This window comes from Marinomonas ostreistagni, from assembly GCF_016461785.1.
In the GTDB taxonomy this organism is placed as follows: Bacteria; Pseudomonadota; Gammaproteobacteria; order Pseudomonadales; family Marinomonadaceae; genus Marinomonas; species Marinomonas ostreistagni_A.
In genome coordinates this window covers 1-57,671 of the sequence record NZ_JAEMUH010000005.1, presented here as the reverse complement: position 1 = coordinate 57,671, position 57,671 = coordinate 1, and the positions used below count along the sequence as shown (strand labels likewise).

At 47.7% G+C, this 57,671-nt stretch carries 53 protein-coding genes and 1 pseudogene (1 of these 54 running past the window's edge); 22 read left to right on the top strand and 32 right to left on the bottom strand.

Annotated features, from left to right (window positions below; translation table 11 throughout):
- On the top strand, positions 1–175 hold the 3' portion of the coding sequence (locus JHD44_RS06020) for a putative quinol monooxygenase (RefSeq protein ID WP_199461868.1). Its footprint begins 179 nt before the window's first position; only the last 175 of its 354 coding nucleotides appear in the window; its start codon lies off the left edge, out of view; its stop codon occupies positions 173–175.
- A 2-nt stretch (positions 176–177) separates the two neighbouring features.
- Here the strand turns inward: JHD44_RS06020 and JHD44_RS19070 are convergent, their stop codons facing one another.
- From JHD44_RS19070 to JHD44_RS05995, 5 genes are all read right to left on the bottom strand, one after another.
- A complete protein-coding gene (locus tag JHD44_RS19070) occupies positions 178–1,056 on the bottom strand; it encodes a diguanylate cyclase (RefSeq protein WP_199461867.1) in 879 nt (292 codons plus the stop codon).
- Positions 1,057–1,450: 394 nt separating this feature from the next.
- On the bottom strand, positions 1,451–2,833 hold the full coding sequence (locus JHD44_RS06010) for an ABC transporter ATP-binding protein (protein WP_199461866.1): 1,383 nt from the start codon (positions 2,831–2,833) through the stop codon (positions 1,451–1,453).
- On the bottom strand, positions 2,830–3,618 hold the full coding sequence (locus JHD44_RS06005) for an ABC transporter permease (RefSeq protein WP_199461865.1): 789 nt from the start codon (positions 3,616–3,618) through the stop codon (positions 2,830–2,832). Before JHD44_RS06005 ends, JHD44_RS06010 begins: the two co-directional genes overlap by 4 nt.
- Positions 3,618–4,553, bottom strand: coding sequence for an ABC transporter permease (locus tag JHD44_RS06000; protein WP_199461864.1), 936 nt, complete (start codon positions 4,551–4,553; stop codon positions 3,618–3,620). The genes JHD44_RS06005 and JHD44_RS06000 overlap by 1 nt, the downstream gene beginning before the upstream one ends.
- A complete protein-coding gene (locus JHD44_RS05995) occupies positions 4,553–6,091 on the bottom strand; it encodes an ABC transporter substrate-binding protein (protein WP_233401815.1) in 1,539 nt (512 codons plus the stop codon). Before JHD44_RS05995 ends, JHD44_RS06000 begins: the two co-directional genes overlap by 1 nt.
- A gap of 316 nt (positions 6,092–6,407) precedes the next feature.
- Here JHD44_RS05995 and JHD44_RS05990 point away from each other — a divergent pair, with 316 nt between their 5' ends.
- The 7 genes from JHD44_RS05990 to JHD44_RS05960 all read left to right on the top strand — a co-directional run bounded on the left by JHD44_RS05990 (position 6,408) and on the right by JHD44_RS05960 (position 12,296).
- On the top strand, positions 6,408–6,791 hold the full coding sequence (locus tag JHD44_RS05990; protein WP_199461863.1) for a hypothetical protein: 384 nt from the start codon (positions 6,408–6,410) through the stop codon (positions 6,789–6,791).
- Positions 6,792–6,954: 163 nt separating this feature from the next.
- Positions 6,955–7,917, top strand: coding sequence for a ubiquinol oxidase subunit II (gene cyoA, locus JHD44_RS05985; protein ID WP_199461862.1), 963 nt, complete (start codon positions 6,955–6,957; stop codon positions 7,915–7,917).
- Positions 7,917–9,893 carry a cytochrome o ubiquinol oxidase subunit I gene (cyoB, locus tag JHD44_RS05980; RefSeq protein ID WP_199461861.1) on the top strand — a complete coding sequence of 659 codons (1,977 nt, stop codon included), beginning with the start codon at positions 7,917–7,919 and terminating at the stop codon, positions 9,891–9,893. Before cyoA ends, cyoB begins: the two co-directional genes overlap by 1 nt.
- Positions 9,894–9,895: 2 nt before the next feature.
- Positions 9,896–10,504 carry a cytochrome o ubiquinol oxidase subunit III gene (gene cyoC / locus JHD44_RS05975; protein WP_199461860.1) on the top strand — a complete coding sequence of 203 codons (609 nt, stop codon included), beginning with the start codon at positions 9,896–9,898 and terminating at the stop codon, positions 10,502–10,504.
- On the top strand, positions 10,505–10,828 hold the full coding sequence (gene cyoD, locus JHD44_RS05970) for a cytochrome o ubiquinol oxidase subunit IV (protein ID WP_199461859.1): 324 nt from the start codon (positions 10,505–10,507) through the stop codon (positions 10,826–10,828).
- A 12-nt stretch (positions 10,829–10,840) separates the two neighbouring features.
- A complete protein-coding gene (cyoE, locus tag JHD44_RS05965) occupies positions 10,841–11,776 on the top strand; it encodes a heme o synthase (RefSeq protein WP_199461858.1) in 936 nt (311 codons plus the stop codon).
- Between the two features lie 79 nt (positions 11,777–11,855).
- Positions 11,856–12,296 carry a lysozyme inhibitor LprI family protein gene (locus JHD44_RS05960; RefSeq protein ID WP_199461857.1) on the top strand — a complete coding sequence of 147 codons (441 nt, stop codon included), beginning with the start codon at positions 11,856–11,858 and terminating at the stop codon, positions 12,294–12,296.
- A gap of 357 nt (positions 12,297–12,653) precedes the next feature.
- On the opposite strand, the gene dld is transcribed toward JHD44_RS05960, so the two are convergent.
- Entirely contained in the window at positions 12,654–14,369 is a 1,716-nt protein-coding gene (gene dld / locus JHD44_RS05955; protein WP_199461856.1) for a D-lactate dehydrogenase, read from the bottom strand.
- 289 nt (positions 14,370–14,658) lie between these two features.
- Here dld and puuE point away from each other — a divergent pair, with 289 nt between their 5' ends.
- From puuE to JHD44_RS05940, 3 genes are all read left to right on the top strand, one after another.
- On the top strand, positions 14,659–15,588 hold the full coding sequence (gene puuE / locus JHD44_RS05950; protein ID WP_199461855.1) for an allantoinase PuuE: 930 nt from the start codon (positions 14,659–14,661) through the stop codon (positions 15,586–15,588).
- A 132-nt stretch (positions 15,589–15,720) separates the two neighbouring features.
- Positions 15,721–18,093, top strand: coding sequence for an EAL domain-containing protein (locus JHD44_RS05945; RefSeq protein WP_199461854.1), 2,373 nt, complete (start codon positions 15,721–15,723; stop codon positions 18,091–18,093).
- Positions 18,094–18,205: 112 nt separating this feature from the next.
- Positions 18,206–18,841, top strand: coding sequence for a methyltransferase family protein (locus JHD44_RS05940; RefSeq protein ID WP_199461853.1), 636 nt, complete (start codon positions 18,206–18,208; stop codon positions 18,839–18,841).
- A 2-nt stretch (positions 18,842–18,843) separates the two neighbouring features.
- Here the strand turns inward: JHD44_RS05940 and JHD44_RS05935 are convergent, their stop codons facing one another.
- On the bottom strand, positions 18,844–20,205 hold the full coding sequence (locus tag JHD44_RS05935; protein WP_199461852.1) for a formimidoylglutamate deiminase: 1,362 nt from the start codon (positions 20,203–20,205) through the stop codon (positions 18,844–18,846).
- Between the two features lie 114 nt (positions 20,206–20,319).
- Here JHD44_RS05935 and hutC point away from each other — a divergent pair, with 114 nt between their 5' ends.
- From hutC to JHD44_RS05905, 6 genes are all read left to right on the top strand, one after another.
- The gene (hutC, locus tag JHD44_RS05930; RefSeq protein WP_199461851.1) at positions 20,320–21,075 is read left to right on the top strand and encodes a histidine utilization repressor; all 756 of its coding nucleotides are present in this window, start codon (positions 20,320–20,322) and stop codon (positions 21,073–21,075) included.
- A 113-nt stretch (positions 21,076–21,188) separates the two neighbouring features.
- Positions 21,189–22,868, top strand: a complete 1,680-nt coding sequence (gene hutU / locus JHD44_RS05925; RefSeq protein WP_199461850.1) for a urocanate hydratase — start codon at positions 21,189–21,191, stop codon at positions 22,866–22,868.
- A gap of 18 nt (positions 22,869–22,886) precedes the next feature.
- Positions 22,887–24,425 (top strand): histidine ammonia-lyase, encoded by a 1,539-nt coding sequence (hutH, locus tag JHD44_RS05920; protein WP_199461849.1) that lies wholly within the window; start codon positions 22,887–22,889, stop codon positions 24,423–24,425.
- Positions 24,426–24,449: 24 nt separating this feature from the next.
- Positions 24,450–25,679, top strand: a complete 1,230-nt coding sequence (gene hutI, locus JHD44_RS05915; RefSeq protein WP_199461848.1) for an imidazolonepropionase — start codon at positions 24,450–24,452, stop codon at positions 25,677–25,679.
- On the top strand, positions 25,676–26,485 hold the full coding sequence (gene hutG, locus JHD44_RS05910) for an N-formylglutamate deformylase (protein WP_199461847.1): 810 nt from the start codon (positions 25,676–25,678) through the stop codon (positions 26,483–26,485). Before hutI ends, hutG begins: the two co-directional genes overlap by 4 nt.
- Positions 26,486–26,509: 24 nt before the next feature.
- On the top strand, positions 26,510–26,971 hold the full coding sequence (locus JHD44_RS05905) for a GNAT family N-acetyltransferase (RefSeq protein WP_199461846.1): 462 nt from the start codon (positions 26,510–26,512) through the stop codon (positions 26,969–26,971).
- 15 nt (positions 26,972–26,986) lie between these two features.
- Here the strand turns inward: JHD44_RS05905 and JHD44_RS05900 are convergent, their stop codons facing one another.
- Positions 26,987–27,448, bottom strand: a complete 462-nt coding sequence (locus JHD44_RS05900; RefSeq protein WP_199461845.1) for an Lrp/AsnC family transcriptional regulator — start codon at positions 27,446–27,448, stop codon at positions 26,987–26,989.
- A gap of 152 nt (positions 27,449–27,600) precedes the next feature.
- Between JHD44_RS05900 and JHD44_RS05895 the strand changes: the two genes are divergently transcribed.
- Entirely contained in the window at positions 27,601–28,641 is a 1,041-nt protein-coding gene (locus JHD44_RS05895) for a zinc-dependent alcohol dehydrogenase family protein (RefSeq protein ID WP_199461844.1), read from the top strand.
- Here the strand turns inward: JHD44_RS05895 and JHD44_RS05890 are convergent.
- Entirely contained in the window at positions 28,628–29,512 is an 885-nt protein-coding gene (locus JHD44_RS05890; RefSeq protein WP_233401813.1) for a DMT family transporter, read from the bottom strand. The two genes, JHD44_RS05895 and JHD44_RS05890, sit on opposite strands and share 14 nt — an antisense overlap.
- Before the next feature lie 327 nt (positions 29,513–29,839).
- The gene (locus tag JHD44_RS05885; protein ID WP_199461842.1) at positions 29,840–30,457 is read right to left on the bottom strand and encodes a LysE family translocator; all 618 of its coding nucleotides are present in this window, start codon (positions 30,455–30,457) and stop codon (positions 29,840–29,842) included.
- Positions 30,458–30,560: 103 nt separating this feature from the next.
- Between JHD44_RS05885 and JHD44_RS05880 the strand changes: the two genes are divergently transcribed.
- The gene (locus JHD44_RS05880; RefSeq protein WP_199461841.1) at positions 30,561–31,529 is read left to right on the top strand and encodes a GlxA family transcriptional regulator; all 969 of its coding nucleotides are present in this window, start codon (positions 30,561–30,563) and stop codon (positions 31,527–31,529) included.
- A gap of 69 nt (positions 31,530–31,598) precedes the next feature.
- Here JHD44_RS05880 and JHD44_RS05875 read toward each other — a convergent pair whose 3' ends face one another.
- The 3 genes from JHD44_RS05875 to JHD44_RS05865 form a co-directional block, all read right to left on the bottom strand.
- Positions 31,599–32,765: a cupin domain-containing carboxymuconolactone decarboxylase family protein gene (locus JHD44_RS05875; RefSeq protein WP_199461840.1), complete on the bottom strand. Its 1,167-nt coding sequence runs from the start codon at positions 32,763–32,765 to the stop codon at positions 31,599–31,601.
- 132 nt (positions 32,766–32,897) lie between these two features.
- The gene (locus JHD44_RS05870; protein WP_199461839.1) at positions 32,898–33,494 is read right to left on the bottom strand and encodes an HD domain-containing protein; all 597 of its coding nucleotides are present in this window, start codon (positions 33,492–33,494) and stop codon (positions 32,898–32,900) included.
- 43 nt (positions 33,495–33,537) lie between these two features.
- Positions 33,538–34,584: an NAD(P)H-dependent flavin oxidoreductase gene (locus JHD44_RS05865; RefSeq protein ID WP_199461838.1), complete on the bottom strand. Its 1,047-nt coding sequence runs from the start codon at positions 34,582–34,584 to the stop codon at positions 33,538–33,540.
- 165 nt (positions 34,585–34,749) lie between these two features.
- Between JHD44_RS05865 and JHD44_RS05860 the strand changes: the two genes are divergently transcribed.
- Both JHD44_RS05860 and JHD44_RS05855 read left to right on the top strand, forming a co-directional pair.
- Positions 34,750–35,646: an aldo/keto reductase gene (locus JHD44_RS05860; protein ID WP_199461837.1), complete on the top strand. Its 897-nt coding sequence runs from the start codon at positions 34,750–34,752 to the stop codon at positions 35,644–35,646.
- Between the two features lie 29 nt (positions 35,647–35,675).
- Positions 35,676–36,428: a sporulation protein gene (locus JHD44_RS05855; RefSeq protein ID WP_199461836.1), complete on the top strand. Its 753-nt coding sequence runs from the start codon at positions 35,676–35,678 to the stop codon at positions 36,426–36,428.
- A 1-nt stretch (position 36,429) separates the two neighbouring features.
- Here the strand turns inward: JHD44_RS05855 and JHD44_RS05850 are convergent, their stop codons facing one another.
- The 16 genes from JHD44_RS05850 to JHD44_RS05775 form a co-directional block, all read right to left on the bottom strand.
- Positions 36,430–37,344, bottom strand: coding sequence for a response regulator (locus tag JHD44_RS05850; protein WP_199461835.1), 915 nt, complete (start codon positions 37,342–37,344; stop codon positions 36,430–36,432).
- 58 nt (positions 37,345–37,402) lie between these two features.
- Positions 37,403–40,867, bottom strand: coding sequence for an ATP-binding protein (locus tag JHD44_RS05845; protein ID WP_199461834.1), 3,465 nt, complete (start codon positions 40,865–40,867; stop codon positions 37,403–37,405).
- A 97-nt stretch (positions 40,868–40,964) separates the two neighbouring features.
- The gene (locus JHD44_RS05840; RefSeq protein WP_199461833.1) at positions 40,965–41,549 is read right to left on the bottom strand and encodes a HupE/UreJ family protein; all 585 of its coding nucleotides are present in this window, start codon (positions 41,547–41,549) and stop codon (positions 40,965–40,967) included.
- Between the two features lie 41 nt (positions 41,550–41,590).
- Positions 41,591–42,238 (bottom strand): urease accessory protein UreG, encoded by a 648-nt coding sequence (gene ureG / locus JHD44_RS05835; RefSeq protein WP_199461832.1) that lies wholly within the window; start codon positions 42,236–42,238, stop codon positions 41,591–41,593.
- Positions 42,239–42,321: 83 nt separating this feature from the next.
- Entirely contained in the window at positions 42,322–42,999 is a 678-nt protein-coding gene (locus JHD44_RS05830) for an urease accessory protein UreF (RefSeq protein WP_199461831.1), read from the bottom strand.
- Entirely contained in the window at positions 42,980–43,423 is a 444-nt protein-coding gene (ureE, locus tag JHD44_RS05825; RefSeq protein ID WP_199461830.1) for an urease accessory protein UreE, read from the bottom strand. Before ureE ends, JHD44_RS05830 begins: the two co-directional genes overlap by 20 nt.
- A 30-nt stretch (positions 43,424–43,453) precedes the next feature.
- Entirely contained in the window at positions 43,454–45,160 is a 1,707-nt protein-coding gene (gene ureC / locus JHD44_RS05820; RefSeq protein ID WP_199461829.1) for an urease subunit alpha, read from the bottom strand.
- Positions 45,160–45,480, bottom strand: a complete 321-nt coding sequence (locus JHD44_RS05815; RefSeq protein WP_199461828.1) for an urease subunit beta — start codon at positions 45,478–45,480, stop codon at positions 45,160–45,162. The genes ureC and JHD44_RS05815 overlap by 1 nt, the downstream gene beginning before the upstream one ends.
- A 14-nt stretch (positions 45,481–45,494) precedes the next feature.
- On the bottom strand, positions 45,495–45,797 hold the full coding sequence (locus JHD44_RS05810; protein ID WP_055463059.1) for an urease subunit gamma: 303 nt from the start codon (positions 45,795–45,797) through the stop codon (positions 45,495–45,497).
- A gap of 58 nt (positions 45,798–45,855) precedes the next feature.
- Entirely contained in the window at positions 45,856–46,737 is an 882-nt protein-coding gene (locus JHD44_RS05805; RefSeq protein ID WP_199461827.1) for an urease accessory protein UreD, read from the bottom strand.
- Between the two features lie 26 nt (positions 46,738–46,763).
- A complete protein-coding gene (urtE, locus tag JHD44_RS05800; protein WP_133561251.1) occupies positions 46,764–47,453 on the bottom strand; it encodes an urea ABC transporter ATP-binding subunit UrtE in 690 nt (229 codons plus the stop codon).
- A gap of 2 nt (positions 47,454–47,455) precedes the next feature.
- The gene (gene urtD / locus JHD44_RS05795) at positions 47,456–48,313 is read right to left on the bottom strand and encodes an urea ABC transporter ATP-binding protein UrtD (RefSeq protein ID WP_199461826.1); all 858 of its coding nucleotides are present in this window, start codon (positions 48,311–48,313) and stop codon (positions 47,456–47,458) included.
- Complete coding sequence (urtC, locus tag JHD44_RS05790) at positions 48,310–49,443, bottom strand: urea ABC transporter permease subunit UrtC (protein WP_199461825.1); 1,134 nt, start codon at positions 49,441–49,443, stop codon at positions 48,310–48,312. Before urtC ends, urtD begins: the two co-directional genes overlap by 4 nt.
- Positions 49,440–50,999 (bottom strand): urea ABC transporter permease subunit UrtB, encoded by a 1,560-nt coding sequence (gene urtB, locus JHD44_RS05785; RefSeq protein ID WP_199462050.1) that lies wholly within the window; start codon positions 50,997–50,999, stop codon positions 49,440–49,442. The genes urtC and urtB overlap by 4 nt, the downstream gene beginning before the upstream one ends.
- A gap of 123 nt (positions 51,000–51,122) precedes the next feature.
- Positions 51,123–52,409 carry an urea ABC transporter substrate-binding protein gene (gene urtA, locus JHD44_RS05780; RefSeq protein ID WP_199461824.1) on the bottom strand — a complete coding sequence of 429 codons (1,287 nt, stop codon included), beginning with the start codon at positions 52,407–52,409 and terminating at the stop codon, positions 51,123–51,125.
- Between the two features lie 244 nt (positions 52,410–52,653).
- Positions 52,654–53,514 carry a DMT family transporter gene (locus tag JHD44_RS05775; protein ID WP_199461823.1) on the bottom strand — a complete coding sequence of 287 codons (861 nt, stop codon included), beginning with the start codon at positions 53,512–53,514 and terminating at the stop codon, positions 52,654–52,656.
- Between the two features lie 130 nt (positions 53,515–53,644).
- Between JHD44_RS05775 and JHD44_RS05770 the strand changes: the two genes are divergently transcribed.
- Complete coding sequence (locus JHD44_RS05770; protein ID WP_199461822.1) at positions 53,645–55,033, top strand: PLP-dependent aminotransferase family protein; 1,389 nt, start codon at positions 53,645–53,647, stop codon at positions 55,031–55,033.
- A 281-nt stretch (positions 55,034–55,314) separates the two neighbouring features.
- On the opposite strand, the pseudogene JHD44_RS05765 reads toward JHD44_RS05770, so the two are convergent.
- The 3 genes and pseudogenes from JHD44_RS05765 to JHD44_RS05755 form a co-directional block, all read right to left on the bottom strand.
- A pseudogene (locus JHD44_RS05765) lies at positions 55,315–55,624 on the bottom strand (IS66 family transposase); the annotation flags it as partial.
- Between the two features lie 60 nt (positions 55,625–55,684).
- On the bottom strand, positions 55,685–56,551 hold the full coding sequence (locus JHD44_RS05760) for a hypothetical protein (protein WP_199461821.1): 867 nt from the start codon (positions 56,549–56,551) through the stop codon (positions 55,685–55,687).
- A 30-nt stretch (positions 56,552–56,581) separates the two neighbouring features.
- Positions 56,582–57,589 carry a tetratricopeptide repeat protein gene (locus tag JHD44_RS05755; protein ID WP_199461820.1) on the bottom strand — a complete coding sequence of 336 codons (1,008 nt, stop codon included), beginning with the start codon at positions 57,587–57,589 and terminating at the stop codon, positions 56,582–56,584.
- Positions 57,590–57,671 lie beyond the last annotated feature (82 nt).

The window sequence follows — 57,671 nt, the reverse complement described above, 5'->3', positions numbered from 1 at the left end:
CTTCAACGAGCAATGGGCAAACATGGCTGCATTCGAAGCCCATTGTCAGCGCAAAGAGATTGCCGCGTTCTTCGAACAGTACTGCCAAGCAGAAGATGGCTTAGCGGCTGACTGGAATGTGTGTATTTACACCGATGAGCCAGAAGAGTTCGACGCTCCGATCTTAGAAAAATAAGTTCAATTTAAGTTTTCTAAATGGATGACGCGGTTACGCCCTTGCTTCTTACCAAGGTACATCGCATGGTCCGCTCGTTCGATAAGGTTAGCGAGCGGCTCACCTTCTGATGCAATGGCAACGCCTATCGTCACACTGATCGGTATGGTATCGCCATTCTCAATCTCAACCGGCGTGTTAAAAAGTGATGCTCGAATTTGTTCAGCTAGCTCTAGAGCGTCATACGACTCAACCAAATCATTGGACACCACGACAAATTCCTCACCACCATAGCGATACATTGATTGATGGGGTTCTAGCAGGCTGTGAGTTTGCTTTACTAAATGCTGTAGCACTCGATCACCCATACTGTGTCCATACAGATCATTAATCGCTTTAAAATGATCAACGTCCATAAACATCAGCCCCACCGCCCAATTGCCACGATTTTTCTTCGCCTCAAAGTCTTGCGTTAAACGCTGACGCAAAGGTAAGCCCGTCAGACTGTCGATCTGAGTGTATTGATGGATAGCGTTGGTTTTGAAATAAGCGAGATGGTCTAGCATCGCTGCTTGGGAGGTCTCGAACTCATCAAGGTCAACTTTATTTCCTGGCTTTCCTTTGCTAATAGGAATGGCAATGGATCGAATCGCATCATGCATTTGCTTGTGAACCAGAAACAACTGCTCAGCTCTATCTGTATTGATCGTATAAAAAGCGATTTTGTGTTGATCTAAAAACTGACCAAATAAACAAATATGATGAGCATTCGTTCGCATCATGTCTTCTTGTGGACGAGTATGCAAAACCGCACAGCGTAGGATGCGCTGGGACCATTCAAAGTGGGCTTGCTGAGCGGTATCTAAAGCAGATACAAAATTTTGAAAATCGAAAGTTTGCACACCTATCCTATAATGTTTCTTTATACTGAACCATTAACATAGTAGCCCAAAAAGGTGTATGTCTTCTAAAAAAGATAAGAAAAAGTATGTGCTATATCAGCTGAATTTAGTGTGTTTCAAATAAAAAAACCCGACGTGGAAATTCACCATCGGGCATTAAAAAAGCGCATGAGAAAACATGTTCCAGTCACGCAAATGGACAGTATGCAAGCGAGGTGCTCTTTTTCTGGAGACATGTCTTAGCGCTGGGAGCTGCCGCAATTTCAGACAAACCAAGTTGGCAGCGAAGTTCACTTGTTTCAAAAGCCAACTTGCTTAATCTTCAATCACAAGCAAATGTTATATTATAACATTTGCTTGTGAATGCAAGCGCTTTGCCTATAAGACCCTGCTTTTACTGGCTTAAACTGATCACTCGATCACAGCGCTTATGAATCATGGCTGGATCGTGGCTAACCAACATCACCGCACAACCATTTTGTTTCGCAACATCTACCAGTAGCTGGCTGACTTCCCTCTGAGTGATCGGGTCTAATCGAGAAGTTGGCTCATCAGCAAACAAGAGCACTGGTTCCAACAACAATGCACGCAACATGCAAAATCGCTGCAGTTCGCCGCCAGAAACCCCTTCAGAGTTACGATTTAGCAGATCATCACTTAACCCTAGCTGTTGCATCAGCGGTGCAATACGGGAACGATCAATGTTATGCAGTGACACCATGTCATTAAGCAGAGTGCGCAATGACACCGCCGAGCTGACGGCCGCTGTAGGATCTTGATAGAGCTTTTGCCATTGATGCAGTGGCGCATTGCTGTGGCGTTCTATTTTACCACCAAGCGCTTTATGAACACCCAGCAACGTATCGCCTAATGTGCTTTTACCACAGCCACTATCACCCACGACACCAACCACTTCCCCTTGATGCAGGGTAAAGTTTAGATGCCTAGTAAGCGCTTGTTTACCGTGACCTATGCTTAAGTCTTGCACAGAAATCAACGGCTCACCGTAGCGTGTATCACGTGTTTCATCCGCCCAATTGACAGGGTCGGCATCGATCAATGCTTTGGTAAAAGCGTGCTGAGGCGCATTGAGAATGTCTTCGGCATTACCTTCTTCCAGTAATTCGCCAGACTTAATCACCATCATGCGACCACCAATCTGACGAGCCACAGCGACATCATGTGTAATGGTAATGAGAGCGCCTTGCTCAGATTGTGTCATCAACTGCTCGACCACTTGGTCACGACGGGAAACATCCAAACCTTTTGTAGGTTCGTCCGCCAATAAAACCGGTGCACCACCCGCCATGGCGCAAGCAATGGCAACACGCTGTGCCATACCGCCAGACAGCTGATCTACCCGCTTATGGCCACTTTCTTGTAACCCCTGCAGGGCTAACGTGTAGTCCGCACTTTGTTGAGCTTGAGCAGCTCCCTCACCAGCGACGAGATGATAAGTTTGCGCTAACTGTTGCTTAGCTCCCATTAACGGATCTAGGGAATTCCAAGGCTCCTGCGGCAACATACTAATCTGCTTACCCCAGAACGCTTGACGTTCCTCAGCATTAACACGCTGTTCAAACAGTCGCACGTCGCCCTCGGCACGCAAACTTGCGGGTAAATTCCCCATAATCGCCTGTGCAAGCAGGCTTTTGCCTGACCCCGTTTGACCTAGAATGGTCAAACGTTCACCTTTTTGCACGGTGAGACTAATGGGCGCAAGCAGTTCAACAGAGCCCGCATGTACCGACAGATTTTCGATATGAATTAAACTCATAGAGCTTTACCTCGGCCCATTAATTGACACGCTAATACGACTAGGGCCAATGCAGCTAAGGGCTGTGCCAGCAACCAAGGTGCATCACTATAGTATGGAAAATGCTCGACGATCATTAATCCCAGTTCAGCCAATGGCGGTTGAATCCCGACATAGACAAAACCCAACGACGCCATCATCAAAATAGCATTGGCAGCACCAAAAGCAGCAATGGTAAACAACTGCGGCATGATGGCAGGAAAATAATGACGTCGGAAAATATACCATTCTCCAAACCCCATTAACTTTGACGATTGCACCGCAGGAGATTGCGTCAAACGCTGAGTGATAGCGCGACTGATACGGAAGTATTCAATCCATTGAATCAATGAGATCGCCACATACAGCACCCAAAAAGAGCCCGGTACAATCGCAGCGAAGATCAACACCAGAACCAGACCCGGCAACGCCAAAATCATGGTTACGATGCCATCCATCACTCGATCAAACCAAGGGGCGCGGGTGGCCGCAAGCACACCAACAGTGACACCGATAATCGCAGACGTCATCACGCATAAGGCTGCCATCATCAGCGAAAGCTGCATTGCTTCGGCCAAACGTAGCCACATATTGCGGCCAAAATGATCGGTCCCTAGCCAGTAATCAGCATTAGGTGACGTTAAGATTTGACTCAAGTTTTGCGTTGTTGCATCGCCCGCTTGCAGCAAAGGTGCACACAATGCATAAGCGATCAACAGAACGAGTAACGCCAGACCCGATTTTTGCGTAGTAGAAAGAGCAAGCATTAGGCGATACGTCCTCCACGTGGGTCGAGATAATGACAGGCAATATCAACCAAGGTATTCAACACAACAAACATCACGCCCATCATCAAGGCAGCCCCCTGAATCAGGGGAATATCACGGGCAAAGATAGCGTGAGCAAGACCATGACCGATACCAGGCCATGAAAACAAGGACTCGATCATCACCACACCTTCCACAACGGTAATCAACTGAATGCCTAAGAACGCCACCACGGGTACGGCAATATTACGGATACCGTGATGTTTGAAAGCTTGCCAAGTCGACAGCCCTTTCATTCGCGCAAACTCATAGAAAGATGAGCCAAACACACGCTTGGCTTCCGTATGAATCACACGATTAGACATGGCCGCTAAGCTCAATGCTAAGGTCAGTGCAGGCAACACAAGGTGAGCGGGGGTACCAAAACCCGCCACAGGGAAAAGATTCCACTCTAGGGCAAATACAATCACCGCCAGCAAACCAATCACAAACACGGGTACAGCACGCATAACCGTCGATGCAGTCAGCAATGCTCTGTCTAGCCACCCTCCCCAGTAAGCACTTGCCAACCCCAAAGGTATAGCGATGATCAGCGCGATGGCCATGCCAGCCCCAGCCAACAGCAAGGAGTGCCCGAGCATATGCCAAAGGGATTCCGATACGGGCGCACCACTCACCAGCGAGTTGCCAAGATTCCAGCTCAGTAGGTCAGTAAACCACTGCCAGTAGGCGGATAACGCCCCTTGATCAAGGCCTAGTTCCTCGCGCACGATGTCAGCAGCTCGACTGTCCACTGCATCCATACCATAACGGCTGGCCGCGATACGATACGCCATGTCGCCCGGTAACGAGCGCATCAAAATGAAGGTCAGCGTACCGACCCCCCATGATACGGCAATCAATTGCAGTAAACGCTTCAACAACAGTTGGCGCATTATTTCACCCAAGTCAGTTCATTTAGGAAGAAGCTGCGCTCATATGGATCGAAGCGGAACCCTTCAAGACGCTTATTCACCGCTGTTTGCTGAACGTAGTAAGCCACTGGGATCAGAGGTTTTTCATCATAAATTGCCTGAGCAATACGCTGCGCCTTTTGCGTGAAAACACTCGCATCAGCCTCACTCAATAGCTCTGTCAAAGTGCTTTGCACGTAGCTATTTGACCAGTTCATCGTGCCCCAATCACCGCCTTTAGCTTGCCCCATATCTTTGATCAACGTACCTAAAGGACTCGCAATCGAACCGTAGTTACGGGCGATCAATGCCGTATCCAATGAATCATCAGCATGACCGGCAGGAATGGCGCTGGAATTGGTAATGTTAACGTTTAACTTCACACCAACTTGCTTCCATTGGTCTTGGATCGCCGTCGCAACGGTAGTTAGCTCTGGGCGGTCAGCGTAAGTGATCATGTCGATTTCAAACACCTGGCCGTCTTTTTCTAGCCAGCCATCACTGTTTTTCTGCCAACCCAGCCCTGCCAACAAGGCATTTGCCTTCTCAAGATCCTGTGACATGTCCGAGTTGGCTACATACCAGTCGCTCATGTAAGGCGGTAAGATTTGCGCCGTAGCAGATTCTGGAGAGCGCAGTACCGCCATCGCAATACCCTGGCGGTTGAGGGCATAACTTAGGGCTTGGCGCGCTTCAACTGGGCTTAGAAACGCTTGGCCCGCATTGACTTTCACGACCAAGGTACGTGGCAAATCGGAACGGACAACCTCTAGGTTAGGTAAGCGTTTTAGCGTTGGCAGGGCTGCAGGGTCTAAGCCAAAGACAATGTCCGCTTGGCCGCTGCGGGCTTGTAAAACGCGCGCTTCCGCACGGTGGCCAGTTAAGTAACGAGCGTATTCGATTTGAGCTTTTTGGCCCCAGTATTGATCAAACTTTTCTACCACTAAACGGTGAGGAACCGTCACTTCGTAGGCAGAGAACGGCCCTGTGCCGATTAATTGCGTCGCGACATTATCCTGCCCATATGCTTCAGGCGCTAAGATCGAGCTCGCATAGTTTGCTAAGATCGCCCCCAATGGTTGGTATGCTTGGGTTAGTTCAATGTCGATTTGGTGGTCACTGACTGCTTTGATGGCTTGCACAGGAACGCCCTGCCAAGCACCTGGCTTCTCTTTGGCTATATTCAATGCCGCTACCACACTGGCTGCTGTCATTGGCGTGTCGTTGTGGAAAACAACATCGTCGCGTAGCGTCAAACGCCAGCGCTTGCCTTGCTCTAGTATCTCCCAGTCGCTCGCTAAACCAGCCGTTAAAGCGCCTTTCTCATCGACATTGAGAAGCGTTTCTAACACCTGCATACGCGTAAATACATAACCACTACGGGAAGGATCAATGCTTGAGAACTCAAATGCAGCATTGATTTTGACGGTATTTGACTCAGTGGGTGTTGCATTCAGGTTCAGAGCCATGAACGTTACGAATGAGAGCAAGCAGAGCTTACGAGCGTGAAGAGGGCACATGAAAATGACAGTCCTTAAATAAATCAGTTATTTAGGATGCAATGTTACGATATAACATAATTAATGAGAATATATTTTATTTGGTTTTTTGATCATGAAAGATTCTCAAGTTAAATGATCGTATAAATTGCAATTATTGAATAAATACAACTTATTTATGAATCAAAAACAGGTTGCCATCTAATATGTGAAATTTAAGGTGGAGAGATTGCGAACTAATGTGTACAATTTTCGGTCGAAATTCTGATTTATGTCATAATTGATCAAATGTTGAGCAATTGTGTTCTGTCACAGGTCAAAACGTAGGTATCCGATAGTGGATGTGAAGCAAACAAACAGCATGATGAGCAGTCTTGGCGAGCTACGCCAGCCTCTTCAGTCTATGAAGTGGGCGGCTCGTCTGAACGCGTTTGTTTTAGCTGTGGTGGCGGTTAATCTTGTCATCTTCCCACTAGGTGGCGCTTACGATCCAAGTGACTTTTTCCAAACGGTTTTCAAAGACCTGCCTCTTATCTCCCTGTATGCCTTTTTCGGCATTATCAGCCTCTTTGTGTTTGTCTACTGGTTGTTTATGCCCAGTGGACAATTTGTGTTGCCGGAGAAAAACCGCCGCAACATCAAGCCACCACGTCAGGTGGCGATTCGACAAGTTTGCCAGCGTGCTGTATTGGCTTGTCGTGCACCCCCAGTTTCTGCTTAAAGAGTGTTGTAGAGCGTCAAATTCATTCGAATGAATGAACTTGGTGTTCATGTGCTCTCTTTGGGCGCACGCAAGACTCCCCCGCGGAAAAGTTACCGGCCTGAGCCGGTCTGAAATCCTGTCATCGTTTCGATGTCAGCCTACGTCAATCTAGGGTTAGAGGATGAATCTCTTGTTAACTCGTAACTTAAGTAAAGTCGCTTTGGCAGCACTAGTAGCTCTACTAGCTGGTTGTCAGGGTGGTGTGCTTGACCCGAAAGGACAAATCGGTGTTATGGAGAAGGAGCTGATTATCACAGCGACTATCCTAATGCTGCTTGTTGTGGTTCCGGTGATTCTCATGACACTTTACTTCGCATGGAAATATCGCGAAGGTCGTGGTGAAGCATATGAACCAAAATGGTCACACTCCACAAAAATTGAAGCCGTAGTATGGATTATTCCAATTATCATTATCGCGATTCTTGGTGTAATTACTTACAAATCAACGCATGCGTTGAATCCATACAAGCCTATCGAATCTGAAGAAGAGCCAATCACTGTTGAAGTGGTTTCTCTTAACTGGAAATGGTTATTCATTTACCCAGATCTTGGTATCGCAACGGTAAATGAGTTGGCATTCCCAGCGAATGTTCCTGTGAACTTCCGCATTACTTCAGCGGGCACAATGAACTCGTTCTTCATCCCACAACTAGGTAGTCAAATCTACTCTATGGCAGGCATGGAAACGAAACTTCACTTAATCGCTGATGAGCCAGGTACTTTCAAAGGTATCTCTGCAAACTACTCAGGACATGGCTTCACTGGCATGCAATTCGAAACAATTGCAACACCAACTCGTGAAGACTTCCAAGAGTGGGTTGAAGGCGTGAAAGCAAACGGTGAAGCGCTAACAACTGAGCGTTATGAAGCGCTTGTTGAGCCAACTGAATACCACCCAGTTGAGTACTTCGGAACGGTTAAAGACGGTCTGTTCTTTGACATCATCTGGGAATACATGGGCGACATGGGCCGTATCGAATTCTACGGTAAGCCAGAGTACGGTGCAGAGCTACCTGAAGGCATCATCCTGCCTAAGCGTGAGCGTACAAGCACTTCCCATGAAGCTGAGGAGGCATCTCACTAATGAATCTTCTAGGTAAATTGTCTTGGGACGCGATCCCTCATGACCCAATTGTCCTAGTTACCCTAGCTGTTGTAGCAGTCGGCGGCGCGGCACTGTTCGTGTTTATGACTCTTGCTAAAAAGTGGGGCTGGCTATGGCGTGAATGGTTGACCTCTGTCGACCATAAACGCTTGGGTATCATGTACATCATCCTTGCGCTAGTAATGCTAGTCCGTGGTTTCGCGGACGCGATTATGATGCGTACACAGCTCGCTGTGGCAACCAATGGTTCGGAGGGTTATTTACCACCGCACCACTACGACCAGATCTTTACGGCACACGGTGTCATCATGATCATCTTTATGGCGATGCCATTTATGATCGGTCTGATGAACATCATCGTTCCACTACAGATCGGTGCGCGTGACGTTGCCTTCCCATTCCTGAACAACCTATCTTTCTGGTTGGCAGTATCTGGTGCGTTGCTAGTAAACATCTCTCTAGGTCTTGGTGAATTCGCAATGACAGGTTGGGTGGCTTACCCGCCATTGTCAGGGCTTGAATTTAGTCCAGGGACCGGTGTGGATTACTACATTTGGGCATTGCAGATATCAGGTATTGGTACAACGCTAACGGGTGTTAACTTCTTAATCACTGTGCTTAAGATGCGTACACCTGGCATGAAGTTGATGGATATGCCTATCTTTACTTGGACTTGTACTTGGGCCAACGTATTGATCGTAGCATCTTTCCCGATCCTGACTGCTGCACTAGCCATGCTAACACTTGACCGTTACTTGGACTTCCACTTCTTTACTAACGACCTAGGCGGGAACTCGATGATGTACATCAACTTGTTCTGGGCATGGGGTCACCCTGAAGTGTACATCCTAGTACTGCCTGCATTCGGTATGTTCTCGGAAATCGTATCGACCTTCTCAGGCAAGCGATTATTCGGTCACAAGTCAATGATTTATGCCTCCGGTGTTATATCACTTCTAGGCTTTATCGTATGGCTACACCACTTCTTTACCATGGGGTCAAGTGCGAACGTTAACGCCTTCTTCGGTATTATGACGATGATCATCGCCATTCCGACAGGTGTAAAACTGTTCAACTGGTTGTTCACAATGTACAAAGGTCGCATCCGTATGGAAGTACCTATGTACTGGGTAATTGGTTTCATGATCACCTTCTCAATCGGTGGTATGACAGGTGTACTACTTGCGATCCCTGGTGCAGACTACGTTCTACACAACTCATTGTTCCTAATCGCTCACTTCCATAACACGATTATCGGTGGTGCAGTATTCGGTTACCTAGCAGGCTTCGCGTTCTGGTTCCCGAAAGCAATGGGCTTCCACCTAGATCCAAAACTGGGCAAAGTGTCTTTCTGGTGTTGGTTCATCGGCTTCTTCCTAGCGTTCATGCCACTTTACGTGCTTGGATTCATGGGTATGACTCGCCGTCTAAACCACACAGACAACCCAGACTGGAACGTTTGGCTTTACATCGCAGCAGTGGGTGCGTTTGTAATCGCTATTGGTATCGGTGCGTTCGTTCTTCAATTGATTCTTGGCTTCAAGAACAAAGACAAGAACTTGGACAAAACTGGTGACCCATGGAACGGCCACACTCTAGAATGGTCTCTAGCGTCTCCTCCACAGTTCTACAACTTCGCTAAATTGCCACAAGTTGAAGACTTGGATGCGTTCACTGACATGAAAGAGAAAGGCACTGCTTACCAGCGTCACGCAAGCTACGAGCCAATCCACATGCCAAGCAACACCAATGCTGGTCCGATCATGGGTCTTCTAGCTACGGCTATGGGCTTTGCATTGATCTGGCACATCTGGTGGTTAGCTGGTGCAAGCTTCATCGGCTTGATCGTTGCCTTCATCTGCCGTGCTTACGCAAGTAATACTGATTACTACGTACAGCCTGATGAAGTAGCACGTATCGAGAATGCACACCTAGATAACGTGGCGAAGGGGTAATCATGAGTACTTCTGCAACTGCGCATCACGATGCGCACCATGACGAACACCACGATACCGGGCGTAACACTACGTTAGGTTTCTGGATTTACCTGATGACCGACTGCATTCTGTTCTCGTGCTTCTTTGCGACGTACGCAGTGCTGTTCATGAACACTGCAGGTGGTGTCTCTGGTAAAGATATTTTTGATCTTGATCTGATCGCTGGCGGTACGGCTGCTCTATTGTTGAGTTCGATTACATTCGGCTTCGCAATGATCAGCGCATACAAAAAGAACAAAGGCGGCACGCTACTATGGTTAGCTGTGACGTTCGTGTTCGGTGCAGCCTTCATCGCGATTGAGCTTTACGAATTTAATCACTTAATCCATGCGGGTCACGGACCAAGCACAAGTGCGTTCCTAACAGCGTTCTTCTCGCTAGTTGGTTTGCACGGTTTGCACGTAACTGCAGGTCTGCTATGGATCACAGTTATGTTTATCGATGTTGCTAAACGCGGCCTTCAAGACCGCACTGTAACTCGCTTAGGCTGCCTAAGCTTGTTCTGGCACTTCCTAGACGTAATCTGGATCTGTGTATTCTCTTTCGTCTACCTAATGGGAGCTATGTAAATGAGTCAACATGATCACGATGCACATTCTCACGGTAGCGTAAGTTCTTACGTAGTAGGCTTCGTACTATCCGTAATTTTGACTGTGATTCCATTTTGGGCAGTAATGACAAGTGCTTTCGATCGCGCAACGTTGTTCGCAATTATTGTTGTCACGGCGGTTGTACAGATCGTTGTACACCTTAAGTACTTCTTGCACCTAAACTTCACCAAAGAAGGCAAGATCGATACTTTGTCATTTATCTTTACGGCTATCGTTATCGTAATGGTTGTAGCGCTATCCATTTGGATTATCTACGAATCTGTTCTGATGATGATGTACTAGGCGAAGAAGCGTATGTTTAAGCGGATCTCATCGTCGTCAAAACCAGAACAACATAGTGTGTTCGACCGTTACCTTAAGGTAACCAAGCCGGGCATCATTATGGGCAACTTGATCTCCGTGGCGGGGGGGTATTTCCTCGCCGCTCGCGGTGACATCGATTGGCTGCTTATGCTGGTGACAATCATTGGATTGTCACTAGTTGTAGCTTCTGGTTGTGCGATCAATAACTGCATCGACCGCGACATTGACGCCAAGATGCAACGTACTCGCAACCGCGTAACAGTTACCGGTGAAATGTCGCTTAAAGCGGCGTTAGCACACGGACTGGTACTAGGCGTGGTCGGGTTTAGTTTACTTGCGTACTTCACGAATGAAGTTGCTGTGTTTTTCGCAGCGTTTGGCTACTTCGTGTACGTGGGTCTTTACAGCCTGTACTTTAAACGCAATTCGGTTTACGGCACGTTGATTGGTAGTTTGTCGGGCGCAGTACCACCAGTGGTAGGCTACTGTGCGGTAACTGGTCAGTTCGACGCAGGTGCGGCGATTTTGTTGGTAATGTTTAGTATTTGGCAGATGCCTCATTCTTATGCCATTGCCATCTTCCGCTATAAAGACTACGCAGCGGCAGGTATTCCTGTATTGCCAGTAGCACAAGGCATTCAAAAAGCGAAACACCACATTGTCTTGTGGATTGCTGTGTTCGCAGTAGCGAGTGCCATGCTGCCGCTTACTGGCTACGTAGGTGTGGGCTTTATGGCCGTTGCTGCGTGTACTAGCCTTTGGTGGCTAGGTATGGCAGTTAAAGGCTACCGTGCGGACATTGATGTGAACCGTTGGGCACGCCAAGTGTTCTTCTTCTCCATCATCACCGTAACGGCCCTAAGCATTACCATGTCGTTAGACTTTCGTGCGGTAGCCCCTGACTACCTAGTTATGCTGGCACACTAAGTCTTATTCGTCTGACGAATCAAAAACGCCCCACAGGGAAACCTGCGGGGCGTTTTTTATTATATGCTGGTCAGACTTTATGAACTCATTTAAAGGGATGTACGATATGAAAAACTGGCTGATCATTCTTTGCATTTTACCTTGCTTAAGCGCTGCTACCGAAAACTCGGTGGACTGTAATGACCCCTACACTACGCCTGATATAAATTATTGCGCTGGAAAAGAGCTAGAAGGTGCTGAGGCGACAATGAAACAATATTTCAAGGCAAGCCTTAAACGGCAGGAAGAGGATATTGAAGTCGTCGACGCAATTAAATTATCACAGCATGATTGGCTCCAATACCGCGAATCTTATTGTGATGCAATTTACAGCCAGTGGCGTGAGGGTACTATTCGAGGGGTGATGTATTTGTCTTGTAAAAAGCAGCTTACTCAACAACGTACACATACTTTGTGGGCTGATTTCCTGACGTATATGGATAGCACTGAACCAGTATTGCCGGAGCCAATCTTTAACTAAGTCAGCCGATTATTGTTTTGCATAGAAGAAAAACCATGCAAACTCATCGCGGAACAGCTCGACTTATTTCATTCTGGCCTATTGCGCCTGCGTAGGTTTGGGCTATATGGCTGCTGCCTGTACTAGCCTTTGGTGGTTAGGTATGCTGGTGAACGACTTTCGTGCGGTAACTCCTGACTACTTAGTTATGCTGTCACACCAAGTTTTATTCATCTGACGAATCGAAAACGCCCCGCTAGGAAACCTGCGGGGCGTTTTTTATTGATAGTTACTTTGTAGGAGCTCGGTTCCCGAGCAAAATTCCAATTGAGCTTTATCTAAAAATAAGCCCGCTTCATTCGAAGCGGGCTTTGCTCATTAAACTTCCCAGTTTTTCTTCTTAGTCGTTTTACCGATACCAGCGTTAAAGCTGTTAGTCGGGTCAATTTTCTTATAGAACGAGCTTAAGCTTTCTTCCGCTGCGTATTCATGGCCAACGTTATGCTCCGCTGGGTACTTCGCACCGCGCGCATCAAATGTCTCTAAGATCTTATTCTTCAATGCTTTTGCATCTACACCTTGTTTCAGAATGTAGTTCTGGTGCATGACGTGGCAAAAGAAATGACCGTAATACATTTTCACAGCGATCTGATCATCAATTTCCGCAGGCAGTGTTTCATACCAATCGCGCTCATTACGTGGGAAGGCCACATCGATGGTCATAATCGAACCCAGGTTTTGCGCTTTGTTTTGGATTAAGTGGAAGCGGCTCAAGGCACCACCAGCAACGAAGCGATGCAAAATGGCTTGCTCTGCTTCACGCTCGGTACATTCAAAGAAACCACCCTTATCTGGATTATCTTGGAAATATTGCGTCAGATAAGCACGCGCTTCGTCGACCCCAGCGTTGGCTGTTTCAATAATCCAATGATGATCATACTGCTTACGGAATGACTCCATGCGCTCAGGTAAGTGGTTCGGGAAAAACTTACTCATAAACTGCAAAGCACGATCTGAGAACTGCTTAGGGATAAAGCTAAACTTCCCTGAAATACGATCCACCGTTCGCTTTACCGCAAACAGCTTTGGCATGTACTTGGTACCGAGCTTGTCGATCACAAGGAACGTGTCCTTACCGTATTCTTTACTCAAGTCGTAACAGGTTTTATGCATGTACTCACCCGAGACTGGAATGTTGTCGAACTGTGACAACATATGGCGACGAATATCTTCCATTACAGCTGGATCATTTGTACCCATATAGAAAACTTGCTGCTTTTCTGGGATCGGGAAGGTGTCCATACGTACCGCAAACACGGCCAATTTACCGGCACAACCGGCCGACTCATGTAGACGTCGAGGGTCAGCATTAAAGCGTGATGGGGTATCCGCATCCACGTCTCGTACGCGTTGTTCGTATTCCACATCCGAAGCACGTTGCTCAGTATCTAGCACATCAGACTCTTGGTAACGTTTATGCTCTAGGTTGTGTAGGATTTCTTCTGGAGAATCGCCAAGCTTAATACCTAAGTGGTTCACCAGTTCCAGTTTGCCATCCGGCGTGACTTCCGCGTACAAAGACATTTCAGTGTATGCAGGGCCTCGCTTAACTAAAGCGCCTCCTGAGTTGTTACAGATGCCGCCCACAATCGATGCACCGATACAAGACGAACCAATCACCGAATGAGGCTCACGACCATGAGGCTTTAAGTCTTCTTCCAAACCAAACAGCGTACTACCCGGCAGACCAACGATTTGCTCGCCATTTTTAATAATCTGAACGTCATCCACGCGCATGGTGCTAATAATCACCACTGGACGGTCATAGTCACTGCCACTCGGGGTCGAGCCACCCGTTAGACCGGTGTTCGCTGCCTGCATAATAACAATCACATCCGCGTCCACACAGGCCTGAAGTACACGCCAAATTTCAACTAGGCTGCCAGGGCGTACCACGGCGTAAGCGCCGCCACTGCCAAAACGAAAGCCTTTACAGTATGGGGCTTTCTTTTCTTGATCGGTATAGGTGTACTTAGGTCCAACAATCGCCGCAAGGGTTTCGGCCAACTGATTTGGGGAATGTTCTGCGTTCATGAGTTTCAATACCACTGCTTAGTAAATCGATGATGCTCTATGGGTGAATGGGATCATCTTTTTTATATGGGGATGCCAATAGGGAATATTGTACTACTTTAAAGGCTTTCAAGTCTTAATGATAATCGTAGCTATCTATAGCACAGCAAAATAAAACTGATGGCATCATAAGAGAATGGGTGCCCGTGTACTAAACATCTATAAAATCGAACATTTTCAACACCATATGGCAGAAACCTTGCATAAATTATTGACTTAAAACGGTACTCAAAACGAGCTCGAGCAGTATATGAAACATTATTTAGAACGAGATTACGCAGGATACGGTCGCGATAACTTACCCAAAGTAGAATGGCCAAACAAAGCCCGTATCGCACTGCAATTTGTGTTGAACTTCGAAGAGGGTGGCGAGAACTGTGTGTTACACGGAGATGAGCATGCCGAAACCTTTCTCTCTGAAATCTTTGGGGCGCAGCCATTTAAAGATCGTCATATGAGTATGGAGTCTTTGTACGAATACGGTTCCCGCACTGGTGTTTGGCGTATCCTAAATGAGTTCGAAAAGCGCGGTCTGCCTTTATCGATCTTCGCCGTAGCAACGGCACTACAACGTAACCCTGATGTCGCAAAAGCGTTTGTTGAAGGGGGGCATGAGTTGGTGTGCCACGGTCTAAAGTGGATTCATTACCAAGAAATGTCCATTGAAGAAGAACGCCAGCACATGCAGGAGGCACTACAAATCATCAAAGACGTCACTGGTGTCATGCCGATGGGCTGGTACACTGGCCGTGACTCGCCAAATACTCGTAAGCTGGTTACAGAGCAGCCTCAATTAAAATACGACTCTGATAACTATGGCGATGACCTACCTTACTGGGTGGAGGTGCCGCACCACGAGGATGAAGGTAAAACCAAACCACACCTGATCATTCCTTACACACTGGATTGTAATGACATGCGCTTCGCCTCCCCTTACGGCTTCAGTCATGGAGATGAGTTTTTCCAATATCTAAAAGACAACTTCGACTGCCTCTACGCAGAAGGGGAAACAACACCGAAGATGATGTCAATTGGTATGCACTGTCGTACGCTAGGAAAACCATCTCGTTTTATGGCATTAAAAAAGTTCTTAGACTATGTTCAGTCTCATGAAGATGTGTGGATCACTCGCCGTTGTGATATAGCCGAACACTGGATAAAGCATCACCCAGCACCATAATATTTTGTTAAGAATATGTTGGTAAACTAATTCTTGGTCTAAATCACTGGCTAATTGTTGAAAAATTAGCCTATCCTAATGAGTACGTTTAAAGTCTTTGATAAAGCAAGCTGTAGAGATAGGAGACAATTTTTGCGTATTGGACTAAGTTGTATTGTATACCTATTCGCAATCACCCATGCCTTGGCCGCAGAAGACTCAATACGTCTGCAATTAAAGTGGCAACATGCTTATCAGTTTGCTGGCTATTATGCTGCTCAGGAACTGGGGTTATATGATCAAGTAGGGCTTGATGTCGAGATCATCCCTGCTTCTCCCCATACCGATGTTGCTGAAGAGGTAGCTTCTGGTCGAGCACAATATGGCGTCGGCAACAGCTCCATTCTTATTCAGAGAGACAACGGTCTACCCTTAACAATATTGGCGGTTGTTTTTCAGCACTCACCGACTATTTTCATCGCTAAAAACAACGTCATTACTTTCCATAACTGGAATAAGAAAAACATCATGTTAGAAGGCTCCTCTGATGAGCTTCTTCTTTATCTTGAACAACAAGGACTTGATGTCTCTACACTCAATTTCATACCACATTCCTTTGATCCACTGGACCTGACGACCGATCAAGTCGATATCATGAGTGCCTACAGTACTAATGAACCGTTCTTTTTATCTCAGCTTGGCATCCCTTATCGCGTTTTTTCACCTCGCTCAGAGGGCATTGACTTCTTTGGAGATAACTTATTCACCTCTGACCAAGAATTAAAAGACCATCCAGAAAGGGTAAAAGCATTTCGCAAAGCGAGCTTAGAAGGCTGGGAATATGCGTTGAAGCATCCAGAAAAAGTGATTAGCTGGATCATTTCGCGTTACCACAGCACCTATTCGCGAGAGTTTTTATTTTTTGAGGCAGAAACAACGTATGACTTAATCCAGCCGGATTTAATCGAAGTGGGTTACATCAACGAGCCACGCTGGCATAAAGTGGTGAAATCATATCAGGCGCTGGGAAAACTGAGTTCAGATTTTGACGTGAAACAAGCACTGTATCTGCCTGAGCCAGAAACAGACTGGCGCCAAGTTTGGTTGATTGCGAGCATTTCTATTCCTGTGATGCTACTTCTCTTCATCATGGTCATGGTCATAGCACGCACCAATAGACGTTTAGATCACGCCTTAAAAGACAGCCAAAAGGCACGATTAATGGCAAATCAACAAGCAGATTTAGACCCATTAACGGAGCTATCCAACAGGCGCTATTTTCAAAGACAACTTGAATTTTTATGCAAGCGAGCAGCACGTAAAAAAATTGCCTTTGCTTTGTTTTACATCGACTTAGATCATTTTAAAGAGATCAATGATCTGCATGGACACCATGAAGGTGACAACATTCTAAAAGAGGTTGCCCAGCGTATTCAGTCAGTGTTGCCAGAACATTGTGAGCTTGCCCGGATTGGCGGCGATGAGTTTACGATTTTAGTCAAAATTATGGATCAAGAGGCTATTCTTGATCGTTTATCTCAGCTCATCTTAGATGTTCTAAAAGAGCCTTTCTTCATTGCTCAAGAGCAGCGCAGAATTTCAGCAAGCATTGGCATTACCGTATCTCCAAGAGACTCTACAACACCATCTAGCCTGTTACAGTTTGCCGACGAAGCAATGTACAGTGCGAAAAACTCTGGACGCAACCGTTGGCAGCTCTTTTCCCCCTCTCTACACACTGAAATCTTAGAGCGCCAGACATTGTTACAAGATCTGAGGGGGGCTTTGACAAACAACGAACTTTTTGTGGTGTATCAACCCATTGTGGAACTTTCCACACGACGTATTTGCAAAGTGGAAGCTTTACTACGCTGGCAACACAAAACTCGAGGCTTAATTGGACCAGATGTGTTTATTCCCATGGCAGAAGAATCGGGTTTGATCACTAGCTTGGGGGATTTTGTATTTAAAGAGTCCGTAAAACAACTTTCCCAGTGGCGTAGCACTGTCGCACCGGAACTGATCGTTAGCATTAATACGTCGACCTATCAATACAACGAATCGGGTAAATACTTAAACCACTGGTATCAATATATCGAGCAAATGGAAGTACCATTTGATGCCATTATCCTTGAGATTACCGAAAGTATGCTTATGCACCAACATGAGAATGTAAGTAAACAATTACTTACATTTAGAGATCATGGCATTCATGTAGCTTTGGACGACTTTGGTACCGGCTATTCATCATTAGCTTACCTAAACCAGCTAGACATCGACTTTATTAAAATTGATAAAAGCTTTATCCGAGATTTGGACACTGGCAAATCAGCACAAGACTTATGTGAAGCAATCATAAGTATGGCCCATAAACTGGGTTTACAGGTGATTGCGGAAGGCATAGAAACCGAGTCACAACTAAGCTTCCTGACTTCTTTTCAGTGTGATATGGGCCAAGGATATTTATATGCCAAACCATTACCAGTGAAAGAGTTAACCACGTTGTTAGCCGAGAAAAATATTTAAACTATAAAATTGAACCAAATGGGTTTAGCAACACAGGCTTCTATGGAACAATGGTTTCCCTTGTCTGTGATCGCTCTGCGGGCATCCTATCCAAACGGAGTTCGTTTTCGATATGTCTACAGCCTTCCCCATAGAGTTCACCAGTGATGTGATCACATTCAACCGCGCTTATCTGGCTTGCTTTTATACCTTTGTGGCGCTGTTTTACACCACTCGGATTTTGTATTTAAAGCGTGTGACGCATACCGAACAAGTGTTTCATGGGGCAGTATTTTCCGCCAACTGGTGGCATCACAAAGTCTTCGATGTCTTTCGTGTGTGGATCTGGCTTACCTGCGTTATCCGTTACTTTTATCCCAGTGTTGATCAATACCTTGGTCTCTTGCCGTCCCTCTCAGCAGATTGGATCATCCTTACTGGCACTGCACTATTAACCACTGGGTTCGCATGGGCCATCGCTACGCATTTTATGCTAGGCCGCTGCTGGACGTCTGGGATCAATCAGCAAGGCCCGACTCGACTGGTCACCAGCGGGGTATATGGCATCAGCCGCAATCCTATTTACCTTGGTGTTCTTGCGTCCCAAGTGGGGTTCTTCTTTGCCTTACCGTCCCTCTTTTCACTGCTGTGTCTTACGGTCGGTGTGATCACCATTTTGCGCCAAACCAGTGAAGAAGAGCGCCACCTAGCGCAGCAGTTTCAAGATACCTATCGACAGTATCAAAATGCCGTACCTAGGTGGCTTTAAGATTATCCGAAATACTTGTCTACGATCTTCGCAAACGCCTGATTAACGCTTGTCTCAAGCTCATGCTGTCGATCAGTGATCACTGCTTGGCCTGCAACATAAACGTCTTTGATCGGGTTATTACTTAAGGCAAACAACCAACGATTGAGCAAGTCTTTCGATGGACTGGAATGAACAAAAGGCTCAGTTTTATCCCACACCATAAAGTCGGCGCGATGACCAACGCGAATACCCAACTGTACATCACAGGCTTGATTGCCTCCCTGTAATGCTTTGGCAAATAAGTGATCTGCAATATACGACTGCTGCTCACTGTATAAGCGATTGCGCTTTTGCTGGGCTAAGCGCTGACCATATTCAAACCAGCGAAGCTCTTCTTGCAAGGAAGTGCTGACATGACTATCAGAACCAACGCCCCAATGACCACCAGCTTGTTCATAAGCGGTGGCGGGAAAGATCCCATCGCCCAAGTTGGCTTCCGTGGTTGTACAAATACCAACGGTCGCACCTGACTGTGCAATGCTTTGCACTTCACTGTCCGAAAGATGCGTCGCATGTATCAAGGTCCAGCGCGGCGATAGGCCTATTTCTTTTGCTAACCATTCTACTGGGCGCTGACCAGAGAACGCCAAGCAGTCTTGAACTTCTTTGTTTTGTTCTGCAATGTGGATATGAATGGGTTGTCCGGTATCCACTGCCTTGAGCACTTCCTTCATGGCGGTGAAGTCAGTGGCCCGGAGGGAGTGAAAACACACACCTAATTTGTGCAACGTCGATCCGGCCACTCGTTTTTCGTAGCCCTTATATTGCTCAATGTATTGTTCGGTGGATTGAATAAAACGTTGCTGCCCTGTATTGGCAGGTTGTTGGCCAAACCCCGCGTATTGATACAAAGCAGGTAGCAATGTGACCCCCATCCCTACTCGTGAGCCCGCATTCAGTACCGCATCGCCCAAGGCTGTTGCAGTCGAATACGCTTGCCCGTCGGCTTGGTTATGCAAGTAATGGAACTCTCCTACTTGGCTAAAGCCCCCTTTGAGCAACTCGATGTATAGCTTGCTGGCAATGACCTCGAGTTCTTCTGGACTTAGCTGTGTCGCAGTCTTGTACATGACATCGCGCCAACTCCAGAAACTGTCTTCAGGGTTGGCGGCGATTTCCGCCATACCCGCCATTAAGCGCTGAAAAGCATGGGAATGCAGATTAGCAACCGTCGGTAGAACTGGGCCGTCCAATACAATGTCTGCTGGAGTCGGAGAAACATTGACGTCTACTTGGGCAAAGTGTCCATCTTTCACCGTAAAGCGAGCATTGTCGACCCAACCGTGTTCTAAATAAGCTCGTTTCGTAAAGTAGCACGTCATAGCAAATCACCTAAACTAAATATTTGACTAATTGTATATACAACTTAATGTTTTTAAATACAAGTAACCAAGGTATACTTTTGGTTTGTTTTTAATCGCGATGTAGGACGATACGTGGCTAACTCGATCCATCCCTTGCTAGTGAACTTCTTTGCCGATCTGCCAGACACGCCTGCGCCGATTTATGCCAGACTCAAACAAGCCATCACTCAAAAAGTGACTACTGGGGAATGGCAAGCGAACCAACGTGTGCCGTCAGAGGCGGAAATCGTCAAAGCGCTGAACGTCAGTCGTATGACCGTAAACCGCGCCCTGCGTGAACTGACCGCAGAGGGGCTACTCACTCGACAGCAAGGGCTCGGCACATTTGTGGCACAAAAAAAGGCTCATTCGGCCCTGTTTGAAGTGCACAACATCGCTGAAGAAGTGGCCTCACGAGGCGGCCAGTACCACGCAAAACAATTGCAACTTACCAAAAGCAAAGCCTCTGTCGAAGAAGCCATCAACTTAGGGATGCGCACCAACCAAGAGATTTTCCGTTCGGTGATCCTACACTTCGAGGACAATCAACCGATTCAATTGGAAGAGCGTGTCGTCAACGCAACCCTTGCACCAGAATATGGTGAGCAAGATTTCACCCAAGAAACGCCGTACGTCTACTTAATGAAAGCCGCGCCAATGACCGAAGGGGAACACTTAGTCGAAGCAGTGTTACCTAACGCTCGAGAGTGCGAATTGCTGGACATTAATGACCACGAGCCTTGTCTACAGATCAAGCGCCGCACCTGGTCTGGAGATCAAATCGTCACTGCGGCACGCCTACTTCATCCAGGTAATCGCTTCCAATTATTCGGGCATTTTTCTAGCTAAGGGACTTACGCCGTAAAAAATCCTTGCGCAAAGCAGAAATTCCTTTTATGTTTAAATTAAGTTGTATATACATGTTTACACATAGATAACAGATTCATTAAAAGGAACACATCATGTCGAACAATCGCTACCGCCAAGGTGAAATTCGCGCGCCACACGGCACCACTCTTAATGCAAAAAGCTGGCTGACTGAAGCACCGCTGCGCATGCTAATGAACAACCTAGATCCAGATGTGGCCGAAAACCCAGAAGAACTAGTAGTGTACGGTGGTATCGGCCGTGCCGCGCGCAACTGGGAATGCTACGACAAGATTGTTGAAACACTGAAAAACCTAGAAAACGACGAAACGCTACTGGTGCAATCAGGCAAGCCTGCTGGTGTGTTCAAAACTCATGAAAATGCGCCGCGCGTATTGATTGCCAACTCCAACTTAGTACCACACTGGGCAACTTGGGAACACTTCAACGAGCTGGATGCCAAAGGCTTGGCTATGTACGGCCAAATGACTGCGGGATCTTGGATCTATATCGGCAGCCAAGGCATCGTACAGGGTACGTATGAAACCTTCGTAGAAGCGGGTCGCCAACATTACGATGGTAACTTAACAGGACGCTGGATCTTGACCGCTGGACTTGGTGGTATGGGCGGCGCGCAACCTTTGGCAGCAACCTTAGCAGGCGCTTGTTCTTTAAACATTGAATGTCAGCAGAGCCGTATCGACTTCCGTCTGCGTACACGCTACGTGGATGAGCAAGCGACCGATCTAGACGATGCCCTAGCCCGCATCAAACGTTACACCGAAGAAGGCAAAGCCATCTCTATCGCGCTGTGTGGTAACGCAGCAGACATTTTGCCAGAGTTGGTAAAACGTGGCGTTCGCCCAGACATGGTGACAGACCAAACCTCTGCCCACGACCCACTAAACGGCTACTTGCCTCAAGGCATGAGCTGGGAAGAATACAAAGACGCAGCACAAAAAGACCCAGCAGGCACAACAAAAGCCGCGAAACAAACCATGGCGGTACACGTTGAAGCCATGCTTGCCTTCCAAAAAATGGGCGTACCGACGTTTGACTACGGCAATAACATTCGCCAGATGGCTCTAGAAGAAGGCGTCGACAACGCGTTTGATTTCCCTGGCTTCGTTCCAGCTTACATCCGCCCGCTTTTCTGTCGCGGTATTGGCCCGTTCCGTTGGGCAGCCCTATCAGGCAACCCAGAAGACATTTACAAAACCGATGCCAAAGTTAAAGAGTTGATTCCAGACGATGAGCACCTTCATCATTGGCTAGATATGGCTCGTGAACGTATTCAGTTCCAAGGTTTGCCTGCACGTATTTGTTGGGTAGGTCTTGGTCAACGCGCCAAACTTGGCCTAGCCTTCAATGAAATGGTGCGCTCAGGCGAACTATCAGCACCAGTTGTAATTGGTCGTGACCATCTTGACTCTGGTTCGGTTGCCAGCCCTAACCGTGAAACGGAAGGCATGCAAGATGGTTCGGATGCTGTGTCCGACTGGCCATTACTTAATGCGCTGTTGAACACGGCATCAGGCGCAACGTGGGTATCACTGCACCACGGTGGCGGTGTCGGCATGGGCTTCTCACAACACTCCGGTGTGGTGATTGTTTGTGACGGTACCGACGAAGCCGCTGAGCGCATTGCCCGAGTGCTGCATAATGATCCAGCAACTGGGGTGATGCGTCATGCAGATGCCGGTTACGATATTGCCGTTGATTGCGCTAAAGAGCAGGGTTTGCACCTGCCAATGATTACTACTCCAGCAAAATAATAAGAGCGACGAAATAACATGTTTGAATTCACTATTAATCCCGGCCAACTTACCCTAGCGGACTTGCGCCAAATCAGTCGTCGTAAGGTGAAATTAAGCCTAGACCCAGCAGCGATTCCTGCGATCGAAGCCAGCACTAAAGTCGTCGATGATGTGATCCGAGAAGATCGCACCGTTTACGGCATCAACACGGGCTTTGGTCTATTGGCGAATACACGTATTGCCCCTGATGATCTAGAAGAGCTACAACGCAGCATCGTGTTATCCCATGCGGCGGGTACTGGCGATTTGATGGACGATGCCACCGTAAAAATGGTGATGACACTTAAAGTAAACAGCTTGGCGCGTGGTTTCTCTGGCATTCGCCTTTCGGTCATCAAAGCCTTGATCACGCTGATTAATAAAGAAGTTTACCCATGCATTCCGAAAAAAGGCTCGGTGGGCGCGTCAGGTGATTTGGCTCCCTTAGCGCACATGAGCGCGGTATTACTCGGGGAAGGCAAAGCACGCTACAAAGGTGAAATTCTCTCTGGCCAAGCAGCCCTTGCGGTAGCGGGATTAGAGCCGATTACCCTTGCACCAAAAGAAGGTTTAGCCCTACTTAATGGTACTCAAGCTTCGACGGCATTTGCTCTAGAAGGTCTATTTGAAGCGGAAGATCTGTTTGCCAGCGCCATTACCTGTGGTGCATTTTCGGTCGAAGCGGCTTTGGGTAGCCGTCGTCCATTTGACGAGCGTATCCATCTGGTTCGCGGTCATCAAACGCAAATTGATGTGGCAGCGGCGTACCGTCATCTTCTCGGTGATACCAGTGATATCGGCAGCTCTCATGTGGGCTGTGAAAAGGTACAAGACCCCTACTCTCTGCGTTGCCAGCCACAAGTCATGGGCGCTTGCTTAGAGCAAATCCGCAATGCAGCAAACACTCTACGTGTCGAAGCGAACTCTGTATCGGATAACCCATTGGTGTTCGCTGAAGACGGCGACATTATTTCAGGGGGTAATTTCCACGCTGAGCCCGTTGCCATGGCAGCTGATAACTTGGCCCTAGCCATTGCTGAAATCGGCAGCCTATCAGAACGTCGTATGGCACTACTGATCGATAGCGGCTTAAGTAAATTACCACCGTTCCTAGTGGACAATGGCGGCGTAAACTCTGGCTTTATGATTGCGCAAGTCACCGCTGCCGCGCTTGCCAGTGAGAACAAAACCTTTGCGCATCCTGCCTCGGTAGACAGTCTGCCAACCTCGGCCAACCAAGAAGACCATGTTTCAATGGCCACCTTTGCGGCACGTCGTCTGCGTGATATGTCAGAAAATACCCGTGGTATTTTAGCTGTCGAAATCTTGGCCGCAGCTCAAGGTCTGGATTTCCGTGCGCCATTGAAATCGACCACGATCCTTGAACAAGCGAAAGCAGAACTACGTTCCCATGTGCCGTTCTACGACAAAGACCGTTACTTCGCTGCAGACATTGAGAAAGCAACATCCTTGTTAAAAGAAGCCGCGCACAATGGCTTGATGCCAGCAGGCTTGTTACCAAGCTTGAGCGCATAAAGAGAGAAGGACGGACCAAACAAAATGAGTAAGGCAGACACCATGATGGATTGGGACAGTGTATGGATTGGCGCTCAGATTGCGACCTTAGAAAACGGCCAATACAACGTTATTGAAGACGGTGCGTTGGCGGTTAAACAAGGGCGAATCGCTTGGCTGGGCGCAAAGCAAGACTTGCCCGCGCATCAAGCTCAACACACCTATCAACTGGAAGGTGGGGTAATCACCCCAGGCTTGGTGGACTGTCATACCCATTTGGTCTTTGGTGGTAATCGCGCCAATGAGTTTGAAATGCGACTCAATGGCGCGACTTACCAAGAGATCGCTAAAGCAGGAGGCGGCATTGTCTCTTCTGTTAATGCCACCCGTGCTGCCAGTGTTGCCGAACTGGTGAACACTGCACAGAAGCGTCTGAATAGCTTGATGGCGGACGGCGTGACAAGCGTGGAAATTAAGTCCGGCTACGGCTTGAACGCTCAAAGTGAAATAGCGATGCTGCAGGCGGCCAAAACACTGCTCGACAATAATCCAGTGGATATCAAAACTACCTGCCTAGCCGCCCATGCCTTGCCACCAGAGTTTGCTGGGCGTCCAGACGATTACATCGATTATGTGTGCCAAGAGATCCTGCCTCAGGTGGCGCAACTCGGGCTAGCCGATGCAGTGGATGCTTTTTGTGAAGGCATTGGCTTCTCTGTTGAACAAACGCAACGTTACTTCGAGGCTGCAAAAGCGCTTGGTTTACCAGTAAAACTGCATGCGGAGCAACTTTCTTCCCTAGGCGGTTCCGCCATGGCAGCTGGTTATCAGGCTCTATCAGCAGATCATCTGGAGTACGTGACCGAGGACGATGTCAAAGCCATGGCGGATGCCGGTACCGTCGCTGTGATTTTACCGGGTGCCTACTATGTTTTACGTGAAACACAAAAACCACCCATTGATTTGTTCCGTAAACACAATGTACCCATGGCCATCGCGACCGATGCCAACCCTGGTACCGCCCCTGTGTTGTCCTTGCGTCTGATGATGAACATGGCCTGCACCTTGTTTGGTATGACCCCAGAAGAAGCCTTAGCAGGAGCAACCATTCATGCTGCTAAAGCATTGGGGATGGAACAACAGGTCGGCACGTTAGCGGTTGGTAAGCAAGCCAACTTTGTTCATTGGGATGTGCAATCCCCTGGAGAACTAAGTTATTGGCTAGGGGGGCAATTTGTCTTACAACGGGTTTATCAAGGGGAAGTTTGTTCATGAGCGCAGTACTGAAAACACCAGCCTTTCACTTTCAACAAGGTGATACACCCTTATTGGTCAGCATGCCTCACTCTGGCACGCAGCTCACCGATGACGTCAACGCAGGACTGACAGGTGACGCTCAATGTTTGCCGGATACGGATTGGTTTATTCCCGAGCTTTATCCATTTTTAGAAGCTTTGGGCGTCGGTGTTATCCAAGCCAACTATTCTCGGTTTGTCATCGATTTAAACCGCCCTTATGACGATAAACCTCTGTATCAAACGAAAACCACTGGCCTGTTCCCAGACATCTTATTTGCCGATCAGCCCGTGTTCCAGTCGGGCCATGAACCTTCTGCAGACCATCGTCAGTTTTGCAAAGACCATATCTGGCGCCCTTACCATGACACCATCGCCCAAGAACTGGCTCGGCTAAAGAGCAAATTTGGCTACGCCATTTTATTTGATGCCCATAGTATCGCGGCGCAGGTACCTATGTTGTTTGAAGGCACTTTACCGGACTTTAACTGGGGCACCAATGAAGGCTTGTCTTGCGATGAGCGTATTCGTCATGCAGTGAATCAAGTGATCGAGCCACACTACAGCCAAGTGACCAATGGCCGTTTTAAAGGTGGCTACATTACCCGTCATTTCGGACAGCCTGAGCAAGGAATCCACGCTATTCAACTAGAGCTTTCCCAAGCCACGTACCTCGACACTGACAAAGCCGCCCATCATGAGTACGCTTTAGATCAGAGCAAACTGCCTCATATACACAACCAGTTAAAAAAGGTCATTGGAGCGATTCTTGCTTCGAAGCTATAGCCCTATTTAAAAAGAGTTGTAGCAATGGATATTAAAATTGATGATCTTTCTTGTGGTGAAGTGATCAAATTATTGGAAGAGCATCTTGCAGATATGTACGCAGTATCTCCCCCTGAGTGTGTCCATGCCTTGGATGTAGAAGCACTGAGATCACCAGATATCACCTTTTTCAGCGGCTGGATAGATGGCGTGTTGCAAGGATGCTTAGCGATCAAGCAACTCACGCCAAACCATATTGAATTAAAATCAATGCGAACCTCCGGCGCAGTACGCCAATCTGGCATTGCAACAAAACTCTTGAGACATACTTTGAACGTTGCAGCAGAACGTGGCTATTCATATGCAAGCCTAGAAACAGGGACACAAGACTTCTTCCTGCCTGCGCGCAGACTCTATGAAAAGTTTGGCTTCGAGTATTGCGGCCCCTTTGCAAATTACAAAGAAGACCCGCATAGCTGCTTCATGACAAAGTGCCTGACAAAATAATTGGAGATTAACTGACTACTCCAAAGGCAGCCGCGTGGAAGACTTCACTTCCCTTAAAGAGATATTGGAGCGAATGGCAGACACACCGGGCAGCTTGCGCAAGGTATTTTCGACAAACGCACTGTAGTCATCTAAATCCTTCGCAACCACTTGTAGCATAAAATCCGCTTCCCCTGTGGTGTTATGGCAGGCTTGGACGTTACTCGATTCTTCGATAATACGCTCAAACATCATCGTACTTTCTTCATCGTGGCTGGTGCAGGATATCTGGACAAATGCCATCACACCAAATCCGACCTTACGGCGATCAATATTCGCCTGATAACTGCTGATCACCTTTTCTTCTTCGAGCTTTTTTAAGCGTCGCCAACAAGGCGTCTCGCTTAAAGACAATGCTTCGGCCAATTTTGCATTGGAGAGGCGGCCATTTTTCTGTAATAGGGCCAATAGCTGAGTATCGGTTCTATCTAATGCCATAAATGAAATACTCTTTCAAATAGAAGGGTTAATACGAAAGGCTCTTTTAAAAAGAATGGCATTTCTGAGGTAAATAGCAAGGTAATTCCTCACCACTTTCGTACACTGAAGACATTCAATTGATACCAAGTCAACCGATTAAGAGGTGTGCCATGAAAGCCGTAGTGATCGAACAATTTTCATCTTTACCGACCATTCAGACCGTTGCCGATCCGACGCCTGCGTCCCATGGTGTGGTCATCAAAGTGGAAGCAACCGGCGTTTGTCGCAGTGATTGGCATTGCTGGCAAGGACACGATACGGACGTGGTATTACCTCATGTACCGGGCCATGAATTCGCGGGCGTGATCGCAGAAGTTGGGAAAGACGTGACGCGCTTTAAAGTCGGTGATCGTGTCACCGTTCCCTTTATCAACGCTTGTGGCGGCTGTCCAGAATGTCACTCTGGCAACCATCAAGTTTGTGGCAACCAAACGCAACCTGGCTTTACCCACTGGGGCTCCTTTGCTGAATACACCACGGTGGATCAAGCGGATGTGAACCTAGTCGCTATGCCTGAAGACCTAGAGTTCACCACAGCAGCGAGCCTAGGCTGCCGTTTTGCTACCTCATTCCGTGCTGTGGTCGATCAAGGTAAAGTCTCCGCTGGCCAATGGGTGGCAGTCCACGGTTGCGGTGGTGTCGGTTTATCTGCCGTCATGATTGCGCAATCACTGGGCGCTAACGTCATCGCGATTGATATTGACCAAGGCAAGCTGGAATTAGCGAAATCCCTAGGCGCAGTAGCGACCATTAACGCAAATCAGGTAGCCGATGTCGCTGAAGCGGTGGTCGAAATCACTAAAGGTGGCGCTCACGTTTCATTAGACGCATTAGGCCATTCCATTACCGCTTTCAACTCTGTAAGAAGCCTGCGTAAGTTGGGCAAACACATTCAAGTCGGACTACTGCTCGCAGACCATGCGGCACCGCCGATGCCCATGGCGAAAGTGATTGCTGACGAGCTTGAAATCATTGGTAGCCACGGCATGCAAGCCTACCGCTACGACGCCATGTTAAGCATGATGCTTTCAGGAAAGTTGGCTCCACAGAAGCTTTTAGGCCGCACGATCAGCCTAGAACAATCCATTGAAGCTCTCACCACCATGGACAGTTCTACTCAAACCGGTGTGACGATTGTTACGCAGTTTTAGCCTTGGTTTGAATCACTAGGTAGATCCCACCTAGGATCAAAGCGGCTGAGACGATCAGCCGCATACTGAGTGGCTCCGCCACAAAGAGAACACCGCCGATCGCAGCGATCACTGGCACCAATAATTGCAACACACCAGCTTGGGTTGCACTCAGGTGTCTCAGTACGCGATACCAAATACTATAGCCGACACCAGAAGCCAGGCCGCCAGATAACGCAGCCAAGATCAGGCCTTGAGGTGTGGAGAACCATTGATCCAGCGTTATCACCCCAAGTAAGACTGCCATGGGTACCGTGCGTAAAAAGTTGAAGCTGGTGTCTGCCAAAGGTGCGTTAGAGCCTCTGCCTAATAAGGTATAACCGGCCCATGCCATCCCCGCCAACGCCATCAGCACCACACCCATAATCGAAGGCGTTGATACTTGTGGCAGGACTAAATACACCAGTCCAGCAAAAGCGATCAGTATGCCTATGACCTCAAGCCCCCGAAGTCGATGCCCCTCTATAAAGGTGGCAACCACCATGGTGAGCTGCACCATACCGAATAACACCAACGCACCACTGCCGGTTTCCATTTGCAAATAGGCGTAAGAAAAAGCCACCGCGTAGACAAACAACATCAAGGCCGCTAGCCAGCTACCTCGTTTAGAAGGCGCTGCTTCAGAGCCCATTAGACTAGTCGCCTTTAGCGCACGTTTAGAAGACAAGCGATTAAAGTACAGCAACAGCAGTAAAACCAATGCGCCTGTTATAAGCCGTACTATGGTAAACCCCGCCGCATCAATCCACTGCTCAGCCAACGCCAATCGGGAAAAAACAGAATTCGCAGCGAACGCAACAAGAGCCAAAACTGTCAACCAAACCGTGGTCATAAGCCAAAGATCCATCCAAATAATTAAAAAGGAACCTTGGTTATATCATGTTCTTTGTTCGATAGAGGCCTAAAAACGAGAAAACAGCGCACAATGAATGTGCGAGGTGAATACAACGCGCCCTAGTCTTGATCAATAACTCTCCCGCGCCAGAAATGACCCAAATGGTCTTTACCATTGCAGGAAGCATGCTGGCGGTCGTTGCCATCATCGGCGCACTTTGGGTGAAGTTCTACATGAAAAAAGGGCTATTCGAAGCCGATTAATCTCGCCTGATACCGTAAGCGCTCCAGATATTTGGGGCGCTTACTCGTGCCAGCAATAAGGTTACTCCGATAGCACAATCATGATGGCAAACAACACAAAGATCACGGCACTAAAGCGGTCGATCAAACGTACGTGTTTAGCAAGGAAGTGCTGAGCGGCTGCGCCAAACCACACCAAGGCTAACTCGACGCCTGCCTCAACCAGGGCAAATGTGGCAATGACCACTGCCATGTCCACTGCTGTTAATGCATCCACTGCGACGATAGATGGCATAAACGCTAACCAAAACAGCACAATTTTAGGGTTAGACAAGGCGATCAAGAAACCGCGCAAGACTGTATGATGACGAGATAACGATTTCTGCTGAGCAATCTCTGTGTGTGGTTCATTAGCGCTGGCGGAGCGCCACAATGTAAACGCCAACCAAAGTAAATACAGTGCCCCGACACCTTTCATAAATGACACCAACCAAGGCAGAGTGGCCACAAAAGCCGTGAGACCAACTAGGGCAATTAAGATCAAAGTCGAAAATCCCAGCGTACTGCCCAGCACCGCTTTGAAGCCTGCGGCTGCCCCTTGACGAATCGACGTCGCCAAGGCGTATGTGGAGCTCGGTCCAGGGCTTAGTGAAAGAGCGACACAGGTGATAAACAGTGCGCCCCAGCTTTCTAACGTCATAACATTCTTTCTCTTTGGTAAGGATTGTTAAGGGCTATCCTAGTGAATCCTACCCAGAAAGATGCTAGCTTAAATAGACATAATTCAGCGCTATTTAGACAAAATGACCGCACCACACTTTGACTTAATCTTGTTTCCTGAAGTGACGTTACTGCCCTACGCGGGCTTTACGGATAAACTGCGTTTTAGCTCCGATGAAGACGACCGCAGTCGTCAACGTTATTGTTCTTGGCGAAGCTATCAACTGACTCAGTATCCCTTACAAGCCAGCAGTGGCTTAGGTATCGATGTTGCGCCGCTTAGCGAGGAGCATGATTTTCGCAACACAGATTTTGTGGTGCTGTTTGGTGGGCGTACTGCTCAGTCGGCCATTGAGCAAGCTGCTCTCTTTCGTCCGCTGTTAAAACAGATTTATCGCGCTAATACCCATATTGTTGCCATCGACAACGCGGTCTTTTGTTTAGCCGAGTGTGGTCTGCTTGACCATAAAGCAGTGACACTTCATTGGCGTCATCAACAGCAGCTAAAAGAACGCTACCCAGCAGTCAAACTTCAAGAGAAGGGATTATTTGTCACCGACGGACGTATCACCACCAGCGTGGGAGGCACAGCAACCATTGAGTTAGCTCAGGCGTTGTTGGCAAAAAAGATGAATGCACAGCGAGCAGCCAAAGGGCTGGCGGATATGATGGTCACGGAGTCCCGCAATCCATTGACGTTTATGCCATGGAATAATGCACCGGCGGTCTCGGACGCCTACGTTCATCGTGCTTTGGTATTGATGTTTGACCACATGTCGCGCCCTATCAATATCACCGATATCAGCGCTCAAGTGGGGCTTAGCCGACGCCAGCTGGATCGCAAATTTTTAAGCCTCTTTGATCAGCCAGCAGCAGCCTACTGGCAAAGTGTTCGCTTAGAGCAAGGTGCTTGGCTACTCACCCATTCCACACAAACGATTGAACACATTGCCGCGCAATTAGGCTACCAGCACGACGGTAACTTTCGTCAGCAATTCCGCCGCCAATTTGGTTGCACCCCAACCGAATATCGGCGTCAGCCAGAGCTCTAAGCGTCTCCAATGATCGGGCATCAAAGCCCAACCATTACCTAGAGGCGCTGCATAGTCACGGCAGATAGTCTATTGGTTCAAACGTTGTACAAGGCGAGCGCCTGCTTGTGCAGTAATACGCTGAGTTAATAGCTGACCAAGCTCTGTCATTTGATCGTCTGAAACCCCTGCGTTTCGTGCCATATTTATATGTGCATTCAGCTGACCATCGGTATTTGGCATCACCGCTAAAATGGCTAAAGTCAGCAGTTCCCGATCCTGATGGGATAACACGCCACGGGCAAAGACATCACCAAACAGGTGCTTTTGCAGGAACACATTGGCTGCCGGAGCAAAATCAAACAATGGACCGCCCACTGGCGCACCGACTAGGGCCGTTTGTACAGCTTGCCCTAATGCTTGTGCGTCATCCTTATCTGATAAAAGTGTCGCTGGTTGGCCTTCCGCCGTATCATATCCTGCAGCATGACGAGCCTCGACCACTTGCATCAGAGTATTCAAAGCATTCAGAGAACGGGGAAAACCTGCGTAGGGATACAAGTGAATCAGGGCTTCTCTCAAATCACTAACTGGGACACCGTTTGCAAGAGCCGCATCCAACGTATCCATTAACGCATGAGATTGACCTAATGTTGCTAAGGCAATGGTGTAAGCCAGGTGTTGCTGTCGTTCATCCAAAGCTGTGAAGTGTGTATGTTCATCCTGCAAAGATGCCACCGCGGCCTGATACACCTCATCACTGACCTTATCTTTCCAGTTAACATTTTGTCCGTCTTGGCTCGCTGTCACGACAAAATGCGTCATCGCAGCATCAGGGGTTGCCCCATGCCAATGATCCACACCATCAGGACACCAAACCGCCTCGCCTTCATGAAATTGGATCACCTGCCCATCACGGGTTCCGGTTAAAGCGGTGCCTTGGGTGACGATCATATGCTGTCCCGCAGGGTGATCATGCCAAGCAGTTCTCGCCCCAGCTTGAAAGGTGACATAAGCGCCAGAATAGGGCACACCTTCGCGCTCAGGAAACACCACTTGTACATCGACTTGACCATCGAATAATGCCTCAGGCCCAGAAAAAGCTGGCTGACTGCCGGCAGGATATATTTCCTGCTCCTTTGCGATGGCCTCCCCTGATAGCCCCGCGAGTGCTAGCAAAGCCGCAGGACTGAGTCGTGCCTTACGGGAACGTGCTTTATGAGCGTTTGTGTCTTGAGCGTTTGCTTGGTTAGACATCGTGACCTCCAATATCGTTGTGAAATGGTTAACACAAGATCATTAGAGCATCAGCGCCTTAGGGACATTTGAAGGATTCTCCAGCATTTTTGCCTAATCCTCCAAGCCCCTTAAGAAGTCACGATTGCTGCATTATTGTTGGGATTTGAAGTGCTGCGCGACCAATTGCTTAGCATGCTGCCACAGCGCTTTAGAGCCTTTTACGATGACTTGGCCATAACGTGTCTGCACTTGCGGCTCGGTTACTTGCCCTTCGACCCAAGTGCCACCTTGCGTGGCGACGTTATGAATCAGAGGCTGAAGGCGGTCGAGGGATTTAGCGAATTGCGCGTCATCCGTTTCAGCAGCCTCAAACTCAAGCCACAGCGCTTTCAGCTCTTCCCCTTGCGCCTTAGGCAATAAACCAAAGATACGCTCAGCCGCCTGCAGCTCTGCGGCTTCTTGCGCGGAAGTATCACCCGTTTCATGAATTGGGTGATCGCCCGCATCAATTTCCACTACGTCATGCAATAGCAGCATCTTGATCACACGACCGATGTTCACCGTCGTATTCGCACTGTCTTGCAGAATGAGCGCATACATTGCCAAATGCCAAGAATGCTCCGCCGAGTTTTCTTTACGAGACTGATCAATCAGAGGGGATTTGCGCACGACGCTTTTAAGCTGATCGATTTCTCGTAGGAAGTTTAACTGCTGTTCTAAATGAGAAAGAGGCGTTGCATCGGACATAGGGATAAGCTTCCAAACAGGGATTCAAAGAGAATGCGCTACCCTAACGCATTTCTTCAATATTCGCCAAGGCTTGTGTGATGACCTGAGCTGAGACGGCACGACACCCCGTCACATTCTGCCCAGCCCAAAGCGGTGAAAAGTCGCCTGACTGCTGCGCTTCGGCCGCCGCTCGCAAAGGCGCTATCGCAGGTGTCGCCAATGGAAACGGCGGTGCTTCCGCACTCATCGGACCAAGCTCTCGCATCACACGATTAACGATGCCACGGGCCGCACCGCCACTGAATAAATTCGTCAATGCAGTCGTGTTAGCGGCTTCAGACTGAAGGGCAGCGCGATGTACCTCACTGGTTTGCGTTTCATCGCATAGCAAATAAGCCGTACCCACCTGTACACCAGCGGCCCCTAGAGCCATCATAGCCGCCACGCCTTGTGCATCCGCAATACCGCCTGCTGCGATGACTGGCACGGACACTACTTGAATGATTTGCGGTAACAGCGCAAAGATGCCCACTTGCGTGGCAATGCTTTTGTCTAAGAAAAAACCGCGATGGCCACCCGCTTCTAGGCCTTGAGCAATGATCGCATCTACCCCATGCTGCTCTAGCCATATGGCCTCTTGCACCGTTGTCGCACTGGCAATGATTTTCCCACCCCATGCGCGGATAGGAGCCAGCAATTCTGGATCTGGCAACCCGAAGTGAAAGCTCACCACAGGGGGCTTAAAGGTTTCTAAAACCGCCAAGGCTTGCTGGTTAAACGGTGTACGTCTTGGACCAGAGGTAATGGAGGTAAGCTCAAGTCCAAGCTCTTCATAGTAAGGTAACAACGCGGCACGCCAGCGCCCTTCGACGCCACTGTCGGGTGCAGGCGGTGTGTGACAGAAGAAGTTTACATTGTATGGACGATCCGTCTGTTGGCTTAGGCTTTCCAGCTCCTGCGCCAAGCGCTCTTCACTCAGCATGGCACAAGGTAAAGACCCGAGCCCTCCGGCATTGGACACCGCAACAGCTAAGCGGTGGTCTTGAACGCCCGCCATGGGCGCTTGAATAATCGGCAGTTCAATTCCAAACAATTCCTCGATACGCATAGCCAAACCCTCCATGAAATCTACTCACTAGGCTAGCACGTCTCATGCTGAAGTCATATGACAGCAAGGGAATCCTTATCTGGGAACCTTTCGTCGCTAGGCAGTCCAATAGTGAGTTGCTACAGTTACCACACATGAATTTTGTGATCACCTAAGGATTATCCTATGACGCACACCTATCACCCACTAGGTTTTACCGGCTCTCGCATTGCTCAAGGCTACTGGCGTTTGGCCGAATGGGGCATGTCAGATCAAGAATTGCTTAGCTTTATTGAGCAAAGCCTTGAAGCCGGGATCACCACCGTCGACCACGCAGATATTTATGGTGATTATCAGTGCGAAACTTTATTTGGCCGCGCCCTAGCATTAAAACCTTCATTGCGCGACAAACTGCAAATCATCAGTAAGTGTGGCATCTTACTTCCAAGCCAGCAGCGTCCAGAGATCAGCAGCCACCGATACGATCAAAGTACCGGACACATTATTCAAAGCGTTGATCAATCTCTTAAGAACTTAAACGTCGATTCCCTGGATATGCTCTTGATTCACCGCCCTTCGCCATTGATGGACCCAGATCATGTGAGCGAAGCATTTGAGCATCTTTATACCGTCGGAAAAGTGAAGCACTTTGGCGTGTCGAATTTTTCTGCACAGCAGTTTGATTTGCTGCAATCTCGCATCGATATGCCTCTGCTCGTCAACCAAGTGGAGCTGTCACCTTTGGAACTAAAACACTTTAAAGACGGTACCCTAGAGCACGCTCAGCAACATGCTGTGACCCCTATGGCTTGGTCGCCCTTTGCTGGCGGTGACTTATTTAAGCTAGAAGGCATTAACCCAACCCTTTACCAAGCCATGTCTGACGTAGCAGAGGCTCATCAAGCCAGCTTTGACCAAGTCGCCCTTGCTTGGCTGATGCGCCACCCTGCTGGCATTGCACCCGTCCTTGGTTCGGGCAAAATTGAGCGTGTATTAGCGGCACAGCAAGCCCTGACGATGACATTAAGCGACCATGAGTGGTTCGCCATTTGGGTGGCATCACAAGGTCATCCTGTCCCTTAATCGTTCCCAAAAATAACTAGAGACATCCTATGTTTAAAAAATTACTCGCAAGTGTTGGCATTGGCAAAGCCAATGTGGATGCCATTTTGAAAAGTGACAGCCTGCAAGCTGGCGCACCGTTTGAGGTAGAAGTCGTCATTAAAGGCGGTGATGTCGCCCAGGAAATCCAAGGACTGTCTTTTGCCGTGATGACCAAAGCAAAAGCCACCGTTGAGACCAAAGAACATGAGCGTGAGGTGCAACGCAGCGTCGTGCTACAAGAATGGTGGCAGCCGTTGGCGCTGACCGTAGAGGCGGGAGAAACCTTAACGAAATCCTTCTCACTGATGCTGCATCCAGAAATACCTGCCAGCGAATTAGCGGGGGTGACGATTGCAAAAATGTGGCTGCAAACAGGCATCGACATTAAAAACGGTATCGATGGTTCTGACAAAGACCCTCTAACGATTCTGCCGTCGGCAACACAGCGGGCGGTCTTAGACTTCATTAGCCAAAGTGGCTACCGCTTGTTCAAATCGGACATTGAAGCGGGCAAAGTATCGGCACCAGGCTTCACCTCGCACCTACCTTGTTATCAAGAGTACGAATTCAAACCAGACAGTTTTTCATTGTTTGGCGTGCGTGAAATCGAAGTCACCTTCGTCGACAACGGCCAAGAAACAGGCGTCTTACTCGAAGTGGATCGTGCCTTCAAAGGCGATGGCTACTGCAGTATTTCAATCCCGAATCATTGCACCACCGTCGCCGACGTTAAGCCTTATGTTGAGAGAGTACTGGGGTAGTTTAAGCGCTCTCGCGCGTCATGATACGTAATGCCACACCCGCCGCCGCCGTACGGTTTTCAACGCCAAGTTTGGGAAAGATTTGTTCCAAATGCTTGTTAACGGTACGGGGGCTCATTTCTAAGATTTCTGCAATCTCGCGATTGGTCTTGCCGTTCGCAATCCAGTGTAAAACGTGGGATTCACGTTCGGTCAAACCCAGCTCAACTTTGAGTAACTCTGGCCCAAGCGGACGGTCTCCGTCCTCCAGTTTTACCAGTGCTTCCGACTGTTCGGTGTATCCCATAAACTTCAAGGTAAGTGGATAATCGAGCTCTTTAAGTGGCAAACGATTCCCTTCTTCAGGTCGATGAGTTAACCAGCTCCGTACCTGAGGCGCTAGATGCTCAACCTGCCAAGCGGACGTTAAGCGAGCCTTGGCCAATAGGGCATGCGCTTGTGGCGTGGCCCAAGCAATGTCGCCTTGCCCATCAAACGTCATCAAAAATTGCCCCATGCTATCAAGAGCTGACTGAGCGTTATTACTCAAACGGGCATTGTTTAAATGCACTCGCATGCGCGCGATTAACTCATTCGGCTGAATCGGTTTGGTCAAATAATCCACCCCACCCGCTTCAAGACCACGAACGATATCATTGGTATCGGACAAACCCGTCATAAAAATGACTGGAATACTCGATAGATTCGGATCCGCTTTGAGCGCATGGCATGTCTCGAAGCCGTCCATATGCGGCATGATGGCATCCAGCAAAATAATGTCAGGCCGAATACGTTTAGCAATGGTTAATGCTTGTCGGCCTTCTAATGCCACTAACACATCCATGTTGGCTTGCTCCAAAGTGTCGTGAATCAGACTCAGCGCATCAGGAGAGTCGTCTACTACCAACACAATTTCATTCTTAGGATTCGCCTTCATTTTCAAATGTTCCACATCACACCGAGTGCTTCACACCGAGTGCTTCACACCGAGTGCTTCACACCGAGTGCTGTTGTAAGTAAGTTGCAATGCCATCAAATTGGAAGCTTTTATAGAGCGCTTCCAACTGTGCTAAATGTTGCGGATCAACAATCCCCTTGTCAGGAAGCTGATCCAAAACGCCACGTACTCCCTTTTTATACCCCATTTCCGCAAATGCCGTTAGTTCCCTGATCACTTCATGATCGGGTATGGGGACAGGTAACGCATCCGCCGCCGCACGTTTAGGAGTTTGCTTAATCATATCCTCTAAAGCAGACAGAGAGACGGAGTCTTCTGCTGAAACGGTTTCTTGATACACCCATTCGATCTTCAGCCACTGTTGAATCGCATCCAATAAAGCGGTGTTTTTAATGGGCTTGACCAAATATTGATTAAACGCATTTTGCTCGTCGGGCCGTCTTTGGTTCTCCTGCGCATCCGCTGACAGCATGACAATCGGCACAGCATAACCTTGCTCTCGCAGTACTTTAGCAAGGCTTAAGCCGTCCATACCTGGCATCGAAACGTCTAGTACAAACAAATCTGGCGAACAAGAATCCAACTCATCCAGACACAGCTTTGCATCGGCCGCTTCAACAACGTTAAAGCCAATAGGCGTTAAAATATCGGCGAGCAAGCCTCGTACCACTGGATCATCATCTACTACCATAATGGTTCTTTGGTAACCACGATAGCTGACAATTTTTTTAGACGCTTGTGCGGGTTCTTGCCCTTGTGACACCCATGGCAGCATCAAGCTTACTTTGAATTCACTGCCTTCCCCGACCACCGATTTGGCTTGCAAGTCACCGCCCATGATTTCCGTCAGCAGCTTAACGATCGTCAGACCTAAGCCCGTCCCCGGTAGGTTGGCCGTCGCCACATCACGCACCCGCTCAAACGGGTCAAAGATACGCTGTAAATGCTCCTGCTTGATCCCAAGTCCGGTGTCACGAATCACGAACTCAGCCACCTGATTACGATAATTCACTTCAAAGACCACGCTGCCTTTCGGCGTGTATTTCACCGCATTGGACAGTAAGTTAATCAGTATTTGTCGTAATCGCTTTTCATCTGTGACCACTTGGTTAGGCAGCGGCGCTAAGATTTTCGACTGGAAAGCAATACCTTTGCCCTGCGCCTGCATGGCAAACATACTGTTTAGTTGGTCAATCAGCTTCGGTAAATCCACGGTGTTTCGATATAAGTCAAAACGCCCCGCTTCGATCTTAGAAATATCCAGTAGCCCTTCAATTAGGTCGGCTAAATACAAGCCGCTACGATGAATAATGTCCAAGCCATTTTGATGCCCTGATGGAGTATTCTCTTTTTCGGAGAGTAATTGAGCATAGCCAATGATCGACTGTAGAGGGGTGCGCAGTTCATGGCTAATTCCGCTTAGATAACGGCTTTTGGCTTCATTTGCCTGCTCGGCTTGTTCTTTCGCACTCTGTAATGCCAAATCCGTTTCTTTGTGAGCTTCCACTTCTTGGGTCAATTTACGGGTTTGACGGTTCGATTCTTTTTGCGCCACAACGCGGCTTTCATGGGCCAACAAAAACAACCACGACAACACGCCAGAGACAATCAGTAAAGTGAAGAACAACGCATACATGGCTTGCTCTAGCAACGCTGCTTCGCTCTCTGTTTGCGGTGCCATTTGCCGATAAATCAGCATCATCAACGCCGCGTTAATAATGTTGATCACCACCAACATGGAGGCAAAACGCCCGAGGCGAGAGCTGATCGCACGCACCAGTCGTTTTGGTAAAAACAGTTTAAGGAAGTAGTCACTTTGTTGAGAAATGCTGGCCTGTGGCTTACAACTGTCCAAACAACGCACATCAAGAGAACAGCACAGGGAACAAATCGGCTGTTGGTAAGCGGAGCAGAAACTCATGTCTTCGCTTTCAAACTCATTTTCACAGATACCGCACTTTAACGTGACCACAGAGTGTCCGTGAGGGTGAGAAATTGGATTGGCTTGCTTCGCTGTTTCTATCAGCGGGATTAATTCAGGACTTTGACGTGCAATGTAATACTTCCCTTTGGTCATCATCGCAATCAGCGGAACACAAATGAAACATGCTGCGATAGCAATAAAATGTGACAGGCTTTTCGCTACCTCACCAAATAAACCTAAATAGCACAACAAACCAAGCATGGTAGCGATCAACATCGACCCAGTGCCTACTGGGTTAATGTCGTACAAATGCGCACGCTTAAATTCTACATAGTTAGGGCTCAGGCCTAGCGGCTTATTAATCAATAAGTCCGCCGACAAGCTCGACAACCAACTCACGGCACTGATAGCAAATACGCTTAAAATCGCGCCTAACGCTTGGTAAATACCTAGCTCCATTAACAAGAGCGCAATGGTGACATTAAAGATTAACCAGACGACACGTCCTGGGTGTGAATGTGTTAATCGTGAAAAGAAATTCGACCACGCGATGGAGCCAGCATAGGCATTGGTCAAATTAATCTTCATCTGACAAATGAACACGAACACCGCCGCTAAAATTAACGCCGTCGTAGGCGAGGTGGTTAAGAACAGAAAGATGCGCTGATAGAGATAAGTCGGATCGGTTGCCTGTAGAACCGTAGCGCCATCCGAAATGGCCAAGTAAGCCAGAAACGATCCCAGCAGCATTTTGATCGCACCAATGAACACCCACCCAGGCCCCGCCAACACCAGCCAAAACCACCAGCGTTTACGATTGGCTTTGGTTTTCTTCGGAAAGAAACGTAAATAGTCGACCTGCTCGCCGATTTGCGCCATCAGTGCAAACAATACCGAGGCCGCCGCACCAAACAGCAGCCAATCAAACCCTGTATCTTGGGGTAAGTGCCCAGGCACATAATCTGTCCAGCCAGAGAAGTTCTGATATTCCTGCGTCACTACTACGCCAATGGCTGCGACTTGTAAAACTAGCCAAATCCATTGGGTACCATTTTGAAAACGACTGATCGCCCTAATACCATGGGTCACAATGGGAATCACAAATAACGCAGATAAGGCATAGCCAATGGGTAAGGGAATCCCAAGCAATACCTCTAAAGCAGAGGCTAAAATGGCCGCTTCGATAGCAAAGAAAATAAAGGTGAAAGTGGCATAAATCAGCGAAGTAATCGTCGAGCCAAGATAGCCAAAGCCAGCCCCACGAGTCAGTAGATCAATATCCAAGCCATGCTTGGCTGAATAATAAGCAATAGGGAAACCCGTGATAAAGAAAACCGCAAGCACCGTCAGGATAGCGGTCACAGCATTGGTGAAGCCGTACGTTAGGGTAATGACCGCCGCTAAACCTTCTAACGCCAGAAATGCTGCAGCGCCCAAGGCAGTATGACCAACGCGGTCAATACTCATGGTATGACCTTGCTTTGCCGTGTAGCGCAACGCGTAATCTTCCATGGTTTGGTCAGCGACCCACTTGTTGTAGTGGCGCCTTACTTTGAAGATTTTCTGAGCAGCAGCCATCTCACTTCACTCCATCGTAAAACGCCAAGAACGGACAAGTTCTTGGCGTTTATTTTGGGTGTCGAACTACATTACAACACCCCTATCTACTGATAGATTATGCGATTGCCAATACCATACCCAATACAGCAATCACTGAGCCACTAATACGAGTCACAAGCGGCGTTCCCAGACGAGCCATCAGTTGACCAAAGCCAACACCCACCAAATGAAGAGCAGTTGTCGCAACGGCAAAACCAAGAGCGTACTGAGCTGCTGCACCGTTCGCAGGCATTTCCATACCATGCGCCACACCGTGGAAAACTGCAAAGCCACCGGCAATGGCTGCACAGGCTGCCACAGGTAGACGTTTCGCACCCAATACCAATGCACCTAATACCATCACAGATAACAAGATACCTTGCTCCACAAATGGCACTTCTAAGCCTGCCATTGCAGCACCGCCACCTAATAACATCATGGCAACAAATGCCATCGGCACAGCCCAAAGAGCACGACCACCCATGCTAGCGGCCCAAAGGCCTACCGCAACCATCGCCAACAGGTGGTCTAAACCGCCCATTGGATGAAGGAAACCAGACATAAAACTAGACGTGTGCTCGTGTCCTGTGTGCGCCATCGCGATTGTTGATCCGACTGTTAGCGCTGCGACCGTCGCTGCTTTACTCATTGATATACGCATTAAATTTCTCCTAATGTTGCGTTAGCCGTAGGGATTCTACCTTAAACCACAGCTTTTGCAGGTGGGATTTGTTTCGCTTCAAGCATGCCTTCTGAGACAATGAACTGAATGATGTCATCCAAACCTTGCGCGGCCTTTAAATTCGAGAACACAAATGGTCGTTCTCCGCGTTGCGCTTTGGCATCTTGATCCATCACCTCCAGTGATGCACCGACCAATGGCGCAAGGTCGATCTTGTTAATGATCAGCAAGTCTGACTTGGTAATGCCTGGGCCACCTTTGCGTGGAATCTTATCCCCCGCCGACACATCGATTACGTAGATAGTCAGATCAGACAGCTCCGGACTAAACGTGGCACTCAAATTATCACCGCCAGACTCTACAAACACTACATCCAGCTCGCCGTGACGATCCAACAACTGATCAATCGCCGCCAAGTTCATCGATGCGTCTTCACGAATCGCCGTATGTGGACAGCCACCAGTTTCCACACCAATGATGCGATCGGCTTCTAACGCTTCATGACGCGTTAAGAACTTTGCATCTTCTTGGGTATAAATATCATTTGTTACCACAGCGATGTTGTAGTGTTCACGCATCGCAGAACATAAAGAGCGCAATAATGCTGTCTTGCCCGAACCGACTGGGCCACCTACACCGACTCGTAGGGTTTGCTTTGGTTTACTCATGTTTCGCTCCTATTGCGATATCACTTTGACAGTTTCAAATGGATGTTAACCAGATCAATTAGCTATAGAGTTAGGGGAAGCCTCTAAGACCGGAACAACCTCGAATATTGGGTTTCATGTAAACAGCTGGCGATGGCTACCGCTGGTAGGCCCGCACCAATGTCGTCTTCGTCGATGGTTTTCGACAAGGCAATCGCTTCCGATAAAGTCGGTTGTAACTCCCCGAGTAATAACTGTGCTTGGGTCTGCCCTAATGGCACCAGCTTGGTTGCCGCGGCGATTTGGTTTTCCAGCCAAGACCATGAAAAACCCAATGCTGCACTATCAAACTCCACTTGCCAGTGCGTCGCGGCAATCGCAAACAGCACGACAAAGCTAATGTCTTCCAAGCGTACAAACGGTGTTTCAATCTGCAAACTACGCAACAAACGCGCCAAGGCTTCCCCCATAGCGGTATCGTTTAGGCGTAACTCTTTGGTCTCACGACAGGCTAAAATCAAATCGTTCAATTCTACGATGCGCGCTTCATCACGTTGCGCCCAAGCTACCATAGCCAAGCGCAACACAGGTAAATCGACCCGTGCTAGCGACTGCAATAACTGCAGCTGAGTCCAATCCGCAACCTGCGCCTGCTTGGTCACCCAACCTTTATCGATGGCGTATTCCATGCCCTGAGAAAAGGCATAACCACCCACGGGCAAGCTGACACTACTGAGCTGCAATAAGCGCAGCAGACCGTGATCAGTGGTGGTGATGACCATGACTGTATGCTCCAGATTCTGGATTGAAAATGCCTTGCTCATGGGTAACGACTAATCCCAACAAATGCAGCATTTCTTCCAACACGTGATCCGGCTTGATACGCAACCAACGCTCTCCGACTTCCACTTTGGTGTGACGGTTACCTAAGTGGTAACAAGCTTTAGCAAAGGTCGTCCAATCCTCGCAGCTGGCATGGGCGATGTCTTCGACCGCGCCAACAATTTGAATGGTCTTGCCGCATTCAGAGCGCAAGTATTCGCCCACTAACAGAGGCTTACCGCGGTCTAAAAACACACGGATCTCTTCACCGTTTTCGCCCACCAGTTTTAGACGGCCACGTTCACGTTGCTCATGGGTCAAAATCACGGTGGTGTACACCTCATCGTGGCAATGTGTGCCGAGGCGAGTATAAATATCTAACATAGGGCTACCCCAATTTTTCGCGCTAAGCGATTAAAACAAGTTATACAGTTGCGCCAATGGCAAGCTTTCCGCTGGCTCACAGGTCAGTAGTTCACCATCCGCACGCACTTCATAAGTCTGTGGGTCGACGGTGATATTCGGCATCCACGCATTATGAATCATGTCGGTTTTACGAATGTTGCGGGTGTTTTTACAGGCCACCAAAGTACGATCTAAGCCAAGCGATTCTTTAATGCCGTTGTTCAATGCCGCTTCTGAAACAAAGGTCACAGAGGTCGCCGCGGGGGCTTTACCGAACGAGCCAAACATAGGACGGTAATGCACGGGTTGTGGCGTTGGGATAGAGGCATTCGGATCGCCCATGGGTGCACTGGCGATCATGCCACCTTTAATAATCATTGAAGGTTTCACCGCAAAAAACGCAGGCTTCCACAACACTAGATCCGCCAATTTACCCGGCTCAATTGAGCCGACTTCGTGGCTGATACCGTGCGCGATCGCTGGGTTAATGGTGTATTTGGCAACATAACGTTTGGCTCGAAAGTTATCCGCCCCCACTTCTGTGTCTTCTGGCAACAAACCAAACTGTTGCTTCATCTTGTGCGCCGTTTGCCACGTACGAGTAACCACTTCCCCCACTCGGCCCATGGCTTGCGAGTCTGAAGAGATCATTGAGAACGCTCCGCGATCGTGGAAGATGTCTTCCGCCGCAATGGTTTCTTTACGAATACGCGAGTCTGCAAAGGCCACGTCCTCAGGGATGTTGCTGTCTAGGTGGTGACACACCATCAACATATCCAAATGCTCATCCACCGTGTTGTGCGTGTACGGACGTGTTGGATTGGTGGAAGACGGTAAAACGTTCGCTAAGCCTGCCGCACGAATGATGTCCGGTGCGTGACCACCGCCTGCACCTTCCGTATGGTAGGTGTGAATGACACGATCTTTGAAGGCATCAATGGTACTGTCGACAAAGCCTGACTCGTTCAAGGTATCGGTATGGATGGCGACTTGAACGTCGTATTTTTCGGCAACGGATAAACAGCAATCAATCGATGCTGGAGTCGTCCCCCAGTCTTCGTGCAGCTTTAGACCACAAGCGCCCGCTTCTAACTGTTCTTCCAAGGCTTCAGGCAAACTCGCGTTCCCTTTACCTAAGAAACCTAAGTTCATCGGCATGCTATCGGTCGCTTGTAACATCTTGCCCAAATACCAAGGACCAGAGGTACAAGTCGTTGCATTGGTGCCCGTCGCGGGACCCGTGCCGCCACCGATCATTGTGGTCACACCAGAGGTCAGAGCTTCTTCGATTTGCTGTGGGCAGATGAAGTGAATGTGAGCATCAATACCACCCGCCGTTAGAATAGAGCCTTCACCGGCAATGACTTCAGTACCTGGGCCCACGACGATATCGACATTGTCTTGGACGTCTGGATTACCCGCTTTACCGACTTTAAAAATACGGCCATTCTTGATGCCGACATCGCCTTTGACGATGCCCCAATGATCCAACACAAGCGCATTGGTGATCACTAAATCTACCGCCACGTCATTGGTTAATTGGCTTTGTCCCATGCCGTCACGAATGACTTTACCACCACCAAATTTCACTTCGTCGCCGTAGGTGGTGAAATCTTTCTCTACCTGAATCCAAAGATCGGTGTCACCCAAACGCACGCGGTCGCCGGTCGTTGGGCCGAACATCTGTGCGTAACTTTGTCTATCCATTGTCGCCATTATTCTGCCCCCTCTACCAAGCTGCCCATCACTTCACCACGGAAGCCATAAATCGTTTTCGTGCCCGCGTATTCGACTAATTCCACTTCACGCCCTTGGCCCGGCTCAAAACGCACCGCGGTTCCCGAGGCAATGTTCAAGCGGTAACCTTTAGCTTGTTCGCGATCAAATACCAGAGCAGGGTTCACTTCATAAAAATGGTAATGGGAGCCAATTTGTACTGGACGATCACCGGTATTTTCAACACGTAATGTCCGTGTCTTACGGCCTTCGTTTAACTCGATCACTCCATCAGCGACCTGAATTTCACCTGGAATCATGTTGCCTCCGTGAGTTAGTTAATCGGGTTATGCACAGTGACCAATTTCGTGCCGTCTGGGAACGTCGCTTCCACCTGTACTTCGTGGATCAAGTCCGCGACACCGTCCATCACTTGTTCAGCACTCAATAAAGTCTTACCGAATGCCATCAGCTCGGCCACGGTTTTACCATCGCGTGCACCTTCAATAATTTCCATGGTGATGTAGGCCATGGCTTCGGGGTAGTTCAACTTCAGGCCACGATTTAAACGTCGTTCAGCCAACAAGGCTGCAGTGAACACCAGCAGCTTGTCCTTTTCTCTTGGTAGTAATTCCATCGTTCAACCCTTTATTCGTTATCATTTTGCTTCGCGCATAGCGGTAGCAGCCTTTGGTTTAGGTTGCCCAAATTCTCGGCGCACACGCAGTTTTATCGATCAAAACTGGGCGTAGCACTTCCCAGCATTGCGTAAACAATCGCTTCATTTTCTCGCTGTCATGACTCAAACTACGCAGCACAATAAATTCATCCACTTGAGTCACGCCTGACAAGCCATCGTTGTCTTGGCAAAGACTTCTCAGGGTATCCAGCACGCTCTCTTCCACGTTCAAAAACGGTCCGGCGAGCAATAAGCCGTTCACTGGATTGCCTTGCAAACCCGCTTTGCCTGCCATCAGGCCACGACTGTGTTCGTCGACCAATAAGCGTTCGCGTAAGCGTAAACGCCCATCGACACGAATCTGAAAGCTTTGATCGGCTTGCCCTGTTCCAAAATCCAATCGGTTAGCCGGTAAGCCAAAGCAGGTGATCTCCCAACCTATGAAGCGCGCGCTACCGTGCAACTCAATCTGGTTACGTAGTCGTGTGTTGGCATCAGGGTAAAGAATGGTTTCTTGTGGCAGCCATTCCATGATGGCGTCTTTCGGTACATGCAAACGAGTCGTTTGACGTTGTAAGGCTCGGTCTGGTCGCGCTTTGTATACGCGCCCTGCCCCTGGAGTCGTAATCAGCACATGGGTGTCAGGGACTTGGTTGGATTCAATCACTAGCTCATCACCCGACACCAAACCGCCAGGGGGGTGCAATAAGTACACGTGAGCCGTGTCTTTACCTTCTGGATAAAAGGGCTTTTGCACATACAAAGGCCCCTTGTGATCGCACGTTTTTAATACGGTGCCACGAGCACTCTTTGTGAACCCGAGTGTTAAATACGCCTGCCACTGACTGGCAGGTGAAACGGTTTCTATTGAGGGCAACGCATCTTTTACAACACTCATGCAACTCCTTAGCTTGCTTTCGAGGTCTATACTGCGAGGTATTGCTTAATCAGATCGTCATTCAAGTTTTCCATCTTGTCAGCGGCAACAATGCGTCCTTTTTCCATCAGACGAAACTCTTTGCCGACACGACGGGCGAACCCCAATTTCTGTTCGATTAAGATCACGGTGAGACCTTCCTCCTCGTTGAGCTTAAGAATCACATCGCCAATCTGCTTCACAATATTTGGCTGGATGCCTTCATTTGGCTCATCCAAGATCAGCACCTTTGGCTCAAGCACTAAAGCGCGACCAATCGCCAATTGCTGCTGTTGACCACCTGATAAATCACCACCGCGACGATGCAGCATTTCTTTGAGCACCGGAAACAACTCAAAAATCTTTTCTGGGATCTCTTTGCTTTTACGCACTGGTAGACCAATACGCAAGTTTTCTTCGACCGTTAGCATCGGAAAAATATCGCGCCCTTGGGGCACATAGCCAATCCCTTCGTAAGCTCGACGTTCAGCACTAAGCTTATGAAGCGCTTGGTTATTCATGGTGATTTCACCGCTTTTAATCGGTAACAATCCCATGATGGCTTTCATCAGCGTGGTTTTGCCCACACCATTGCGCCCCATAATGCAGGTGATTGAGCCAGGCTCGATGTCTAAGTCCAAATCCCAGAGTATTTGCGTGCCACCATAGAGTTGGCTCACTTTGTTCATTGAAATCATGCTTAGGCCTCCGCCGCTTCTTCACCGAGGTAAACCTCGATCACATCTTTGTTACTTTGAATCTGATCCATTGTGCCTTCTGCCAGCACAGATCCTTGGTGAAGCACCGTTACCGTGCGTGCAATGCTGCGCACAAACTCCATATCGTGCTCCACTACAATCACCGTTCGCTCTCCCGCTAACGACGTCAGCAGCTCTGCAGTACGCTCAGTCTCTTGTGCAGTCATCCCGGCAACTGGTTCATCAATCAACAGTAAACGCGGATCCGATACCAACAACATGCCAATTTCGAGCCATTGTTTCTGACCGTGAGACAAAGCCCCCGCCTTCATAAAACGCTGTTGCTTCAAACCGATGATGGTGAGCACTTCATCAATACGATCAATTTCAGAAGGGGATAAGTTGGCAAACAATGTCGGCAACACACGCTTGTCGGTTTTCAAGGACAGCTCTAAGTTGTCAAACACGGTTTGCTCTTCAAACACCGTCGGCTTTTGGAATTTACGCCCAATGCCAAGTTGCGCAATGTCGGCCTCGTCTTTGGTCAGTAGGTTGTGGGTCTGCCCAAAATACACTGACCCTGCGTCGGGTTTGGATTTACCCGTAATCACGTCCATCAATGTGGTTTTACCCGCACCATTGGCACCAATTAAGCAACGCAACTCCCCATCGTTGACATACAGATTCAGATTATTAAGCGCTTTAAAACCATCAAAGCTGAGGTTTAAACCTTCCACGTACAGAATCATTTGATTCGATACATCGACCTTAGCCGCTTGTTCCGGGGCTAAGAATGGCCAAACTTGATCCCGACGAAAGGTCTCTCGTAGCCCTTGGATCGAGTTATCGAATGCACTCATGATGTCACCTCCTGAGATGAAGCGGGCTGACGTTTCGATTTCAGCTGACCGTATAGACCAATCAATCCTTTTGGTAAGAATAAGGTAACTAGGACAAATAGAGCGCCCAGTGCAAATAGCCAACCGTCCGGCATGATGGCGGTAAAGCGGGTCTTCGCGTAGTTCACCAGTAGAGCTCCGATAATGGCGCCAATCAAGGTGCCACGGCCACCAACCGCCACCCAAATCACCACTTCAATGGAATTGATAGGAGAGAATTCACCCGGGTTAATGATGCCCACTTGTGGCACGTACAAAGCCCCTGCAACACCCGCGATAACAGCTGAATAGACAAACAACCATACCTTGTAGCGCTCAGTTCTGTAGCCAATAAAGCGGGTTCTTGCTTCCGCATCGCGCACCGCCAAAGTGACTTTACCTAGTCTAGAAGACAAGATTCGTTGGCTGAGCATCAACACGACCGCTAATAAGACTGCAGTGATGATAAACAGCGACACACGCGTGCTGTCGGCCTGCAAATCAAAGCCTAAGATCTCTTTAAAATCGGTCAGACCGTTGTTACCGCCGAAGCCCATTTCGTTGCGGAAGAAGGCCAGCAACAGAGCGTAGGTCAACGCTTGCGTCATGATGGATAGGTATACCCCCGTCACACGAGAACGGAACGCCAACCACCCAAAGACAAAGGCCAATAACCCCGGAACCAGTACTGCCATGATCATGGCAAACCAAAATTGATCCATACCATGCCAGAACCAAGGCAACTCCTGCCAATCTAGAAACACCATAAAATCAGGCAGGATCGGATGCCCGTACACACCACGATCACCGATCTGACGCATGAGGTACATGCCCATGGCATAGCCGCCCAGCGCAAAGAATGCGCCGTGGCCTAAGCTCAAAATACCGCAGTATCCCCAGATAATATCCACCGCCAACGCCAGCATGGCATAGCACAAATATTTGCCTAACAAGGTAATACTGTAAGTACTCACATACAGTGCAGAGTCTTGCGGTAATAACAAGTTAGCGGCTGAGGCCAAAACCGTGACCGCTAAAAGAAGGATGACAAACGGCAGCGTGTACTTGCCTGATGAGCGACCTTCGGAAAACCAGTTGATCAGCTTGCTCATTCTGCTGCTCTCCCTTTTTGTGGGAACAATCCTTTAGGACGTTTCTGAATAAATAAGATGATGAAGACCAATACCAAGATCGCAGCCAACACTGCGCCCGTGGTCGGTTCTAGGAATTTGTTCGCGATACCCAAAGTAAACGCCGCGACTAACGTACCCAATAAGTTACCCACGCCACCGAAGACCACCACCATGAACGAATCAATGATGTAGGCTTGGCCAAGGTTTGGCCCAACATTGGTTAATTGAGACAAAGCCACCCCAGCGATACCCGCAATGCCTGAGCCCAAACCAAAGGTCATCGCATCGACCCACTCGGTTTTTACACCCATGGCCTTAGCCATGCTGCGGTTTTGCGACACAGCGCGAACATTTAGACCCAATGAGCTTTTCTTCAAGATGAACACCAGTGCCAAGAACACCAGCAAGGCAAACGCTAAGATATATAGACGATTTAACGTCAGAGACAGCACTGGGTTAATTTCCCAAGAGCCACTCATCCAGCTCGGCGTCGATACCTGACGATTAAGCGGAGAGAAAATCGTACGCACCAGCTGTTGTAAAATCAGGCTGATACCAAAAGTCGCTAACAAGGTTTCCAATGGACGACCATGCAGACGACAAATAACTAGACGTTCAATCAAGACGCCCATCAAGCCAGACACTAAGAAAGCTGCAGGAATCGCTACCCAAATGGAGTAGTCGATGTAGTTCGGCATAATCAGCTGCACAACGTAAGTGGTGTACGCACCCAACATGATCATTTCACCGTGCGCCATATTGATCACGCCCATCACACCAAAGGTGATCGCCAAACCAATCGATGCTAACAGTAAGACCGAACCAAGGCTCAAACCAAAGAACAACTGGTCCACCAATGCGTAGCGTTCTACCTGTCGGTTAATATCCACCAACGCTTTATCAGCTGCCGCAGCAACGACTTCATTCTTATCGCGAGATAATTTTAACAAGGCGTTTCTAACGTCGTTTTCTAAACTTCCACCCAAAAACTCAATCGCCGCCACGCGAGACGTTTGACTGCTACTTTTGTCCATCGCAGTGTAAATAGACAATGCCGTTTGCATCATCTCTTTCACATCGTTGTTTGACTCTTTGGGGTATAAAACTTCTAGTGTTGCAAACGTGTCCTCATCAATGTCTGACAACAGCTCACGCACCGCCCCTTCGCGCACATCAGCATTGTTTGAGGTTAACTGGATACGCGCAATCACACCGCGCAATAGGCCACGCAACTTATTGTTTACTTTGATTTTCTTGACGTCTTTGCTGGAAAGACCCGACAGCTGCTCTTGGCTAAATGGGTCAACATAGACCTCTTTACCTTGCACATCGGTTTCCACCACAATGGCTTTGCTGTCTTTAACATAATGCAGGTCACCCGCGAGCCAAGCACGAAATACTGGCAACAGAGATTCATCCCCTTGCGCTTCGAGTTGCTCAACCATATCGGGTAATTTGGAAAGCTTAGTGGTTGTTAATTGTTCAAGTAGAACATCCGTCGTCGCCGCATGTACTGGCATCCAACTGGCAAACATTAACAAACAAAATGAGATGAAATATTTCACGAAGATACTCCAGGATTGGAAAATATGGGGCGTTAGAAAAGACCCTCAGAAAATGCTCTGAGGGTCAAGTTTTAACCCTGGGAGGCAGTCAGATTAGTAGTTCTGACCAGAACACGTTTTCGTTTCCGTGTTGTAGTTGCCACACTTCACTGGATCCGTCCAATCGGCAATCAGGTCTTTAGAACCTGGTAGGAAGTCAGACCACGCGTCGCCTGGTACAACACCTTCTGTTTCCCATACTGTCTCAAACTGACCGTCGTCTTGGATTTCACCAATCAATACCGGCTTGCTCAAGTGGTGGTTTTTGTTCATCACAGCCACACCGCCCGTTAGGTTAGGTGTTTCTTGACCGATCATTGCTTGCTCAACCGCATCCACGTCCGTCGTACCCGCTTCCGATACCGCGTTAGCCCACATGTTGAAACCGATGTAAGTCGCTTCCATTGGGTCGTTCGTTACACGATCTGGGTTCTTAGTGAAGGCTTTCCATTGAGTGATGAACTCTTCGTTTTCTTCCGTCTCAACGCTCTGGAAGTAGTTCCAAGCCGCTAAGTGACCTACTAGAGGCGCGGTATCTAGACCAGAAAGCTCTTCTTCACCCACAGAGAAGGCTACCACTGGGATATCTTCAGAAGAGATGCCTTGGTTACCTAGTTCTTTGTAGAAAGGTACGTTTGCGTCACCGTTGATGGTCGACACGACCGCTGTTTTCTTACCTTCAGAACCGAATTTAGCGATATCTGCTACGATCGACTGCCAGTCAGAGTGACCGAAAGGCGTGTAGTTGATCATGATGTCTTCTTCTGCGACACCCATGTCTTTTAGGTAAGCTTCAAGAATTTTGTTAGTGGTACGTGGATAAACGTAGTCCGTACCCGCTAGCACCCAACGCTCAACACCTAGCTCGTCTTTTAGATAGTTAACCGCTGGAATCGCTTGTTGGTTCGGCGCAGCCCCAGTGTAAAACACGTTTTTAGACGACTCTTCACCTTCGTACTGAACTGGGTAGAACATCAAGCCGTTAAGTTCTTCGATAACCGGTAGAACCGATTTACGAGAAACCGATGTCCAGCAACCGAAAATCACGTCTACGTCTTTTTCAGTAATCAACTCACGCGCTTTTTCTGCAAACAAAGGCCAGTTTGACGCAGGGTCAACCACCACTGCTTCCAGTTTCTTACCTAGCAAACCACCTTTCTTGTTTTGCTCTTCTACCATCATTAGAACTGTGTCTTTTAATGTGGTTTCAGAAATCGCCATCGTACCCGACAAAGAGTGCAGCACACCTACTTTGATCGTGTCATCAGCAGCCATCGAAGGAAAAGCGATAAGCGTTGCACCGGAGAGCGCAATCGCAGAAGCAAGCGTTTTAAGTTTCATGATTGGAGTCGTCCTTTGTGATAATGATTTTGGGCTGATATGCAGACCTAATTTGAAACCTGCGACGCTGCATATCAGTACAACCAGTATTCAAAAATCACATCCAAAACGGTATGCGCGAAACACCCTAGGCGTATACGTCATTTGACGTAGTGATTCTTAAAGTGCGTTCTATATCTAGCTCCCACCTGAGGGCATTTCGACAATGATGTGTCAAAGTTCAGGGACTTTTTAAAAGATACAATCAAGCAAAACGCTTTGCGCCCGCCACACACAACACTGCGACTAAGGTGATCCACAGCATGGTCAGACTGATGCTTTCTTGCAGTAACCATGCAGCCAGCACGAATCCAATAAATGGTTGAATCAATTGCAGCTGGCTGACCGCTGCAATGCCTCCTAATGCCAAGCCTCGATACCAAAAGACAAAACCAAACAGCATGCTGAACAAGGACACATAGCCTAAGCCTAGCCACGCTGACGTGGAAACCGTTGCGAAAGAGCTTGGCCAAAGAATCAACGTCAATGGCAACATCACAGGGAGAGAAACCACCAATGACCAACAAATCACCTGCCATCCACCTAGCACTCGTGATAAACGTGCACCTTCAGCATAGCCCATACCGCACGCCACAATCGCCGCCAGCATCAGTCCATCGCCCACCAAAGAGGCTTCGCCTGATCCTAGTGTTGCATAGCCTGCCACTAGCACCGCACCCGCTAAAGAAAACAACCAAAAAGGCCAGCTTGGACGTTCGCCGCCCCTTAACACTGCAAACAATGCCGTGCAGATTGGTAGCAAGCCAACAAATACCACACAATGTGCCGAGGTGACGTACAACAGCGCGAAGCCTGTTAATAATGGAAACCCCACTACCACGCCCAAAGCACTCAATAGTAGCGTCGAAATTTGAGAGGCATTGGGACGAGGTTGTTTTAGTAAATACAAACATGACAACGCTAGGATCCCTGCAATCGATGCGCGAGCAACGGTTAAAAATGTTGGATCAAAGCCCTGTAAGGCAATACGAGTAGCGGGCAATGAGCCTGCAAATGTCGTCACCCCAACAAAACCACTGAGCCAACCTTGAGTTGTTTTCTTCATAATGTTCTCCCTTTATCAATCATCTTATAAAACAGAAAAAAGGCTCTTAAAAGGAGACACAAACCGATACAATTTTAAAAAACTGTTATGGTCATCTTGGCAATACAGTGAACTCACGAGGAGACGTTATATGGCCCGTACAGGCACCTTAATCGAAGCGGTAATGACAGATATTGAATCAAAAATCGCGTCGCGGGCTTACTTGCCCAATACACGTTTACCGTCAGTCCGCGCCCAAGCCAAAGCCATGCAAGTGTCTGTCTCTACCGTCGTTGAAGCTTATGATCGACTCGTTGCAGAAGGCTCTATTGTTTCGCGTCCAGGAGCAGGCTTTTATACCTCAGGCCACATTGCGCCATTAGACTTAAACCAAATTGGCCCCAAAGTCGCCCGTGAAATTGATCCGTTATGGGTGTCGAAAGAATCCTTGGAAGCGGCTCCAGATTCTTTAATGCCTGGCTGTGGCTGGTTGCCTTCTGAATGGCTTTATCAAACGGGGATTAAGCGCGCTTTACGGCATCTCGCTAGAAGCAACTCACCAAATTTAACAGAATACGCCTCCCCTAAGGGCTCTTTGGCCTTTCGGCAATTTCTACAGCGTCGCTTGTTAGGGCTAAATATCGAAGCCTCCTCGGAGCAAATTATGCTGACCGAGTCAGGCACGCATGCCATTGATCTGATTGGTCGCTTCCTCCTGTCACCAGGTGATACCGTCCTCGTAGACGATCCTTGTTACTTTAACTTTCATGCCCTGCTAAAAGCCCACCGAGTGAACATTGTTGGCATCCCTTATACCCCCAATGGTCCTGATATCGAGTGCTTTGAACGAGCGTTAGCGGAGTATCAACCAAGGCTTTATCTCACCAATTCTGGTGTGCATAACCCGACTGGCGCACACTTAAGTCATAGCGTTGCCCATCGTTTACTGACATTGGCGAAAGCTTCCGAGTTGGTCATCGTAGAGGACGATATTTTTGCCGATTTAGAAACCACCCGCGCGCCACGATTAGCGGCCTTAGACGGCTTAGATCAGGTGATTGAAATTGGTAGCTTTTCAAAAACAGTCTCCGCTTCTGTTCGTTGTGGCTACATCGCAGCGAAACGAGATTGGATCGAACAGTTAGTGGATTTAAAAATTGCCACCACCTTTAGCGGCAATCGCCTCGACAGTGAAATTGTACTGCAGACGCTCACCGACAGTGGCTATCGTAAACATATGGAGAAGCTTCACGGATGGCTCGCTAAGCAGCGTATCAGTGTTTCAAAACAACTAATAAGCTTGGGAATAGAGCCTTGGATTCAACCAAAAGACGGTATGTTCCTATGGTGTCGTTTATCCACAGGAACGAATGCTACACAATTGGCTCAAGACTGTTTAAGCAAAGGGGTCGTGCTGGCGCCAGGCAATGTGTTTAGCCAATCGCAAAGTGCTCATGACTACCTACGTTTCAATGTCGCCCAATGCACGGATCCAAAGATTTTTGACGTGCTAAAGATTGCCTTACGACAACAAATTTAAAATTCTTTATATTAAAAACACTTAAATTACGTGAATAAAGTCAACCTCCCCAATTAGATCCAAAAACAATATAAAAGTAAGCATCCGGCAAACCACTCTTTGAGTCTATTTTTTGGTCTATAACACTTCTGGGGCACTTAAAAGGTGCAAACAGGATGTGATCTCTTTAATGTTCGTTTGAGGCAGAGAGCTATGGGTAGCTTAAGCTCCCAGGATGGGAGCTCTGCCTTTCTTCAGGATGATCATGAAGCTGCACGGATGCAGCGGAGAACATTTTTCTTCTAAGACGTTAACGTCACATTCCAAGGCAGCAAGTCATTGATGCCTTCGCCTGTTTTGCGTTTTGGTAGTTCTTCAAACAATGTCACCAAGTAGTCGTAAGCGATTAAGCCATTGGCTTTAGCGGTTTCGATCATACTTTAGAGCATCGTGCTGGCTTTGGCACCGTTTTCCGTATTGGCGAAGAAGCCAGTTCTTTCGTCCAATCACGAACGGCTTAATGGCCCGCTCAGCACGGTTGTTGTCGATGCTAAGATGTGGGTCGTCAACATAGCGCACAAGCTTATCCCATTGGTTGAGACAGTAATTTAGCGTAACCAGATTAAGTCACATCTTATCCAATTCACCATGAACGACGCTCTTTTTAAAAAATCAATCGTTAAACGATTTTTTTGCTGCCTCAATAACACCCAAAGAAAAACCTTTATCAAAAACAACTTTTGGTTCTATTTTATCACTTTCAACATAGTAGCCATTCTCTTTTTTTATGTAATATGAGTAGTAGGTATATTCAGCTGGAACATAAAAACTATATTTAACTTTCGATACATTCTTATAAGGATATATTTTAAAGTTAAACTTCACACCATATGGGGAAATTACAAAATAGCCTGTTTTCTCTGAATCATCTTTACTATTTGTACTAAAATATGAGGAAGAATAGAGTCTCTGTATATTGGCAAAAGCTGTAGCATCATCATTATCTACAACAAAATCACCAGATATTTTCTTTTCCCCTTTCTTTGTGAACGATATATTTTTAAGATCATTCAGAATATCATAAGTCAAACTGTGAATTTCACTAAATCTAAAGGCTTTAATATCAGAACCTTCTTTCATAAATCCAAAGCCAAGACCTTTAATATAGTTTCTATCCCCCCCACTATATAACTTAAAAGAATTTTCCTTATCTCCTCTATTATATTCCCAGTTCAAACGCATCAAATATGTAGCTGAGTTTCCTTCGTCATTTGAGGAAGATTCATAAAAATTCCAAATATTATAACTAGTACTAAAAAAAACATCATCGCTATCCAAATGATCATTATATTTCACTCGATCATTTATAGAATAAATAAACTCATCATAAGGCATTTCAGAAGACATTCTTATCTCATAATAAAAATTGTCTTCTAAAATATATTTATCTTCATAATCTGCAGATATTTCTGGTTCATTGGATGCGCATGCAGATAAAAATGTAATAAAAAAACACAAAAATACAAATCTATTTATCATATCATCACCAAACTATCTATAATTAAAAATCTAATTCCTATTAACTTTATAAACTCCTTTTCTTAACCAATCCTCTGATTCGTTAAGATACTTAATAGCATCATCTTTATGATCGGAGTCTACCTGAAGATAACTTTTAAATTGACTTGAAGCAGTCTCATAATTTCCAAGCAACAGATTACAATACGCAATATTATATTTAACAGTAGCATTATTAGGGAATTTTTCATGTAAAGCCTCGTAGGCTTTTTTAGCATATGATACACCTTTATCTGTCGCCATATCATATATAGAAGACATTTTATTTTGCACTTCCTTTGGAAGAGAATCATCTTTTTCAATTAGATCTTTCGGTCTTTCAACTTCCTTAGGAATATATTTTTTAGCTATCTCGGCTCCAGCCTTTATTTCAACCATCTGCTTTAGTTCTGAAGAATTTTTCTTGCTAGACATCGAGTCTTCGCATGACTTTTCTTCCGTTTGAAAACTAAAGTCATCCTTATCAATTACTCTCATTTTATGGTCGTTTATATTATACGATCCATTTATGGATGCTACTAACTTATAACATGACACTGTATATTGATAAGCTTCGCTTGAGTCACAAGATTTCACAAGTTTATCACCTGGACACTTAAACCTATTTTCTCTAAAATCTTCCCTATTAATAATTGAATCATTGATTTTTAGATCAAAAACAGCAGTTTTAGGTTTTACATTTTCACCTTGAGAGTAAAATGAAACATCCTTAAAGTATTTATCGCTTTCAATTTCTGAAGATGATAATTCTTCATAGATAGATCTCATTACTCTATTTCGAGATCCAATATTACTTTTAAGGATAACACTTTCATATCCTGAAAGTGTGCTTTTCGGCGGTGGCTCAAATGCAATCACATTATCTGTAAATAGCATAGTTACTTGATTCGTTAGACCTGACAAAGCATCTTTGAAATCAGAAAAACTGGCGCCCTCAAAAGTAGAGCATCCTTGAATTATAAAAGATGACAAACCTAAAAATATAATTTTATTTTTCATATCAAAACCAATTGCGTTTAATGTCCAAAATTGGAGTTACTTAATAATACTTCTTACGGCATACTTTAAAGATCTTAAACCT

Bases quoted from the DNA above. Each gene is read 5' to 3' on its own strand.
- hutI (WP_199461848.1), top strand. From the start codon at position 24,450: ATGAGTAAGGCAGACACCATGATGGATTGGGACAGTGTATGGATTGGC.
- JHD44_RS05890 (WP_233401813.1), bottom strand. From the start codon at position 29,512: ATGACCACGGTTTGGTTGACAGTTTTGGCTCTTGTTGCGTTCGCTGCG.
- JHD44_RS05880 (WP_199461841.1), top strand. From the start codon at position 30,561: ATGACCGCACCACACTTTGACTTAATCTTGTTTCCTGAAGTGACGTTA.
- cyoC (WP_199461860.1), top strand. From the start codon at position 9,896: ATGAGTACTTCTGCAACTGCGCATCACGATGCGCACCATGACGAACAC.
- JHD44_RS05935 (WP_199461852.1), bottom strand. From the start codon at position 20,205: ATGACGTGCTACTTTACGAAACGAGCTTATTTAGAACACGGTTGGGTC.
- JHD44_RS05940 (WP_199461853.1), top strand. From the start codon at position 18,206: ATGTCTACAGCCTTCCCCATAGAGTTCACCAGTGATGTGATCACATTC.
- puuE (WP_199461855.1), top strand. From the start codon at position 14,659: ATGAAACATTATTTAGAACGAGATTACGCAGGATACGGTCGCGATAAC.
- JHD44_RS05815 (WP_199461828.1), bottom strand. From the start codon at position 45,480: ATGATTCCAGGTGAAATTCAGGTCGCTGATGGAGTGATCGAGTTAAAC.
- urtB (WP_199462050.1), bottom strand. From the start codon at position 50,999: ATGTTTGCCAGTTGGATGCCAGTACATGCGGCGACGACGGATGTTCTA.
- JHD44_RS05865 (WP_199461838.1), bottom strand. From the start codon at position 34,584: ATGCGTATCGAGGAATTGTTTGGAATTGAACTGCCGATTATTCAAGCG.
- JHD44_RS05850 (WP_199461835.1), bottom strand. From the start codon at position 37,344: ATGAAGGCGAATCCTAAGAATGAAATTGTGTTGGTAGTAGACGACTCT.
- urtD (WP_199461826.1), bottom strand. From the start codon at position 48,313: ATGAGTGCATTCGATAACTCGATCCAAGGGCTACGAGAGACCTTTCGT.
- JHD44_RS05840 (WP_199461833.1), bottom strand. From the start codon at position 41,549: ATGCGTATATCAATGAGTAAAGCAGCGACGGTCGCAGCGCTAACAGTC.
- JHD44_RS06010 (WP_199461866.1), bottom strand. From the start codon at position 2,833: ATGAGTTTAATTCATATCGAAAATCTGTCGGTACATGCGGGCTCTGTT.
- ureE (WP_199461830.1), bottom strand. From the start codon at position 43,423: ATGTTAGATATTTATACTCGCCTCGGCACACATTGCCACGATGAGGTG.
- JHD44_RS05900 (WP_199461845.1), bottom strand. From the start codon at position 27,448: ATGGCATTAGATAGAACCGATACTCAGCTATTGGCCCTATTACAGAAA.
- cyoD (WP_199461859.1), top strand. From the start codon at position 10,505: ATGAGTCAACATGATCACGATGCACATTCTCACGGTAGCGTAAGTTCT.
- JHD44_RS05805 (WP_199461827.1), bottom strand. From the start codon at position 46,737: ATGAGTGTTGTAAAAGATGCGTTGCCCTCAATAGAAACCGTTTCACCT.
- hutG (WP_199461847.1), top strand. From the start codon at position 25,676: ATGAGCGCAGTACTGAAAACACCAGCCTTTCACTTTCAACAAGGTGAT.
- JHD44_RS05775 (WP_199461823.1), bottom strand. From the start codon at position 53,514: ATGAAGAAAACAACTCAAGGTTGGCTCAGTGGTTTTGTTGGGGTGACG.
- dld (WP_199461856.1), bottom strand. From the start codon at position 14,369: ATGAACGCAGAACATTCCCCAAATCAGTTGGCCGAAACCCTTGCGGCG.
- hutU (WP_199461850.1), top strand. From the start codon at position 21,189: ATGTCGAACAATCGCTACCGCCAAGGTGAAATTCGCGCGCCACACGGC.
- JHD44_RS05845 (WP_199461834.1), bottom strand. From the start codon at position 40,867: ATGGCTGCTGCTCAGAAAATCTTCAAAGTAAGGCGCCACTACAACAAG.
- hutH (WP_199461849.1), top strand. From the start codon at position 22,887: ATGTTTGAATTCACTATTAATCCCGGCCAACTTACCCTAGCGGACTTG.
- JHD44_RS05870 (WP_199461839.1), bottom strand. From the start codon at position 33,494: ATGTCCGATGCAACGCCTCTTTCTCATTTAGAACAGCAGTTAAACTTC.
- cyoA (WP_199461862.1), top strand. From the start codon at position 6,955: ATGAATCTCTTGTTAACTCGTAACTTAAGTAAAGTCGCTTTGGCAGCA.
- JHD44_RS05960 (WP_199461857.1), top strand. From the start codon at position 11,856: ATGAACTCATTTAAAGGGATGTACGATATGAAAAACTGGCTGATCATT.
- JHD44_RS05875 (WP_199461840.1), bottom strand. From the start codon at position 32,765: ATGTCTAACCAAGCAAACGCTCAAGACACAAACGCTCATAAAGCACGT.
- ureC (WP_199461829.1), bottom strand. From the start codon at position 45,160: ATGGCGACAATGGATAGACAAAGTTACGCACAGATGTTCGGCCCAACG.
- urtC (WP_199461825.1), bottom strand. From the start codon at position 49,443: ATGAGCAAGCTGATCAACTGGTTTTCCGAAGGTCGCTCATCAGGCAAG.
- JHD44_RS05830 (WP_199461831.1), bottom strand. From the start codon at position 42,999: ATGGTCATCACCACCACTGATCACGGTCTGCTGCGCTTATTGCAGCTC.
- urtA (WP_199461824.1), bottom strand. From the start codon at position 52,409: ATGAAACTTAAAACGCTTGCTTCTGCGATTGCGCTCTCCGGTGCAACG.
- JHD44_RS05885 (WP_199461842.1), bottom strand. From the start codon at position 30,457: ATGACGTTAGAAAGCTGGGGCGCACTGTTTATCACCTGTGTCGCTCTT.
- JHD44_RS05760 (WP_199461821.1), bottom strand. From the start codon at position 56,551: ATGATAAATAGATTTGTATTTTTGTGTTTTTTTATTACATTTTTATCT.
- urtE (WP_133561251.1), bottom strand. From the start codon at position 47,453: ATGATTTCAATGAACAAAGTGAGCCAACTCTATGGTGGCACGCAAATA.
- JHD44_RS06000 (WP_199461864.1), bottom strand. From the start codon at position 4,553: ATGCGCCAACTGTTGTTGAAGCGTTTACTGCAATTGATTGCCGTATCA.
- JHD44_RS05770 (WP_199461822.1), top strand. From the start codon at position 53,645: ATGGCCCGTACAGGCACCTTAATCGAAGCGGTAATGACAGATATTGAA.
- JHD44_RS05810 (WP_055463059.1), bottom strand. From the start codon at position 45,797: ATGGAATTACTACCAAGAGAAAAGGACAAGCTGCTGGTGTTCACTGCA.
- JHD44_RS05895 (WP_199461844.1), top strand. From the start codon at position 27,601: ATGAAAGCCGTAGTGATCGAACAATTTTCATCTTTACCGACCATTCAG.
- JHD44_RS05905 (WP_199461846.1), top strand. From the start codon at position 26,510: ATGGATATTAAAATTGATGATCTTTCTTGTGGTGAAGTGATCAAATTA.
- cyoB (WP_199461861.1), top strand. From the start codon at position 7,917: ATGAATCTTCTAGGTAAATTGTCTTGGGACGCGATCCCTCATGACCCA.
- JHD44_RS05995 (WP_233401815.1), bottom strand. From the start codon at position 6,091: ATGTGCCCTCTTCACGCTCGTAAGCTCTGCTTGCTCTCATTCGTAACG.
- JHD44_RS05860 (WP_199461837.1), top strand. From the start codon at position 34,750: ATGACGCACACCTATCACCCACTAGGTTTTACCGGCTCTCGCATTGCT.
- cyoE (WP_199461858.1), top strand. From the start codon at position 10,841: ATGTTTAAGCGGATCTCATCGTCGTCAAAACCAGAACAACATAGTGTG.
- JHD44_RS06005 (WP_199461865.1), bottom strand. From the start codon at position 3,618: ATGCTTGCTCTTTCTACTACGCAAAAATCGGGTCTGGCGTTACTCGTT.
- ureG (WP_199461832.1), bottom strand. From the start codon at position 42,238: ATGAGTAAACCAAAGCAAACCCTACGAGTCGGTGTAGGTGGCCCAGTC.
- JHD44_RS05855 (WP_199461836.1), top strand. From the start codon at position 35,676: ATGTTTAAAAAATTACTCGCAAGTGTTGGCATTGGCAAAGCCAATGTG.
- JHD44_RS05755 (WP_199461820.1), bottom strand. From the start codon at position 57,589: ATGAAAAATAAAATTATATTTTTAGGTTTGTCATCTTTTATAATTCAA.